The 57087-nt window shown below is 68.9% G+C and carries 51 protein-coding genes and 5 pseudogenes (1 of these 56 only partly in view); 23 read left to right on the top strand and 33 right to left on the bottom strand.

Features of this window, described 5'->3' with window-relative positions; genetic code table 11:
- The 5 genes in view from Pen02_RS40030 to Pen02_RS40010 are tightly spaced (at most 32 nt apart) and all read right to left on the bottom strand, a layout consistent with a single transcriptional unit that may run on beyond the window.
- On the bottom strand, positions 1 to 1699 hold the 5' portion of the coding sequence (locus Pen02_RS40030) for a lantibiotic dehydratase (protein ID WP_203871430.1). It extends 542 nt beyond the left edge of the window; the window shows 1699 of its 2241 coding nt (coding positions 1-1699); it begins with the start codon at positions 1697 to 1699; its stop codon lies off the left edge, out of view.
- Positions 1696 to 7020, bottom strand: coding sequence for a type I polyketide synthase (locus Pen02_RS40025; protein ID WP_203871429.1), 5325 nt, complete (start codon positions 7018 to 7020; stop codon positions 1696 to 1698). Before Pen02_RS40025 ends, Pen02_RS40030 begins: the two co-directional genes overlap by 4 nt.
- Before the next feature lie 32 nt (positions 7021 to 7052).
- On the bottom strand, positions 7053 to 7850 hold the full coding sequence (locus Pen02_RS40020) for an ABC transporter permease (RefSeq protein WP_203871428.1): 798 nt from the start codon (positions 7848 to 7850) through the stop codon (positions 7053 to 7055).
- The gene (locus Pen02_RS40015; protein ID WP_203871427.1) at positions 7847 to 8614 is read right to left on the bottom strand and encodes an ABC transporter permease; all 768 of its coding nucleotides are present in this window, start codon (positions 8612 to 8614) and stop codon (positions 7847 to 7849) included. The genes Pen02_RS40020 and Pen02_RS40015 overlap by 4 nt, the downstream gene beginning before the upstream one ends.
- Complete coding sequence (locus Pen02_RS40010) at positions 8611 to 9597, bottom strand: ABC transporter ATP-binding protein (RefSeq protein WP_203871426.1); 987 nt, start codon at positions 9595 to 9597, stop codon at positions 8611 to 8613. The genes Pen02_RS40015 and Pen02_RS40010 overlap by 4 nt, the downstream gene beginning before the upstream one ends.
- A gap of 303 nt (positions 9598 to 9900) precedes the next feature.
- Between Pen02_RS40010 and Pen02_RS40005 the strand changes: the two genes are divergently transcribed.
- The 5 genes from Pen02_RS40005 (at position 9901) to Pen02_RS43150 (ending at position 13432) form a co-directional block, all read left to right on the top strand.
- The gene (locus Pen02_RS40005; protein ID WP_203871425.1) at positions 9901 to 10548 is read left to right on the top strand and encodes a TetR/AcrR family transcriptional regulator; all 648 of its coding nucleotides are present in this window, start codon (positions 9901 to 9903) and stop codon (positions 10546 to 10548) included.
- A 22-nt stretch (positions 10549 to 10570) separates the two neighbouring features.
- Complete coding sequence (locus tag Pen02_RS40000) at positions 10571 to 11686, top strand: amidohydrolase family protein (RefSeq protein WP_203871424.1); 1116 nt, start codon at positions 10571 to 10573, stop codon at positions 11684 to 11686.
- A 97-nt stretch (positions 11687 to 11783) separates the two neighbouring features.
- Complete coding sequence (locus tag Pen02_RS39995) at positions 11784 to 12140, top strand: hypothetical protein (protein ID WP_203871423.1); 357 nt, start codon at positions 11784 to 11786, stop codon at positions 12138 to 12140.
- Entirely contained in the window at positions 12127 to 12348 is a 222-nt protein-coding gene (locus Pen02_RS39990) for a hypothetical protein (protein ID WP_203871422.1), read from the top strand. Before Pen02_RS39995 ends, Pen02_RS39990 begins: the two co-directional genes overlap by 14 nt.
- Positions 12338 to 13432: a sigma-70 family RNA polymerase sigma factor gene (locus Pen02_RS43150; RefSeq protein ID WP_239142004.1), complete on the top strand. Its 1095-nt coding sequence runs from the start codon at positions 12338 to 12340 to the stop codon at positions 13430 to 13432. The genes Pen02_RS39990 and Pen02_RS43150 overlap by 11 nt, the downstream gene beginning before the upstream one ends.
- A 42-nt stretch (positions 13433 to 13474) precedes the next feature.
- On the opposite strand, the gene Pen02_RS39980 is transcribed toward Pen02_RS43150, so the two are convergent.
- The 5 genes from Pen02_RS39980 to Pen02_RS39960 form a co-directional block, all read right to left on the bottom strand.
- Positions 13475 to 13828, bottom strand: coding sequence for a DoxX family protein (locus tag Pen02_RS39980; protein WP_203871421.1), 354 nt, complete (start codon positions 13826 to 13828; stop codon positions 13475 to 13477).
- A 181-nt stretch (positions 13829 to 14009) separates the two neighbouring features.
- Positions 14010 to 15644: an FAD-dependent oxidoreductase gene (locus Pen02_RS39975; RefSeq protein ID WP_203871420.1), complete on the bottom strand. Its 1635-nt coding sequence runs from the start codon at positions 15642 to 15644 to the stop codon at positions 14010 to 14012.
- A gap of 114 nt (positions 15645 to 15758) precedes the next feature.
- Positions 15759 to 16298, bottom strand: a complete 540-nt coding sequence (locus Pen02_RS39970; protein ID WP_203871419.1) for a TetR/AcrR family transcriptional regulator — start codon at positions 16296 to 16298, stop codon at positions 15759 to 15761.
- 553 nt (positions 16299 to 16851) lie between these two features.
- Complete coding sequence (locus Pen02_RS39965; protein WP_275413668.1) at positions 16852 to 17271, bottom strand: sigma factor-like helix-turn-helix DNA-binding protein; 420 nt, start codon at positions 17269 to 17271, stop codon at positions 16852 to 16854.
- 19 nt (positions 17272 to 17290) lie between these two features.
- Positions 17291 to 17593 carry a sigma factor gene (locus Pen02_RS39960; protein WP_203871417.1) on the bottom strand — a complete coding sequence of 101 codons (303 nt, stop codon included), beginning with the start codon at positions 17591 to 17593 and terminating at the stop codon, positions 17291 to 17293.
- Between the two features lie 110 nt (positions 17594 to 17703).
- Between Pen02_RS39960 and Pen02_RS39955 the strand changes: the two genes are divergently transcribed.
- Entirely contained in the window at positions 17704 to 18072 is a 369-nt protein-coding gene (locus tag Pen02_RS39955) for a DoxX family protein (protein ID WP_203871416.1), read from the top strand.
- Positions 18073 to 18190: 118 nt separating this feature from the next.
- Here the strand turns inward: Pen02_RS39955 and sigJ are convergent, their stop codons facing one another.
- Positions 18191 to 19159 (bottom strand): RNA polymerase sigma factor SigJ, encoded by a 969-nt coding sequence (sigJ, locus tag Pen02_RS39950; RefSeq protein ID WP_239142003.1) that lies wholly within the window; start codon positions 19157 to 19159, stop codon positions 18191 to 18193.
- A gap of 236 nt (positions 19160 to 19395) precedes the next feature.
- Between sigJ and Pen02_RS39945 the strand changes: the two genes are divergently transcribed.
- Positions 19396 to 19932: an FAD-dependent oxidoreductase gene (locus Pen02_RS39945; protein WP_239142002.1), complete on the top strand. Its 537-nt coding sequence runs from the start codon at positions 19396 to 19398 to the stop codon at positions 19930 to 19932.
- 536 nt (positions 19933 to 20468) lie between these two features.
- On the opposite strand, the gene Pen02_RS39940 is transcribed toward Pen02_RS39945, so the two are convergent.
- Positions 20469 to 21251 carry a S1 family peptidase gene (locus Pen02_RS39940; protein WP_203871415.1) on the bottom strand — a complete coding sequence of 261 codons (783 nt, stop codon included), beginning with the start codon at positions 21249 to 21251 and terminating at the stop codon, positions 20469 to 20471.
- Positions 21252 to 21417: 166 nt separating this feature from the next.
- Here Pen02_RS39940 and Pen02_RS39935 point away from each other — a divergent pair, with 166 nt between their 5' ends.
- A complete protein-coding gene (locus tag Pen02_RS39935; protein ID WP_203871414.1) occupies positions 21418 to 24294 on the top strand; it encodes an AfsR/SARP family transcriptional regulator in 2877 nt (958 codons plus the stop codon).
- A 69-nt stretch (positions 24295 to 24363) separates the two neighbouring features.
- Here the strand turns inward: Pen02_RS39935 and Pen02_RS39930 are convergent, their stop codons facing one another.
- A complete protein-coding gene (locus Pen02_RS39930; RefSeq protein WP_203871413.1) occupies positions 24364 to 24558 on the bottom strand; it encodes a hypothetical protein in 195 nt (64 codons plus the stop codon).
- A gap of 459 nt (positions 24559 to 25017) precedes the next feature.
- Between Pen02_RS39930 and Pen02_RS39925 the strand changes: the two genes are divergently transcribed.
- Positions 25018 to 26556 (top strand): OmpA family protein, encoded by a 1539-nt coding sequence (locus Pen02_RS39925; RefSeq protein ID WP_203871412.1) that lies wholly within the window; start codon positions 25018 to 25020, stop codon positions 26554 to 26556.
- Positions 26557 to 26876: 320 nt separating this feature from the next.
- Here the strand turns inward: Pen02_RS39925 and Pen02_RS39920 are convergent, their stop codons facing one another.
- Positions 26877 to 27038, bottom strand: coding sequence for a hypothetical protein (locus Pen02_RS39920; RefSeq protein WP_203871411.1), 162 nt, complete (start codon positions 27036 to 27038; stop codon positions 26877 to 26879).
- A gap of 550 nt (positions 27039 to 27588) precedes the next feature.
- Positions 27589 to 28149 (bottom strand): GNAT family N-acetyltransferase, encoded by a 561-nt coding sequence (locus Pen02_RS39915; protein ID WP_203871410.1) that lies wholly within the window; start codon positions 28147 to 28149, stop codon positions 27589 to 27591.
- Positions 28150 to 28617: 468 nt separating this feature from the next.
- Between Pen02_RS39915 and Pen02_RS39910 the strand changes: the two genes are divergently transcribed.
- Entirely contained in the window at positions 28618 to 28755 is a 138-nt protein-coding gene (locus tag Pen02_RS39910; protein WP_203871409.1) for a hypothetical protein, read from the top strand.
- A 181-nt stretch (positions 28756 to 28936) separates the two neighbouring features.
- Here Pen02_RS39910 and Pen02_RS43145 read toward each other — a convergent pair.
- Positions 28937 to 29182, bottom strand: a pseudogene (locus Pen02_RS43145) (hypothetical protein); the annotation flags it as partial.
- Between the two features lie 268 nt (positions 29183 to 29450).
- A complete protein-coding gene (locus Pen02_RS39900; RefSeq protein WP_203871408.1) occupies positions 29451 to 29633 on the bottom strand; it encodes a hypothetical protein in 183 nt (60 codons plus the stop codon).
- Between the two features lie 140 nt (positions 29634 to 29773).
- Between Pen02_RS39900 and Pen02_RS39895 the strand changes: the two genes are divergently transcribed.
- Complete coding sequence (locus tag Pen02_RS39895; protein ID WP_203871407.1) at positions 29774 to 30430, top strand: MFS transporter; 657 nt, start codon at positions 29774 to 29776, stop codon at positions 30428 to 30430.
- A gap of 427 nt (positions 30431 to 30857) precedes the next feature.
- Positions 30858 to 31310 (top strand): annotated as a pseudogene (locus tag Pen02_RS43140) (TerC family protein); the annotation flags it as partial.
- A 634-nt stretch (positions 31311 to 31944) separates the two neighbouring features.
- On the opposite strand, the gene Pen02_RS39885 reads toward Pen02_RS43140, so the two are convergent.
- The gene (locus Pen02_RS39885) at positions 31945 to 32169 is read right to left on the bottom strand and encodes a hypothetical protein (RefSeq protein ID WP_203871447.1); all 225 of its coding nucleotides are present in this window, start codon (positions 32167 to 32169) and stop codon (positions 31945 to 31947) included.
- 144 nt (positions 32170 to 32313) lie between these two features.
- Positions 32314 to 32721: a RidA family protein gene (locus tag Pen02_RS39880; RefSeq protein ID WP_203871405.1), complete on the bottom strand. Its 408-nt coding sequence runs from the start codon at positions 32719 to 32721 to the stop codon at positions 32314 to 32316.
- Between the two features lie 69 nt (positions 32722 to 32790).
- Between Pen02_RS39880 and Pen02_RS39875 the strand changes: the two genes are divergently transcribed.
- Entirely contained in the window at positions 32791 to 33447 is a 657-nt protein-coding gene (locus Pen02_RS39875) for a TetR/AcrR family transcriptional regulator (RefSeq protein WP_203871404.1), read from the top strand.
- 37 nt (positions 33448 to 33484) lie between these two features.
- On the opposite strand, the gene Pen02_RS39870 is transcribed toward Pen02_RS39875, so the two are convergent.
- Positions 33485 to 34291, bottom strand: a complete 807-nt coding sequence (locus tag Pen02_RS39870) for a class I SAM-dependent methyltransferase (protein WP_203871403.1) — start codon at positions 34289 to 34291, stop codon at positions 33485 to 33487.
- A 157-nt stretch (positions 34292 to 34448) separates the two neighbouring features.
- Positions 34449 to 35738, bottom strand: coding sequence for a hypothetical protein (locus Pen02_RS39865; protein ID WP_203871402.1), 1290 nt, complete (start codon positions 35736 to 35738; stop codon positions 34449 to 34451).
- Positions 35739 to 35949: 211 nt separating this feature from the next.
- On the opposite strand from Pen02_RS39865, the gene Pen02_RS39860 reads away from it, so the two are divergent.
- Together Pen02_RS39860 and Pen02_RS39855 are read left to right on the top strand one after the other, a co-directional pair.
- The gene (locus Pen02_RS39860; RefSeq protein WP_239142006.1) at positions 35950 to 37131 is read left to right on the top strand and encodes a sensor histidine kinase; all 1182 of its coding nucleotides are present in this window, start codon (positions 35950 to 35952) and stop codon (positions 37129 to 37131) included.
- Positions 37128 to 37808 (top strand): response regulator, encoded by a 681-nt coding sequence (locus Pen02_RS39855; RefSeq protein ID WP_203871400.1) that lies wholly within the window; start codon positions 37128 to 37130, stop codon positions 37806 to 37808. Before Pen02_RS39860 ends, Pen02_RS39855 begins: the two co-directional genes overlap by 4 nt.
- A 266-nt stretch (positions 37809 to 38074) precedes the next feature.
- Here Pen02_RS39855 and Pen02_RS39850 read toward each other — a convergent pair whose 3' ends face one another.
- Positions 38075 to 39622 carry an Ig-like domain repeat protein gene (locus tag Pen02_RS39850; protein ID WP_203871399.1) on the bottom strand — a complete coding sequence of 516 codons (1548 nt, stop codon included), beginning with the start codon at positions 39620 to 39622 and terminating at the stop codon, positions 38075 to 38077.
- Positions 39623 to 39837: 215 nt separating this feature from the next.
- Positions 39838 to 41085: a hypothetical protein gene (locus tag Pen02_RS39845; RefSeq protein WP_203871398.1), complete on the bottom strand. Its 1248-nt coding sequence runs from the start codon at positions 41083 to 41085 to the stop codon at positions 39838 to 39840.
- A gap of 277 nt (positions 41086 to 41362) precedes the next feature.
- On the opposite strand from Pen02_RS39845, the gene Pen02_RS39840 reads away from it, so the two are divergent.
- Positions 41363 to 42673 carry an ROK family transcriptional regulator gene (locus tag Pen02_RS39840; protein ID WP_203871397.1) on the top strand — a complete coding sequence of 437 codons (1311 nt, stop codon included), beginning with the start codon at positions 41363 to 41365 and terminating at the stop codon, positions 42671 to 42673.
- A gap of 253 nt (positions 42674 to 42926) precedes the next feature.
- Here the strand turns inward: Pen02_RS39840 and Pen02_RS39835 are convergent, their stop codons facing one another.
- Complete coding sequence (locus tag Pen02_RS39835; protein WP_203871396.1) at positions 42927 to 45587, bottom strand: right-handed parallel beta-helix repeat-containing protein; 2661 nt, start codon at positions 45585 to 45587, stop codon at positions 42927 to 42929.
- Positions 45588 to 45661: 74 nt separating this feature from the next.
- Between Pen02_RS39835 and Pen02_RS39830 the strand changes: the two genes are divergently transcribed.
- The 3 genes from Pen02_RS39830 (at position 45662) to Pen02_RS39820 (ending at position 47106) form a co-directional block, all read left to right on the top strand.
- Positions 45662 to 46006, top strand: a complete 345-nt coding sequence (locus tag Pen02_RS39830; RefSeq protein WP_203871395.1) for a hypothetical protein — start codon at positions 45662 to 45664, stop codon at positions 46004 to 46006.
- A 2-nt stretch (positions 46007 to 46008) separates the two neighbouring features.
- Complete coding sequence (locus tag Pen02_RS39825; protein WP_203871394.1) at positions 46009 to 46239, top strand: hypothetical protein; 231 nt, start codon at positions 46009 to 46011, stop codon at positions 46237 to 46239.
- Between the two features lie 303 nt (positions 46240 to 46542).
- Positions 46543 to 47106, top strand: coding sequence for a DUF4240 domain-containing protein (locus Pen02_RS39820; protein ID WP_203871393.1), 564 nt, complete (start codon positions 46543 to 46545; stop codon positions 47104 to 47106).
- Positions 47107 to 47292: 186 nt separating this feature from the next.
- Here Pen02_RS39820 and Pen02_RS43135 read toward each other — a convergent pair whose 3' ends face one another.
- The 5 genes and pseudogenes from Pen02_RS43135 to Pen02_RS39800 form a co-directional block, all read right to left on the bottom strand.
- On the bottom strand, positions 47293 to 47427 hold the full coding sequence (locus Pen02_RS43135; RefSeq protein WP_372445765.1) for a hypothetical protein: 135 nt from the start codon (positions 47425 to 47427) through the stop codon (positions 47293 to 47295).
- Positions 47428 to 47483: 56 nt separating this feature from the next.
- Positions 47484 to 47663 (bottom strand): annotated as a pseudogene (locus tag Pen02_RS39815) (transposase); the annotation flags it as partial.
- A gap of 312 nt (positions 47664 to 47975) precedes the next feature.
- On the bottom strand, positions 47976 to 48404 hold the full coding sequence (locus tag Pen02_RS39810) for a YybH family protein (protein WP_203871391.1): 429 nt from the start codon (positions 48402 to 48404) through the stop codon (positions 47976 to 47978).
- On the bottom strand, positions 48404 to 48844 hold the full coding sequence (locus tag Pen02_RS39805; RefSeq protein ID WP_203871390.1) for an SRPBCC domain-containing protein: 441 nt from the start codon (positions 48842 to 48844) through the stop codon (positions 48404 to 48406). Before Pen02_RS39805 ends, Pen02_RS39810 begins: the two co-directional genes overlap by 1 nt.
- Complete coding sequence (locus Pen02_RS39800; RefSeq protein ID WP_239142001.1) at positions 48841 to 49164, bottom strand: ArsR/SmtB family transcription factor; 324 nt, start codon at positions 49162 to 49164, stop codon at positions 48841 to 48843. The genes Pen02_RS39805 and Pen02_RS39800 overlap by 4 nt, the downstream gene beginning before the upstream one ends.
- Before the next feature lie 1029 nt (positions 49165 to 50193).
- On the opposite strand from Pen02_RS39800, the gene Pen02_RS43130 reads away from it, so the two are divergent.
- Together Pen02_RS43130 and Pen02_RS39790 are read left to right on the top strand one after the other, a co-directional pair.
- Positions 50194 to 50313, top strand: coding sequence for a peptidoglycan-binding domain-containing protein (locus Pen02_RS43130; protein ID WP_203871441.1), 120 nt, complete (start codon positions 50194 to 50196; stop codon positions 50311 to 50313).
- 602 nt (positions 50314 to 50915) lie between these two features.
- Complete coding sequence (locus Pen02_RS39790) at positions 50916 to 51389, top strand: LamG domain-containing protein (protein WP_203871440.1); 474 nt, start codon at positions 50916 to 50918, stop codon at positions 51387 to 51389.
- Positions 51390 to 51642: 253 nt separating this feature from the next.
- Here the strand turns inward: Pen02_RS39790 and Pen02_RS39785 are convergent.
- Positions 51643 to 51801: pseudogene (locus tag Pen02_RS39785) on the bottom strand (transposase); the annotation flags it as partial.
- 336 nt (positions 51802 to 52137) lie between these two features.
- Entirely contained in the window at positions 52138 to 52839 is a 702-nt protein-coding gene (locus Pen02_RS39780) for a hypothetical protein (RefSeq protein ID WP_203871389.1), read from the bottom strand.
- Here Pen02_RS39780 and Pen02_RS39775 point away from each other — a divergent pair.
- The gene (locus Pen02_RS39775; protein WP_203871388.1) at positions 52833 to 53618 is read left to right on the top strand and encodes a transposase; all 786 of its coding nucleotides are present in this window, start codon (positions 52833 to 52835) and stop codon (positions 53616 to 53618) included. The two genes, Pen02_RS39780 and Pen02_RS39775, sit on opposite strands and share 7 nt — an antisense overlap.
- Positions 53619 to 54172: 554 nt before the next feature.
- Here the strand turns inward: Pen02_RS39775 and Pen02_RS39770 are convergent.
- On the bottom strand, positions 54173 to 55171 hold the full coding sequence (locus tag Pen02_RS39770; RefSeq protein WP_203871387.1) for a quinone oxidoreductase family protein: 999 nt from the start codon (positions 55169 to 55171) through the stop codon (positions 54173 to 54175).
- An 85-nt stretch (positions 55172 to 55256) separates the two neighbouring features.
- Between Pen02_RS39770 and Pen02_RS39765 the strand changes: the two genes are divergently transcribed.
- Positions 55257 to 55679 (top strand): MarR family winged helix-turn-helix transcriptional regulator, encoded by a 423-nt coding sequence (locus Pen02_RS39765; RefSeq protein ID WP_203871386.1) that lies wholly within the window; start codon positions 55257 to 55259, stop codon positions 55677 to 55679.
- Positions 55680 to 55790: 111 nt separating this feature from the next.
- Here the strand turns inward: Pen02_RS39765 and Pen02_RS39760 are convergent.
- Positions 55791 to 56978: pseudogene (locus tag Pen02_RS39760) on the bottom strand (ISL3 family transposase); the annotation flags it as partial.
- Positions 56979 to 57087 lie beyond the last annotated feature (109 nt).

Raw genomic sequence — 57087 nt, 5'->3', positions numbered from 1 at the left:
TCCGCGGCTGGTACGGCGGCTCGCTACCAGTGCCGAGGTAGACGTCCTCGTCGGACAGGAACCAGTCCGGCGGCACGGTGCGGGAGTTCAGCGGGGAGTTCCTCAGCGGATAGAGGGGGACGAACTTGCCCCGGCTGTCGGCGCGGATCCTCGCGTGCAGCGCGACCCGGTCCGGATGTGAGCGGTCGAACGGCATATGGTCGGTGGCGTTCAGACCGGCGTGCAGTTCGCCGAGGACCGGCACGTACCGGCCGGCGGCGAGGTCACCGGCCGACGCGGCGGCGAACATGACGTCCGGAGACTGCCAGCGAGCCCGCGCCCACCGCGGCGCACCGGTGGCGAACAGCTCGGCGGCCCGGGGCCGAAGCTCGGCACTTGTCCGGTGGATCGGTCCGCCGGACGGCGTCAGGCCCAAAAGGGCAGCCCAGCGCCGGATCAACTCTGCGGCGACCGGCTCGGCCGGCGGAACGCCAGCTCCGGCAGTGCTGGAAGCTCCGGTAGGGCCGGCAGGCTCGGCAGGGCTGGCGGTGCCGGGAGGGACCGCCGCGCCGACCGCGTCGAGTTCGGCCAGCGGGGTGAGCGCGTCGAGCACCGCACCGAGCGGTATTCCGCCGGGCTGACGGGCACGGTCGCCGAAGCGCTCGACGATCCAGTGCTCGTACGCGTGCGCGACCGCATTGCAGAACCACAGCGCGGAGTCCAGCAGCAGCGTCAGCGGCGGCGTGAGACGGGCGAGCACGTCCGTGCCGAGCACCGTGTCGAAATCAGCCGTAGTGTCCTCGAAAACCAGTGTGCGGCCGGCGTAGAACTCGCCCGGCCGCTGCCCGGCCGCGCGTCCGGTCAGCTCCGCGAAGGTGGTACCCAGCTTGTCCATCGCTTCGCTGAACATGTCCGGGTCCCCGGCCGCAGCGATCGCGTCCCGCGCGGCGACGAGCGCATCGAGGTCGGCCACGGCGGCGCCGCGCCGCTCGGGTGCGGGGACCCGCAGCAGCCCACCCCGCAGGGTCCGCTCCGGGGCGAGACCGCGCGGCACCGCGAAGCCGGAGGTGACGATGCCCATCGCCCGCAGTCGGGCGAGGCGGCGGTGCGAGTCCTCGCCGCCCTCGGACGCGAGGTCGGCGCCGGTCCGGCGGCCGTCCACAAGTGACAGTATTCGCAGCTCGGCAGGGTCGAGGCGGACGACGGACCCGTCGGCGAGCCGTACTCCGTCCGTGGTGCGCTCGACCGACGGCGCCAGGTGCACGACGGTCCAGGGCGTCAGACCGTACCGCTCCTCGAGCGCCTCCGCGACCGCCTGCACCGCCCAGAGCTCGAAGCACACGTCCCGGCTGCGCGGTTGACGCCCGGCCGGCCCGACCGAGGTGCCGTCCGCGGACCAGGTGCCCCACGCCGCCGGGCCGAAGCGGCCGATGGTGTCGTTTTTGGCGCAGTACCGCTGGGCGTACGCCCAGACCGTGCGGTCCACCGCCCGGCGGTCGGTTGGCCGCTTGTGGGCGTAGCCGCGGCGCAACGTCGCCGCGAGACCAGGGTTCTGCCAGCCGATGGCCTCGAGGAACGCGATTTCGGCCGCGATGTCGGCGGGAGGCCGCCGCCCGGCCAGCCACTCGAACGGCAGACCGGCGGCCCGGACCACGAAGGTGTCCCACACCGCCCAACCAGGCGCGAGTGGCCGCAACGCGACCGGCTCGGCCGTGTTCATCGGCTCCCGTCCCGCACACCGTCGATGACACCTGCGAGCCCACGGATCGTCGATCGTTCGAACAAGTCGGCGACGGAGAGCTCGACGCCGAGTTGGTCGCGGATCCGCGAGGCGAGGTACACGACGGTGAGCGACGAACCACCGAGCTCGAAGAAGTCGTCGTCGATGCCGATCTCCGGCACGCCAAGCGTGTCCGCCCACAGCTTCGTGAGCTCGACCTCGGCGGCGGTGCCCGGCGCCGCGTACGGCACGCCAACCGGCCGGGATCCGCCGCCGGTGACGGACCCGGCGGTGTTGGCCGAGGCGATGGCGGCCTGGTCGAACCGGCGGGCGATCTCCAGCCGCCGAGAGAGCGGACCCACGGTGGTGACGACCTGCGCTCCGGGCCAGGTCTCCAGGATGCGGCGCAGCAGCAGTTGCCCCTCAGCGGTGCCGACCATGGTCCCGTCACCCACCGCCGTCGACGGCTGGTCCTGCCGCCTGCCGACCGTCGGCGCGGTTGCCTGCTCGTCCCCGACGCTGCGGCAGGTGTATCCCTCCACGATCACGCAGACCGCCCCGGTGCCGTCGACGATCGTGATATCGGCCTCGATGAACTCCGGCCGGTCCGGGTCGCACCGGTAGATCTGCACGGCCCAGCAGTGCGCGGGTATCGGCCGACGCAGCTCGACTCGGCGGTAGGAGAACGGTAGGTAGATGTGGCCCTGCGGGGCGGGTACCCCGTACGAGGCCCGGTCCAACAGCGCCGGGTGCAGCGCGAAGTCGGCCACGTCCGCTGCCAGGTCCTCGTCGAGACGTAGCTCCACGAGGCCCCGCGCGCCGTCGGACCAACAGCCGGCAACGGCGCCGTAGTGCGGCCCGAACTGTACGACACCATCCTGCAGGTGCGGGTCGACCTCGGTCAGCCCGGACCGGTAGGCGCTCAGGTCGACCCGGTCCGGCGAGCCGGTGGTGCCGAGGTGCAGCGCGCCCCGGCACTGAACGCGTTCGTCGTTTCCGTCGCCGAACGCGATGGCGAACTGCCACCAGGTGGCGTCGGCGCCCGGGGTGAACGTGAGCCGGGCGGTGGTCTCCGTGGCGACGAAGACCGGGTCGATGAACAGCACGTCGGCGACCTGCAGGGTGTCCACACCCCAGGCGTGCCGCCCGGCCGCGGCGACCATCTCCAGCAGGCTCGTGCCGGGCAGCGCGCCAGCGTCGTCGATGCGGTGCTCCGACCACACCCAGTGCGCCTCCGGGCGCAGCCGGACATCGAACTCCTTGACCTCCGGCTCGTCGCGCGTCATCGCGTCGAGCAGAACATGTTCGACGGGGATCCGGTCGACGCCGCCACGGACCCGCTGCATGCGCTGGAACGCCACCGTGCCACCGGAGTCGGAGACCATCCCGACGTCGCGCCAGCCCCACCAGTTGACTGCCATGAACCGTGGGTCGCCGTCGGCGCGGGCCGTGGCGAGCGCGTCGAGGAACAGGTTCGCGGCGGCGTAGTCGCAGTGGCCGTAGTCGGCGCTGAGCGACACGATCGAGGAGAACAACAGCACGAAGTCGGCGCCCGCGAACTGCCCGTCGTCGGCGAGCCCGGCCAGCACCGCCGCGCCGTCGAGTTTCGGCCTGAACACCGCGTCGGCCGCAGCCATGTCGTGCACGGCAAGGAGCTGACCACCGGGCACCCCGGCGGCGTGTACGACACCGTGTACGTCGCCGAACCGCTCGCGGACCAACCGCAACGCCGCTGCCATCTGTTCGGGGTCGGCGGCGTCCGCCGTGAGGGTAGACACCGTGCCGCCGGCCGCCTCGACCCGCTGGATCCCCTCGATCCGCCGCCGGGTTTCCCGGGCGGTGCCGGCCTCGGCGAGCAAGCCGGCCCACTGCGACCGGTCAGGGACAGACGAGCGTCCGATGAGGACGGTATGGGCTCCCGCAGCCCGGCCGAACTCCTCGGCGACGGCGAGGCCGAGCCCACCGAGCCCACCGGTGAGGACGTAGAGCCCACCCGGTCGCAGCGGCGGCAGCGGCGGTGGCTCGTGCTGCGCGGTGAGGTCCGGGGCAATTGTGAACGACTGCACCCAGCGGCGCTCCCCGCGCAGCGCCACCCGCTCCGCAGGGTTGCCGGCGAACACCTCCGCGACGATCGAGGTGGCGAGCCGGTGCGCCGGTACGGTGGCGTCCGCGTCGATCTGGCGGACCGCCGTAGCCGGCTGCTCGCGGGGCAGTGTCAACAGTGGGCCCAGCGCCGCCGCACCCGCTGGCAGGGACGGTTCGCCGTTCACCGACCAGGTCCGGTCGGTGACCGCGACGACCTCGATCCGCGACGGGCTGTACCGGATGAGCGCCTGGGCGAGTTCGGCCATCCGCCCGTACGCCCGACGCGCGTCCGCGGGCATCCCGAGCCGCCACGTGGACAGGTCGAGGCCGTCGAGGACCAGGACCCGGTCCACCGGTGGCGAATCGGGTGCCACCTGCCACTCGTTCCCAGTCGCGACGACCGCGTCGACGCCGGCGGCTGTGGCGAACCCGGCGACGGCACCGGCCAGCTCACCGCCGCCGACCAGCAGCCACCGCTGCCCAGCATCCGGGGCCCCGGTCACGCGCGGGACCTGGCGCCACGTCGGCAGGTACAGGTTGAGTCGGGGCAACTCCTGGTCCGGCTCGTCGTCGGTACCCTTGTCCGGCTCCACCCAGCAGCGCACCCGCCGCAGTGGGTACGCCGGCAGCGCCACCCGGCGGCGCACCCGTGAACGCTCCAACCGCTCCCACACCGGCTCGACACCGTTGGTCCACAGGTGTGCGGCGGCGAGGCAGAGGTCGGCCACGTCGTCGTACCTGCCGGACATCGCGGCGACCGTCACGGCCCGTTCTCCGGCGTTGATCATGTGCTGTCGCGCGAAGGCGCTCAACGCCTTGCCGGGGCCCACTTCGAGTAGCAGGTCATGCCCAGCCCGGCGCAGCGTCGCCAACCCCGCGTCGAACCGGACCTCGTGCCGCAGTTGCTCGGCCCAGTACCGGGGGTCGGTGGCCTGCCCGGCCGAGATCCAATCACCGGTCACGTCGGACACGAACGGCACGGCGGGCGGTCGCAGTTCCACTCCGTCGAAGGCAGCGACGAACGCGTCCAGGACCGGATCCAGCAGCCGGGAGTGGAAGGCGTGCGAGGTGCGCAGCGGCGTAGCGACGATGCCGAGGTCGTCGAGCTCGGCTGCGAACGCGGCCACGGCCTCGGCCGGGCCGGACACCACGCAGGCCGACGGCGAGTTCGCCGCCGCGAGGTCCAGGTCGTCGGGCAGCATCGGGCGTACCGCTTCGGCGTCCAGCAGCAGGGCCAGCATCGCGCCTCGCTGCGTGGACTGCATCAGCGTTCCGCGCCGCGCGATGAGCCGCAGCGCGTCCGGTAGGTCGAACACACCAGCGACGCAGGCGGCGGTGAGCTCGCCGACGCTGTGCCCGAGCATCGCGGCAGGCCGGACACCGAGGTCCGCCCAGAGCCGCGTGGCGGCCCACTGCACCACGAAGAGCGCCGGCTGCGCCACTGCCGTCTCCCGCAGCCGCAGCGCCGCGTCCGCATCGTGGGGCCGAGCCAGCAGCAGCTCCCGCAGGTCGAACCCGAGTAGCGGTTCGAGGATCACGGCGCACTCGTCGACCGCATCCCGCCATTGTGGATATACGTGGTAGAGCGCCGCGCCCATGCCGGGTGACTGGGCGCCCTGGCCAGGAAACAGCATCGCCACCCGGGGGTTCTGGGTGGTGGCCTGCCCGCTCACCAGAAGACCGCCGGTGCCCACCGGCGCCCGGAGTGCCTCGGCCGCAGATGCCGCGTTCCGGGCGACGACCGCCCGGCGCTGCGAGAACCCGGGTCGCCCCTCCTGCAGGGTGTACGCCACGGCGCCCAACCCGCCGTCCCCGGCGCCGTCGGCGAGCGCGAGGCCGAGCCGCGAACCGGCCTCGTCCAGCGCCTCCGGGGTCCGCGCAGACAGCGCGACGACCCGCCAGGCGTCCTGCTCGGCCTCGGGCCAGGGGAGTGCGGGGGCCTGCTCGAGAACGGCGTGGGCGTTGGTACCGCCGATCCCGAACGAGCTCACCGCCGCGCGTCGTACGGACTGCTCGCGGTCCCAGCCGGTCAGCTTGGTCGCGAGCCGGAACGGACCCTCGTCCAGGTGCAGCGCAGGGTTCGGCACTTCACAGTTGATGGTGGGTGGGATGGTCCCGGTCCGCAGGGCGTAGACGCTCTTGATCAGCGCCACGGCGCCGGCTGCGGCACCCAGGTGCCCGACGTTGCCCTTGACAGATCCGAGCCAGCAGAACCCACGATCGGCGGTGTGCTCCCGGTACACCTCGCTCAACGCCGAGACCTCGATCGGGTCGCCGAGAACCGTGCCGGTGCCGTGCGCCTCTATCATGCCGATCGTGCGCGGGTCCACCGCGGCGTCCCGCAACGCCGAGCGGACCAGGTCAACCTGGCCGGCGACGCCGGGCGCCGTGAATCCGGCCCGCCTGCTGCCATCGTTGTTGACGGCGGTGCCGAGCACGATCGCGTAGATGGTGTCACCGTCGGCAACGGCGTCGGCGTAACGCTTGAGCACCACGATCGCGCCGCCGTTGCCAAAGATCGTGCCGGAAGCGTCGGCCGCGAACGGCCGGACGTGACCGTCCGCCGAGTACATGCCGCCCTCCCGGTACAGGTAGCCGCCGGCGATCGGTAGGTCCACCTGTACACCACCGACGACCACCACGTCGCAGTCACCGGCCCGCAGGCTCCGCACGCCGAGATGAACCGCGACCAGCGAGGTGGAGCAGGCCGTGTAGAGGGAGACACTCGGACCGCCGTAGCCGAGCTTGTACGAAACCAGCGGCGCGATGTAGTCCGGTCCGGTGCCGACCAGGATGCTCGCGTCACCGACCGCCTGGCGGACCGAGCGGTTGCGGAACAGATGGTCCTCGCGATACGTCCCCAACGCTGCCCCGCCGAGCACGGCGACTCGGCCCGGCAACTGCCACGGGTTGTGCCCGGAGTGCTCTAGCGCGGTGTACGACAGCTCCAGAAACAGCCGGAACTGCGGGTCGCAGATTTCTGCCTCCCGCTGCGTGAAGCCGAAGAACTCGGCGTCGAACCGGTCGAGGTCTCCGGCGGTGGCGCTGACCGCCCGGAAACCCTTGCGTCGCGCCATGCTTTCCGGAACGCCGCGTTCCACCATCGTTTCGGCGTCGAGCTGTTGGACGGACTCCCGGCCGGCGCACAGGTTCCGCCAGAAGGTGTCGGCGTCGTCGGCGCCCGGCAGTCGCGCCGCGTACCCGACGATCGCCACCCTGCCGTCTACGTTGGACATCTGCCACTCCCCGCTTGTGATGGTCCGTGTGGTCAGCCGGCCAGGAGCGCGCCACCGGAGCGCCGCTCGTGCCGGATCGCCAGGCCGAACGCGGATTTCGCCGCCACCGCCCACGCTGCGGCGACGACGACTTCCCAGCCACAGTGGGCCAGGACGGACGACCAGTCCGGTCCGGTCGCCAGCGCCTCGCGCAACGCCTGCAACGCGTGGGTGTACGGCACTGCGGAGACGATTGCCCGCACCACCGCCGGCCAGGTGTCGAGCGGAATGACGAAACCGCCGAAAATCATGATGAGCATGTACGTCAGGTTCAGCGCCAGCCACTGCGCACCAGACGCCGTGGCGACCAGACCCGCGACCAGCACCGCCAGCAGGTAGACCGAGCACGCGCCGAGCAGCACGACCGGCGCGGCGGCGACCGCACCCTGCCAATGCAGCGGTACCCGCAGGATCGCGGCGCCGGCATAGAGCGCGATGAGGGCCGACAGCGTACCGGTCAGCACGGTGTGCAGCCCGCGCGCCGCGAACGCCAGAAAGTAGTCGGTGGGCGACACCACGACCAGGCCGGCCGTGCCGAGGTGCCGGTCGGCCGCCGCCCACATGACGATCGACAGGCACTCCAGCACGGCGATAACCGCAGCACTTCCGACGAGCAGGAACTGCACCTGGTCCCGGCCGCCGAACAGCAGCCCGACCAGGCTGAAGAAGAGCACCTGCGACACGACCCGGGACAGCCAACCGAACACCCACGACCGCCAGGTGTGCACCGTGCGGAGGTCGGACAGGCCCAGCCGCAACGACCAGCCGACGACCGTCAACAGCCGGCTCACGCCAGCCCCAGCGATCCGTGCCGGCGTGCCCGGTCGACGAGCCGGCCCAACAGCACCTGCCCCAGCGCGAACGTGACGATCGACGCGACGAGCAGTCCGGTCACCTGCTTCCCGACCCCGGCCGGCGGCTGCGGGTCGAGCGACGCGCGCAGCAGATCGCCTCCCCACGACAAGAACACCAGCCGCGACACCGGCCCCAGCCACTCCGGCAGCATCGACACCGGCACGACCAGCCCTCCGAGGATGAAGAACGGATACGTGAAGGCGATCTGGAGGTACAAGGCGTTGCGCGCCAGGACGAACAGCGCGGCGACGAACCCGGCCACGGCGATCATGCCGAAGGTTGTGAGCAGCAGCGCGATCGCGAACAGCCCTGGGTGTGCCACGGTGACCGCCGTGCCGAAGAACAGCAGCGTGGCCAGCCACACCTCGGGTATCACCAGCAGGGCCACCCCGACGACGGTGCTCACCCGGCCCAGCACCAGGAGTGGGAAGGCCGCAGGACTGGCCGCAGCCAGCTCGAAGGTGGCGAACCGCCGCTCGTTGCTGACGATGCCCCCGCCGACCTGCACGCAGATGTTCCACAGGGAAATCAGCACCGCGCCGAGGGCGGCCTGCGGAATCAGGTCCTGACGACCACGGGCGTACGCCGCGCCGACCAGCAGCAGCACGAACAGCGGGGCGAGGATGAAGGACTGACGGTCGTCGAGGCTGCCCCGCATAAGCCACCATTGCAGCCGCACCGCCGCCAGCGTTGCCGTCACCTCCGCGCCGCGCCCTGCCCGTCGACGAGGTGCACGTACACCTCCTCGAGGTCCGGCAGCGACGTGCGTACCCGGGTCACCCCGGCGTCCAGCAGCATTCGTAGGACCTGTCCGGACGCGTCCTTCGCCGCGGTCTCCACCCGGACCGAGCCGTCGGGGCGCCGCCCGGCGCCCGATACCCCGGACACGTCGGCAAGTTTGGCCAGCAGCGTGTCGTCGACGCCCTGCGCGTCGACCCGCTCGAACCGGGTCAGCCGGGTGCTGAGCGTCGACGGGCTTTCCGTGGCGATGACCCGGCCGTTGTCGATCAACGTGACCCGGTCGCAGAGCTGCTCGGCCTCCACCATGTCGTGGGTGGTGAGCAGGATCGTCCGGTCCTGGCGCAACTCGCCGATCAGCGCCCGGAACGCCCTGGCCCCCAGCGGGTCCAGACCGGAGGTCGGCTCGTCGAGCAGGAGCAGCCGAGGATCGGTGACGAGCCCCCTGGCCAAATGCAGTCGCTGCTTCATGCCGCGCGAGTACGTCTCGATCCGGTGGTCCGCACGCTTGCCGAGCCCAAGCCGATCGAGCAACTCGCCGGCGCGACGGGCGGCAGTAGGGGTGTCGACGCCGTAGAGCGCTGCCCAGTACCGCAGATACTCGCGTGCTGTCAACTTGTAGTACAAGCCGCGCTCGCCGCCCATCACGATGCCGATCAGCGGGCGCAGCTGCTTCGCGTCACGCACCACGTCCAGCCCGAAGATCCTGATCGAACCCGAGGACGGCGTCAGCACCGTGGACAGGATCTTGCACATCGTGGTCTTGCCCGCGCCGTTCGGACCGAGCAACCCGTGCAGCTCACCCTCGCCGATGCGTAGGTCGACTCCACCCAGTGCGGTGACCTCACCGACCGGCGGTCCCAAGAGTCGCCGGCGCTGCACGTAAGTCCGGCCGAGACTCCGGGCGTCGACCGCAGGCTGGAGCCCGAACGTCTGGTCCACCATGGATTCTCCTCGTTATGTGGCGCACCAGGTTGTAGCCCTGCGGTTGCGCGGATCGGGCGGCGTCCGTTGATCCGGCCCATGCCCGGCTCCTACCTCTCAACCTTGGTCCCGCCACACGCACTGGACGACGCTGCACACCGTTTTGTGACAGCCGGGAGCCACGACCACCAACCGCGCCGGGACTATCCAGGGTGAAGGTCACCGACGCATCCTGTAGCGCTTGCTACAACTAGAACGATCGCTACGGTAGATTTGTGGCGACGGCATCGTCAAGGTCGCGGCGAGGCGAGAGGTGGGTGCGGCATGACAGGGACACAGCTCACGCGTAGGAAGCGCGCCAACGGCGTGGAGTCGCGGCAACGCATCCTCGACGCTGCCGTGCAGATCGCGAGTGAACGCGGATATGACGGGACCTCGATCGCGGCGGTGAGCGCCCGCTGCGGGCTGCCCGCGAGCTCGATCTACTGGCATTTCAGGGACAAGGACGACCTGCTCGCCGCAGTGATCGAACGCAGCTTCGAGACCTGGCTGGCGGCCGTCGACCTGCCCGGCGAGGAAACCGGTACGCCGCTTCAGCGAATCGTCGCCGTCGGCGCGGCGGTGGCCGCGTCGCTCGTGGACGCCCCCGACTTCCTGCGCCTGGGTCTCATGCTCGCCCTGGAGCGGCGCCCCGAGGAGCCCCGCGGCCGGGCCGTGTTTCTCCAGGTCCGCGAGGTCGCCCGACAGAAGTTCACCGAAGTGATCGAGACGCTGCTGCCGGACCTCGATCCGGCGAACGTGCGGACCGTCGTGACGTACGCCCTGGCCGGGGCCGACGGACTGTTCCTGCAGCGCGAGATCCACGGCGATGTCGTCGATTTCACCGCGATGTTCGAGCTGCACGCGCGGCTGGTCTACGAGGCAGCCCTCCAGATGGCCCCAGGGACTCCCCAAGACCAAGCCCAGCCGTAGCTGCGATCAGCAATGGTGGGGGATGGAGATCACGGCCGCCCGCAGCATTGTCTATCACGTCGAGAGGAACCACCGCGTGACCGGCCAGCTATCCAGGATCGACGTCCATCAGCACATCGTGCCGCCCTTCTACCGCGCCCTGCTCGCCGAGGCCGGCATCGCGGCGGCGGGCGGTCGGGCCCTGCCCACCTGGACACCCGAGTCCGCATTGGACCAGATGGACCTGCTCGGCACCGCCGCGGCTCTGCTGTCCGTCTCGACCCCCGGCACCAGCTTCCTCACCAGACCGACCGAAGCCGGTGACCTTGCACGGCAGCTCAACGACTACGCCGCAGAGCTCGCTGCCGAGCATCCAACCCGATTCGGGTACTTCGCCACCCTGCCGATGCCCAACATCACGGCCGCCACCACCGAGGCCCGTCGCGCCCTCGACGAACTCTGCGCCGACGGCGTCACCCTGCTGGCCAACAGCAACGGCGACTACCTCGGTGGGCCCGACCAGGATGCGCTGTGGCAGACCCTGGACGAGCGCGCTGCCGTCGTCTTCGTCCACCCCGCCGACCTGCCCGGACCAGCCATCGACGGCATCCCACCGTTCGCCGCCGACTTCCTGCTCGACACCACCCGAGCGGCGTACCTCCTCGTCCGAACCGGCGTCCTCCGGCGATACCCCAGAATCCGGTTCGTCCTCAGCCACGCCGGAGGCTTTCTGCCCTACGCCTCACACCGCATGGCCCTGGCCATATCCGCCGACACCGCACGCAGCCCGCTGGACGTCCTGGACGACTTCCGCGCTTTCTACTTCGACACCGCCCTGTCCTCGAGCCCGGCCGCCCTACCCACCCTGCTTGCCTTTGCCCGACCCGGGCGTGTGCTATTCGGCAGTGACTGGCCCTTCGCGCCCATTCCAGCCGGGCAGTACTTCGCCAACGGAATCGACACCTGCCTCGAACTCGGGCACCGGCGAGCGGTCATCCGCACCAACGCCGAAGCCCTCTTCCCGCGCCTGGCCGTCGCCCGCACGGCAGACCCGGACCGTCGGGTGGCCGCGCGCCTGCAACGGGCAGCGCAGCGGAGCGCCGCCCGGTTCTTCTTCCGGCTCGTCCAATCCGGCAACGGGGAGAAACGGATCCCGTGAACGCCACCGGGCGAACCGTCTGTTCGATGGCGTCATGACCTGTGGTGACCCGTGTCACGTCGTGTCAGGTGTCGGTCATCAGCGGTGTTTTGGGGGCATGACTGAGCACAACACACGCCACAAGGTCGTTGTCATCGGCGGTGGTCATGCCGGAATGCTCGCGGCGGCGATACCGCGATCGGTGCCGGGCGCGATCGAGTTCACTTTACCCATCATCGAGTTCGAGGCTGCGCCGCGGTTACACGCCAGGCTGGAGGAGGTGCCCACCGATGCTCCGGTCACCGTGGTCGGCAGCGGATTGACCGACATCGAGACGGCCCCCGAACTGACCGAGCAAGGGCACCCCGGTCACTCTGGTGTGTGGCGGAACCGTGGTGTCGTCCTGGAGTTCGCCGGGTCGCCGGTACGCCGTAAGGTGGCTGTCCCAGCACGGTGTCACCGTGCGCGAAGCTGACGTGGTCACCGAGGTTCGCCGGGATTCCATTGTCCTTGCCTGCGGTACGGTGCGGCCGAGCGCACTGACCATCTGGGCGACGGGTTTTGGTGTGCCCGGGCTGGCGGCCGCCAGTGGGCTGCCCACCGACACGCTCGACCGGCTGCTCACCGAGAAGACGTTGACCAGTGTCGACGACGACCGGGGGGTCCCGTCCCGTGACCACTGACGAGCATGCCGAGCGGTTCACCCTGTTGCGGCCACTGCTGTTCACGATCGTCTACGAGATACTTGGCTCGGCCACCGAATCCGACGACGTGTTGCAGGACAGCTATCTGCGGTGGGCCGAGGTGGACCTCGCGACGGTGCGGGACACCAGGTCGTACCTGGCGCGGCTGGTGACCCGTCAGGCGCTCAACGCGTTGCGGGCGAGCGCGCGCCGTCGCGAGGACTACGTCGGCCCGTGGCTGCCCGAGCCGCTGCTGCTTGACGACAACGACCCGTCGGCCGATGTGGTACTCGCCGAGTCGGTGTCGATGGCGATGCTCGTACTGCTCGAGACGCTCAGCCCGGACGAGCGGGCGGTGTTCGTGCTGCGCGAGGTGTTCGGCTTCGACTACGACGACATCGCCGCATCGGTAGGCAAATCCGTGACGGCGGTGCACCAGGTGGCGCACCGCGCGCGAGCGCACGTGCAGGCGCGACGCAGGCGATTCCAGCCCGTTGACGCTCGCGCCGATCGAGCACTATGGGAACTTCATACTGCGAGAAGTAATGACCTTGCCCAGTGGCAGGTTTGCGCTGGGATCGCTGCCGTTGGTCTTCGCAGCGCAGTTGGGATTCGCGGTGGCGTTCGGCGTACTGCTGGACACCATGATCGTCCGCTCGGTCCTGGTCACCGCGCTGACTCTCGACGTGGGATGAAGTTCACCGGGCCGGCGTCGACGGTCGGCGTGGACTGCGGTGCGGCGGACCGCCAGGCCGGCCTCGTCGTCCTCGACGAGCCCGTTTGGGCTGCCTGCACCCGTCCGATGTCCAGCGGGGGGTGGGCGCGCTCGACGTGCTGCTCGACTCGGGCAACACCGTCCGGACACCCCGACCGCCGGTTTCCTCCCGCGATACGCGGCGGGCCTGCCACTCCTGGCGGTGCGGAACGACGCGCGCTGCTGAGGGGTCGGGACGCGCACTGCCTCACGGCTGCGCTGTCGTCCCGCCTCTGTACATCGACCTCGCATTGGAGGCGCTGCAGGGCCCGATCCGGCGCAGGCGCTTCAACGTCCCGCCCGCCGAATACGAAGCGTTTTGCGTCATGACCCAACCGTTGACACACCCCCGCGCCATCGTCGCGTGTTCGATCATGCAGCCTGGACGGTGAAAGCCAGCACCGCCGAGCAGATGACCAACATTGCCGTCGCGTTCAGGAACAGGTTGCGGCCGAAATCGCGGGCGCGGACGTGCGCCGAGATCGCCACCACGAAATAGCAGACCAGCGCCGCGCACACAAGCACCGCCATCGGCGGGACCCAGATCCCGACGATAAGCCCAGCCGCCGCGGCAGCCTTGAGCGGAGGGAGAAACCGCCAGAAGCGTTCGGGGAACTGGACGTCGATCAAACACTGCCGAATGAAGGCGACCGGCTTTGTGCATAACACCGCATCGCAGAGCTGGATCACTGCCAACAAGGCCAGCGGCCACCAGGGTTGCACCATCTCGAAGGACTCCTCGCGTGAATGAGTCGCAGTGATCCACATCGGACGCGGTTGGGACCTCAGCATGTCGGACAACGGTGACCTGCCATCGTCTGCGACCCGTTCCCGACTCGTGCTGCCGAGCCAACCAGCCACCCTGCCTAAGCGGACACCCCAAGCCCTTCTCCGTGTCTTGGCCTTCTCACCTGCCCGGCTGTCGTCGGGTAGCTGCAGCGGATGGGGTGTGCGCGTCCGCCCCGAGGATGTGCCTGGTCACCGAGTCGGCGCAGGGCGTGTGCGCGCGCCAGTGGAGGTAGCCGTCCGGGCGAATGAGTAACGCGGTACCGGGCTTTGCTCGGTAGGCCCGGCGAAACGTCCCGTCGCGGTCGATGACCACCCGGCCGGAAAACGACGTCGATCGCACGGGCGTAATCAAGCAGGTGTGCACCTCGTCGGGAAGAGCATCACAGTCGAGGTGGCTGGCGGAGGCGTCGCCGACGAGGAGCAGCGTCCATCGTGGCCCGCGGAGCAGGTCGAACAACCGCAGCGGCTGCTCGGTGGCGGCATCGACGAGGTGGGCATCCGGGGCTCGATCGCCAGGTCGGACGCGGCCACCGGACAGTTCGTCGTCGGCCAGGGGCCCGTCGCGGTAGCCGATGTCGATCTGGGACACACGGGCGGTGAGTCTGCGGTTGATCGAGGGTCGGCTGAGTAGCGGCAGGAGCAGTCGTTGCACGGCGAACCGGACGAGTGGGTTGTGGTTGGTGACCACGTCGAGGATGTTGGTGCTTTGCGTCAACGCACGACGGGCGACGGGGAGGCGTTCGGCCGGGTAAGTGTCAAGCAGGGTGTCGTCGTGGCCGTTGAGGCAGGCGGCAAGCTTCCAGCCCAGGTTGTAGGCGTCCTGGATGCCGGTGTTCATTCCCTGCCCTCCGGTGGGCGGGTGCACGTGCGCGGCGTCGCCGGCGAGCAGGACTCGGCCGCGGCGGTAGTCCTCGACCATGCGGACGTTGACCCGGAAGTTCGACAACCAGGTCGCGTTGGACAGGCGGACCTGCGGGTGGCCGGTGCGCTCGTCCCATAGCCGCTGGAGCGCCTCCAGGGTGGGCTCGAGGTTGTCGTCGACGGTGATGCTCGCCCCGATCTGCCACTGGCCGGTGTCGGGCAGGCCAGCCAGACCGAGGAACGACCCGTCCGTGCCGAGCCATGCGTGTGAGCGAACGGCTCCGTCGACTTCGGGGTTCCAACCGGGAACGGTGACATCACCGAGCAGGTAGCGCTGCGTCTCGTCGGAGGAACCGGCGAACTCGAGGTCGAGTGTGCGGCGCACGATGCTGTGCGCGCCGTCGCATCCGACGAGATAGCGGGCGGTCAAATCCTCCCTGCCGCCGTTTGCGGTGGTGACCACGGCGCGCACCGCGTCGTTACCAGCGGTGAACGACTCGAGGCGGGTGTTGAACCGGATCGCGGAACCGAGTTCGTGCAGCCGTCGTGCGAGCAGCGTGGTGGTGCGCCACTGTGGAATCATCACGATGTTCGGGTACGGCAGATCCGCGCGCGGCTCGGCAAGACCAGCGGGTATCCGCGCAAGGCGCCGGCCATCGCGGTACAGGGTGATGTCCTGGCGTGACTGGCCGTGTCCCAGAACCGCGTCGATGACACCGAGATCGTCGAGCACCTCCAGGCTTCGAGGTTGCAGGCCCTTGCCTCGGGACTGACGAGGCAGGGCGGGCGCGGCCTCGATCAGCACCGCGCGAACTCCACGGCGGGCCAGATCGACCGCGAGGGTGAGCCCGGTCGGGCCAGCCCCGACGATCAACACATCGACAGCGGTCATCTGACTCCTCTTTCTATGCGATGAACTTCGGTAGCAGTCACGATGCCCGGCGCGAGCGCAACAGCGACGGCAATCACGGCGCCCGTCCGCGGGTGGGGGCGCCGGATCGGCCCCTCAGACATGGGGAATCAGGTCTGGCAGTAGGTCGAACACCGCGCGTCGACTGGCAGCGTCGAGGGGTGGGCGGATGGCGTTCGCTCCGATCAGGAGAAGATGCGGCAGCAGGGCGGCGGCGCGCGCCCGGGTCGGGTCGGGCACAGCGCGGTTCCAGAGGGTCTCGAGGAAAGTGAGACGCGCGCTGTCGACGCGTTCGACCACGCCACGCGCACCGTCGTTCCCGATCGCCCACGCCCGCAGGGCCCGATCCAACTCGGCGTCGAACAGTTCGTCGAGCCGCGAGGGAAGGGCCCGCAGGGCGTCGACCGGATCGACGGCGGCGAGCTCGCCTGACAGCCCATCGAGCAGAGCGACCTGTCCATGCTCGATATGAGTCAGCAACGCCGCGTGGTAGTCAGCGACCCCCGTGAAGTGGTGATGGAACGACCCCTTCGTCAGGCCGAGGCGGGCAGCCAGACGGTCTATCCGCACACCCGCCGGTCCCTCGTCGGCCAACACCACGACACCCTCGCCGAGCCACAGATCACGCGTTCCCATCACCGGAGCATACCATACGGTATGGCACGGAGCTTTCGGCAACGATCTCGATCAGCGCCGGAAACAACGGTCACTCGCAAACCAAGCGGACCGACCCCAGTCCTATCTCTTCTGTGACAGGTGCGACCGGCTGTGTGGGGCGGAACGAAGAGGAGGATCCGGGAAGACCTGCTCGTAGACCGGATCGCCCGCTTCTTCAAGGAGCGAGTGTTCGGCCCCAACCCCACGCCGGCACCCTCCGGGTGGCCCCGGACGACGAGGCCGCACCACTGCCTGGCAACGCCATCGACACGTGATCGATTCAGCAATCAGGCTCCTACCAGCAGAAACAGAGGCCGAGCGCGGCAGGCCAAGTGGCCATTGCGCTCGGCCCGCCAATGGCCTGCGTCGGCACCAGCTACCACTCGGATCCTTGAACGGACAGAGAATCACGCACTCAAGGCAGTAGGAAGGGAAGCGGTGCCGCGCTTATAGGGCGCGATGTCGATGCTGGTGACGAGGCCGTCGTGGCCGCGGATCCGGATCATTGCGAACGGGTGCCCACCAGGGGCGATCACCGCTCCCGGGTGACCCTCAACGAGGACCGGGACGGCAGCGGCGATGCGGTCCACGAACACCCTGGTCTCCTTCGCGACCGCCCAGGCGCCCTGGACGACAGGAGCGGCGCTGTCCGCGAGAACTTGAGGTCGGCCGTGCGGACGACGTCAGGCGCCAGGAGCGTGACGAGCCGCGCGATGTCGCCGCCACGCGCCGCGGCGAGGAACGCGTCGATGATCTCCATCTGGTGGGCGGACCCCGGCAGGTCGACCGCACGAACGTCCCTGAGCCGGATCCGCGCCCGACTCGCGAGCTTCTTCGCCGCGGCCACCGTCGTGTCGAGCACGGGCCCGATCTCGTCGAACGAGACGGCGAAGAGGTCATGCAGCACGTAGGCCACCCGCTGCGGGGGAGACAGTTCGTCGAGCACGACCAGCAGCGCCCGGCAGACGTCCTCACGACGGACGAACGCCTCGTCGGCCGCAAGCTGCTCGCCGGGGATGTCGTCGGCCCCCGAGCGGGATCTCGCGCCGGCGATGGCGGGCGCGAAGCTGGTCGAGGCACAGGCGTGCCGTCACCGTGGTGAGCCAGCCCTCGGGGTTGACCAGTTGCACCGGGTCGGCCGACCGCGCGTGCAGCCAGGCGGCCTGCACCGCGTCTTCGGCGTCGTGGTGCGAGCCGACGATGCGACAGGCCAACGACATCAGTCGGGCCCTCGAAGCCTCGAAGTGTTCGACGAGTTCCACGCGTCTGGTCACCTTTCATGCGTGCCGGGCGTCAGAAGGGGCGAGAGACCACAACCTGATAAACCCGCGCATGTGGAGGCACCTATGAGCGTACCGATTGCTCGATCGCGTCGGCGCGCGTCATGATCGCCGTGCTGGAAGGCGTCCTGGTCGTCGCGACCATCCTCTGCGCCCTCGCCAACGCCATCGAGGTGACCGCCAAGGTGGTCAGGGCAGACTTTGTGATGCGCAACTGCGCCGAGGTCGGGCTGTCCGCGCGGTGGATCCCCTACCTCGCGGTGGTCGAGGGGGCCGGCGTCATCGGTCTGGTGCTCGGCCTTCTCGGCGTACGTCCCCTCGGATTGGCTGCAGCCGTCGGCCTCGTCCTGTTCTTCGTCGGCGCGATTCTGGCTCACGTCCGCGCGCGGGTGTTCCACAACATCGCGTTTCCTGCGGTCTTCCTCGTCCTCGCCGTCGCCGCCGTGGGGCATTTCGCGTGGACGACCGCCTGATCGATCGCCGATCGGCCATGCGCTGCCCGCTGAGGGTCCCTGCCGGGGTCGCCGATCCGTGCCGCCGGAGGGGATGAGACGGCTGCATGACCCCTGCACATGCCCGACAAGGCGGGGTTCACGCCGATCCTGTGCGGCCACGACCACCCGGCCGACGAGTCGTCCACGGCCGGAGTTTGTCGGCGTTGCGGGTCGCCCATATGTGCTTGATCCGCTCGCCCTCGATCTGGAGCGCCGCCACCGTGACCGTCACCCCGTCCTGCTGCAGGACCAGGCCGGGTTGTCCGTTGACGGTGCGTTCGAGGATCGTCAGGTCGCGGAGGTTGCGCGCGAGTTGGACCATGAAGCGCACGATTCGCGCGGCCCCGTCGATCGGGCGGAGGGCGGCGCTGGCGCGGCCGCCACCGTCGGCGATCGCTGTGGCGCCGGGGTCCAAGAGACCGATGAGGGCGCTGATGTCCCCGGCTTCCCATGCCCGCTTGAAATCGTTGACGATCCGCGCCTGCCGGACCGTCGGCGTCGTCGGGGTATGCGCTGCGCGGATGCGGCGGCGGGCCGAGGAGGCCAGCTGGCGGCAGGCCCCCGGGGTGCGACCGACGATCTCGGCTACCGCGGCGAAGGGGTAGCGGAAGACGTCGTGGAGGATGAAGGCGACGCGTTCGGCCGGGGTCATCGCGTCGAGGACGACGAGGAAGGCCATGTTGACCGACTCGTCGAGCGTGACCCGGTCGACCGGGTCGATGGTGAAGCCGTCCGATCGCCCACCGATCCACTCGGAGGGCTCCGGTAGCGGCTCCGGAATCCACTCACCCACATAGAGCTCTCGCCGCGTGCGCGCCGAGGAGAGCACGTTGAGACACAAGCGGCTCGCCACCTTGCTCAGCCAGGCCCCGGGTACCTCGATGGCGTCCTGCTGCTGTCGGGACATCGCGTACCAGCGAGCGTAGGTCTCCTGGACCACATCTTCCGCCTCGGCCAACGAGCCGAGGAGGCGGTACGCCAGATTGATCAGTCCACGTCGTTCGCTCATGATCGCACTCAGGCTCGGGTCGAGTGGGCTGCGCTCCTGCTCGAACTGGTCGGTCATGGTCCCGCGCCCCCTCGGTCGCGTTGTGCTTGTCAGTGGTCCGACAAGACAGCGCAGCGGACTGTGAGCCACTTCGCCTCACATTTTTGGGTGTCGCGCTGTCGGAAGAGTGCGACACCGTCCATCAAGCAAGGCAGCCGCAGGTTGGCCGGTGACTCGCTACCGAGAATCGCGCTGCTACCCGCGATCGCACCAGCGGAGCGGACAACTGTCGAGATCGAGAAGGGAACGCCCCCATGCCCATGCCTGTACGGCGCACCAAGCACAAGGTCGTCGTCGGCGGCGGTTATGCCGGCACGCTCGCGGCCAGCCGGTTACGCCAGCGCGACGACATCGACATCACCCTCGTCAACCCCCGCCCGAGGTTCATCGATCGCATGCGGCTCCACCAGTTCGTGGCAGGCACCGGGGAGGCCACCGCCGACTATGGCTCGCTGCTTGGCGAGGGCATCGACCTCGTTGTCGACGGCGCCACGCGTATCGACACCGCAGCCCGAACGGACCGGCTCGCCTCGGGTCGCGACCTCGACTACGACTACCTCATCTACGCTGTGGGCAGCACCGGAGCGATACCGACGTCGGTGCCCGGCGCTATCGCGTTCGCCGTCTCCACCGCCCAATGGGAGTCCGCGCAGCGGGTCCGCGCCACGCTGGACGAACTGCCGTCCGATGCTCCGATCACCGTCGTCGGTGCCGGACTGACCGGCATCGAGACGGCCGCCGAGCTGGCCGAGCAAGGGCGGAGGACCACGAAGGTTCACGGTGTTGGTTGACACGCCGTGTGTCCTGCCGGTCGGGCGGCGGGCTGGCGGTCAGGCTGTGGCGGTGGCGAATCCTGTAACGCCTGCGGCTGCTGAGTGACCGGGAAGGTCAGCAACTGCTCAGAATCACCCGCCGGGGAACCGGTTCACCGATCCGACTACAGCGGGCGGTGGTAGTGCTCGCCTACCACCGCTAGGTGTAAGGGCCTGTGGATTCAATGGCTCTTCTCACATTCCGTCACACACCAGGGTGGCCGTTCGTCCCTGCTTGGCCAGCTCGTTGGTGCGGCCAGGTATGCGGTTGGCCAAGGCGGGTGGCGGAAGGCCGCCGCCAGTGCGGTTTTCAACTCGTGCTGGAGGCGATGGTGCGGTGCGGACGAGGTACCTGGTGCGGTCGGGTCAGTGCTGGTAAGGGCGCCTTGGCCATCCCGGCTGCGGCGACGCCCGCGTTGAGGCTCATCCGAGCCGGCTCGGTCGCCGCCCCCGGCCGGCCCGGTGACGCGAGTTGGGCGGCGGGACAGGATCTGTCCCGCCGCCCGGTGCCGCTGTCAGACCCCGGCGACGCTGCGGATCCAGTCCCGACTGATCGGGACACTGGCGAAGTAGGACGAGCCGGTGCAGCTACTGCTGCCCCAGGACACCACACCAACCTGGTAGCGCTTGCCGTCGACGAGCTTGAACATCGGGCCGCCGGAGTCACCCGAGCAGGGTGCCCCGTTGCCGGGCGAGACCCGGATTTCCGTACCCATGTCGGAGTACGCGTCGCTGATACCCGTGACCGTGACCGTCGCGCGTTTCAGGGTTGGCGACAGTGCGCAGGTCGGGCAGGTCCGGCCCCAGCCGAACACGTAGTTGGTGGTGCCGATCTTGGGGTGTGCGCTGGCGAGCGGTACGTACTCGGCGTTCGCGGAGCGGGAGAGCCGTACCAAGGCGATGTCGTGGATCGAGCGGACCACCGACTCGGCCTCGATCACGGCCACCACACCTCCGCCGCTGCCGTACCGCAGGCTCTTGACCCGTACGGCCATCGCCTGGTCACGGTAGCCCTCGACACAGTGCTTGGCGGTCAGCACCCACCTGGGCGCGATGATGCTGCCCGTGCATTCGAACTTTCCGTCGATGTGCAGCGCGGCCAGGCCGCGGGACGACGTGGCGGCCTCGCCGTTGACGACGAGTGGCGAGACGTCGCCGGGCGGGACAGCGGGTGCGTCGGACGCGCGGAATCTCGGCAGGTCCTGACCGACCGCATCCTCGGCGGCGGCCGGACCGGCCGACAGCAGCGGCACGAGGATCGCCAGGGCGACCGCGGCCGCGTGGAACCTCTTCCTCAATGGAACTCCTTTGTCGATGGGCTCGCCCGGGACGAACTTGGGTGGAGCGGATAGCGGTCGATAGCATGGTGACGGGTAATGAAAATTCGCTGAAAATCCGCTCAAACACGTGGCGCAGGGTGTCGGGCCGGTACGAGGAGTGCCGGAGCGGAACGGTGGATGGCGGGTGAACGGGGTGGAGTTCCGCCTGCTGGGGCCGGTGGGGGTCTGGCGGGACGGAGATCAGCTCGGGCCCTTGAATGCCCAGCAGCGGACCTTGCTGGCGATGCTGATGCTGGAACCCGACCGCGTGATCGGCGTCGACCGGCTGGTGACGGCACTGTGGAGCGAAAGTCCGCCCGTGTCGGCGCGGAACGCCGTGCAGGGGCATGTGTCGAAGTTGCGCAGACTGCTGACCGGGCTGCCCGGCGTCGAGCTGGCGACCACCGGCCCCGGGTACCGGCTGGTCGTCGATGCGCAGACGGTGGACCTCCACCGGTTTCGGGAGTTGGTGGGCCGCGCACGGGATCGCGACGTCACCGAGGCCGGTGAACTGCTGCGGGCGGCGCTGAGTCTGTGGCAGGGGCCGGCGCTGCTGGATGTGGCCGGTGACTGGCTGCCCGGCATCATCGGCGTCGGTCTGGAGGAGGAACGGCTTTGCGCCGTGGAGGAACGGGCGTCGGCGGACCTCCGGATCGGACGACACCACGACCTGGTCGTGGAACTGTCCGCCGTCGTCACGGCACATCCAGTCCGGGAACGAACCGTCTGCCTGCTGATGACAGCGCTGGAGCGGTCTGGGCGCAGGAGTGACGCCCTCGCGCTGTTCCGTCGTACGCGCCGTCGCCTGGTCGAGGAGCTGGGTATCGAGCCCGGCGAGGACCTGAGACGTCTTCACCAGCAGGTCCTGGAGGGGGAGCCCGACGGCTCTTCGCAGCCGGACTGGCCGGCTCGTGGCGGTGCCCGTCCCCGGCAACTACCCGCCGACATCGCCCACTTCAGCGGCCGGGAGCAGGACATCGGCGCCCTCGACGGGCTCATCTCGATGACAGACCAGGACCCACCGCCGACGGCGGTGATCGCCGTGATCGGCGGGCCGGCCGGGGTGGGCAAGACCGCGCTGGCGGTGCACTGGGCCCACCGGGTCGCCGATCGATTTCCCGACGGGCAGTTGTTCGTCAATCTCCGCGGCTTCGATCCGGCCGGCCCGGAAATGGCGCCGGCCGAGGCGTTGCGCCATTTCCTGGCCGCGCTGGGCGTGCCGGCACGGCATCTACCCGCGGACGTCGAGACGCGGGCCACCCTCTTTCGGACGGTCGTCGCGGAGCGGCGGATCCTGATCGTGCTGGACAACGCCCGCGACGTGGAGCAGGTCCGCCCGCTGCTGCCCGGTGCACCCGGCTGTCTCGTCCTGGTGAACAGCCGCAGCCAGCTCTCCGGCCTGGTGGCCGCCAACGGCGCGCATCCGTTCACCCTGGACCGCCCGTCGATGAAGGAGGCGAGGGAGTTCCTCCGCCGCCGGGTCGGCGAGCAGCGGGTCAGCGCCGAACACATGGCCGGCGAGGAGATCATCGAGCGGTGTGCACGGCTACCGCTCGCGCTGGCGATCGTGGCCGCCCGCGCCGCCACCAACCCGGGCTTCTCCCTCGCCGCACTCGCCGCCGAACTGCGCGAGAGTCGAGGCCGCCTGGACGCGTTCGAGAGCGGCGACGCCGCCACCGACGTCCGAACCGTCTTCTCGTGGTCCTATGAAACCCTCGGCGACGACGCTGCCCGGCTGTTCCGGCTGCTCGGTCTGCACCCCGGCCCTGACTTCGCGGTACCGGCGGCGGCCAGCCTCGCCGGCGTCCCGGTCCGGCGGGTACGCCCGCTGCTGGCCGAGCTGACCCGGGTGCATCTGCTCCAGGAGCACGCTCCGGGCCGATACACCTTCCACGACCTGTTGCGCGCCTATGCGACCGAACTCACCCAACTGACGGATTCCGGCGCCGATCGGCGCGCTGCCCTGCGGGGGGTGCTCGACCACTATCTGCACACCGCGTACGCCGCAGATTTCCTCCTGCAGCCAAGCCGTGACCCGCTCGACCTGCCCACGGCGCGACCCGGGACCGTACCGGAACACGTCGGCGACGAGGGGCGGGCGTTGGCCTGGTTCACCGCCGAACACCACATCCTGCTGGCGGCCGTCGAGCAGGCGGCGGAGCACCAGTTCGACGTGCACGCGTGGCAACTCGCCGCGACCCTCGCCGACTTCCTGGACCGGCAGGGTCACTTCTCCGATCAGGTCGCCGTCCAGACGACCGCGCTGCGGGCCGCGTACCGCCTCGCGGAACGGAACGCGGAGGCGCACGCACACCGCGCACTGGGCCGCGCCTGGGTCCGGGTCGGCCGCGATGACGAAGCACTCAGCCACCTGCGACAGGCGCTCGATCTGTTGACGGCCCTGGGCGACCAGATCGGCCAGGCGCGCACCCATCTCAACCTCGGCTGGATGTTCGGGCAATCGGACCGCAGCCAGGAGGCGCTGGTGCACGTCCGGCGCGGTCTCGCGCTGTACGAGGCGACCGGGAACGCCGCCATGCAAGCGCACGCCCTCAACTCCCTCGGCTGGAACCAGGCCCACGTCGGCGACTACCACGAAGCGCTCGCGAGCTGCCGGCAGGCGCTGGCGATGCTGGAGAGACTCCGGGACCATCGGGGGCAGGCCCACACCTGGGACAGTCTCGGGTACATCTACCGGCAGCTGGGTGACCAGGAACAGACCGTGCGTTGCTATCAACGCTCCAGCGAGGTGGCACGAGACGACGGCGACCGGGTCCAGCAGGCCGAGGTCCTCGACACTCTGGGCGACGCCCACCACACGTGGAACGCCGGAGACAGCGCCCGCCAGGCATGGCTGCACGCCCTCGACCTCTTCGACGAACTCGGCGACCCCCGCGCGGACCAGGTACGGGCCAAACTTCGTACGGTCGCCCCGGCAGCGAATCGGGGAACCGGCTACGGCCACCCGGTCACCGGGGCACCGGGTGCCGCCGAGCGCCGACGCGCCAGCGAAGCCGGGTAGTCCGATGAGGGAGGCACGCTTGCGGCCGGTGTAGTCGGCGATCCGGCCGCCGTGCAGCGGGAGGCCGCCTTACGCCAGCGGGTACGCGGTGACGGTGCACTGCCGGTCGCCGTCGGAACTCTCCAGATCCCCCTGGAGCGAAGGCAGCGCGATCGTCACGACCGTCGCGTTCAAAACGACCATGAGCTGGGCCAGTCCGATGAGAGACAGCGCGGCCGGGCGGCGCGAGTCGGCCGCCTGGGCCCGCTCCCTCGTGGTCCCCATGACCTCGCCCGCACCTGGGTGTTGCGTACGGTGCGGACCGCTCGCGAGGCGCCCTGACGGTCGAAAGACGCCGGAGACCCGGCCCTCTGTAACGGTGCGAAGGTATGGCGTGGGTCATCGCTCGTGGCTGTCACAAATCGGCATGGAGCGTCGTCCAGTGCCTGTGGCAAGACCAAGTTCGGACCGGAAAGAGCAAGGGCATGGGCCAACGCGGAGCAGGAACGAGGACAGCGTCGAGCCGCTCCTCCTCCTAACGCGTGACCCTGTGGATTCGTCGACCGAAGTGTTCGTCATCCATCGCAACCTGCTACTCACCGTCCTGAGCGAGCTACTCGGCGGGGCCGCCAGCACCGAGGACGAAGCTCTCGCATGTGAGATACACGAGGGGGAGGAGACGAGCAAACTGCTGCGTCAGTCCGGGTCCACTCGCGACCGATCAATCGACCGCAATGGAAAATCATGACCACGTTTCGTCATTTCCGATGCCAGGCAGTTTCCCCCAGGTCCAGCCGGGCGCTGGCCCTGAGCGCCGTACTCACGTTGGCGGTGGCCGGGTGCGGGGTGCTGCCGAAGAAGGATGCCCCGTCCCCGCCCGCCTCCAGCACCCCGGCCGGCACCGCCAATGCCGGCACGGCCCTGGCCGAAACCCGCAGTACGATGACGGAGAACCTCAGGGTCGAGGTCGTCGGCCTCAACCGCGTCAGAGGCAAGCACCTCATCGCCCAGGTCCGCCTGTCCAACACCGGCACGGAGAAGCACCTGTCCTGGGCCGGCGAGATGGGCGACCACACGCGTCCCCTCGGCGACATCAAGTGGGCCTCCGGCATCGGCGTCCTCGACGCGCAGGCCCGCACCTGGCTCCTGCCGTACAAACCCGTCGGCTCTCCCTGCCTGTGCAGTGGCCGGGATCGCGACGGTCTCGGCCAGTTCATCGACCCTGGCCGGTCGATCACTGTCTACGCGGTCCTGCCCGCGCCGTCGGGCAACCCTGCGACAACCACCGTCGTCACCCCGGTGGGGCCGCCGATGCTCAACGTGCCCATCAGCGACTATGCGCCGCCCGGTGACTTTCCCGACCCGGATGCCGAACCCGTCACCCCGGTCACCCGCCGTCTCATCCTCCCTTCCGAGCTCCTGGACAAGTCGGAGGAGACCGCCGACGACGGCAAGGACCTGCAGGTCAACCTCTCCGCCGACGTACTCTTCGCGGTGGGCAAGGCCACCCTCACCCCCAGAGCCAAGGCGGTCATGGCCCGCACGGCCAAGCTCATCGACGCCTCCCCGGCCACCGTGGTGACGGTGGCGGGACACGCCGACTCCTCCGGCAACGACGCCATCAACGACCCACTGTCGCTGCGCCGCGCCCAGGCGGTACAAAACGCCCTGTCGGCGCTGCTGTCCAGGGACGGGGTCCGCTTCCAGACCGAGGGGTACGGCTCGCGCCGCCCGCTCTACAGCAACGACACCGACGAGGGAAAGCGCCGCAACCGCCGCGTCACGGTGACCTTTCCCAGACCTCAGCCCACTACCCAGAAACCGGCAGCCACGACCTCTCCCGGCACGACGGGCCTGACCGGCAGCACCAAGGCCGACGGGCAGCCCATCGCCATGCAGGTCACCGGTCTGCGCCGACTGCCCGGCAGTCTCGGTCTGCTCACCTACAAGATCACCGATGAGGGATCGGCAGAGTCCTGGTTCCGCGACCTTCACCACGCCCAGGACTGGGAGGCGTACAAGTACCAGGCCGCCACCAACGTCCGCGTGACCGACGTCGCCGTCAGCCGTCAGTACCTGCCCGGCCGCCTCGAGGTCGCCACCGGCGACGGCGTCGACTTCTACTGCGCGTGCACAGCTGTCTCCGGCGTCCGCATCAACACCGAGAAGTTCGCGCCGGGCCAGACCCGCGAGTTCTGGAACCTCTTCGCCCTGCCCGACACCGCGGACACCCTCCAGGTCAAGATCGGCCCGTTCCGCGACCTACACGTCCCCATCCAGTAAACGGCACCCGGCATCTGCGTGCCCGCTTCAACCTCCACAGGGTGAGTCACCCTGCCGACCACCATGGCAACTGCGTCGAGACTTAGGCTAGTCCTCGATTGACATCGTCGGCAGGGTGAACGGGCGTTCGGCGGCCGGAACGACCTGCGCAGAAGCGACGTGTTCCGGTTCACCATCTGGTTGAAGCATTCAGATCGCCGTACGGGGTTCCACGCCATCAGCTGTGTGACGCGCTGTCCAACCAGCACGGGGGCTGGATCCCCCCGGAGTGCCCACAGGTCGCCGTCGATATTCCCGATAGTCCATACCTCAAGCGATACTCAATGCACAGCTTCGGCGCACAGTTCGAGGCGGTCCGTGTCAACGAGTTCACCGAAGAGATCCGCGTTCCCCGGCAACTGGACGTGTTCGCCGTCGGTCGCATCGTCAACACCAAGAGCGCCCATTCTCGACTGCCAGGCCATGAGCTGGAGCCTGTCCATGGCGGCACACGAACACGGCGCACTCAATCCACGCACGCTGCTCCGGGCGCTACTCGGCGACAACACACTGTGGGGTCCAAAGAACGGGAGCTGCGGGCTCGCCTTCAAGCAGGCCGGATTACCACATGACCGGAGCGCCTGCTGCCGGCTCGCTGGGTAACCCCCTCCAAGGTCAGGTACCCGAATCTGCCGCAGAGCACGCGTCGCCGGGCCGCCTGCGAGCTACGCAGCGCGACGACCCCAGCAGGCGTGTGGCGCACGGTCATGCGCCGGTCGTCGGGGGACGGCCGGCCCGCGCCCCGGGGCACGATGAGGGGGCGTCGGCTGGAACGGCCGAGAGCAGTTCCTGCCGTCGCGGTTGCGCTCCCGCCGGCTACTGGTCAGCAGCGGCCGGTAGTCGACCCTTCGCACGGATGGGCGGACCGCTCAAGTCGCCGGCTTCCTCAACGAAGCTTCTGTGCCGATCGCCCACCGTGGCAAACCCGAAGCCTGTCGGGCTCCACCAGAGGGTGATGCCTCCGGCAAGTCAGCCTCACCACCATCGCCGACTCTACGGCGCCGCCCCGTGGCGCCATCTCTCGGCAGTCAGAGCGTACGTGTAGCCGTCCACCCAGCCCAAGTCGGCGTGCCAGGAGTCGCCGACGCCGTGCTGCTCACGACGCATACCGATCTTTTCAAGGATCCGCACCGAGGCGAGGTTGTCCGCGAAGCAGCCAGCGGTGATCCTTCGAACGCCCAGCCGGTCGAACGAGTACGCCACCATTGCGCTGACAGCCTCAGTCGCATAACCGTGGCCGCCGTACGCCGGGTCGAAGATGTAGCCCAGTTGGGCTTCCGTCCGCGACGGCATGCCGGGCTGCCCCATACCGTCGACCACGGCGAGCGAGACGGTCCCGATCACCACGCTGGCAAGCGCCACCGCCACGCTGTGGTCGTCGGGATCCTCCGCCGCGCGCCGCCACGCCGCTCGAAGCGACGTAGGGTCGACATCGGTGCGCAGGAGCCAGCGAGTGACCTCAGGCAGATTGCGATACTCCAGGATCCGGTCGATGTCGTCGTCACGCACCGGGCGAAGCTCGAGGCGTTCGGTGCATAGTTTCGTGCTTTCCATGAGGTGGGACGTTAGTGGACGCACCACCGAGACACGTCCGATTATCCGGCCGCCTGGCCGGACAGGGATCCGTGGTTCGCCGGCAGGTGGCTACGTCGATGTGCGCCGACAGCATCGGACGCACTGTCGCCTCGCAAATTCGGGGTGGCAACTCGCCACCGGCGACCTACTTCGCCCGGGAGGTACAGCGTTATTTGGCTGACAACTGAAGGCAGCCTTTATGAGATACCTGATCCTGTATGTGAAGATGCGGCAGTTCGTTGGTCAGCTGATTAGCCCGGGGCGGGGGCGTGTGGCTGAGACGCTGGTTACGCCGGGTGTGAGGGCATGGCCGAGTCGTGTGTCTGGCGGCGTGGAGGTTTGCCGCCGGTGCTCGGGCAGTTCGTGTCGATCGGGGGTGGGCGCGTGGGTCGCGCGGGTGGCGGATCAGCGGCGGGACGGCGACGCGCGTGGCGTGACTTCCTACCGTTGACAGCGCTGACGGTGGTCGTGCTGACCGGTGCGGGTTTGTGGTTCGCGGACGTGCGGCAGGGGGCGAACGGTTGTTGGGCTGCTGCCGCACTGGTCACGGTGATGGTGACGCCGCGCTGGTTGATCCAGTCGTAGCGGCGGCGTCGGATCGGTGTGGACGTGATCGCGACCTTGGCACTGATCAGTTCGCTCGTGGCACGGAAATACCTGGCCGGGGCGGTAGTGGCGTTGATGTTGGCCACGGGACACACGCTGGAGGTGTACGCGCAGGGCCCGGCGAAGCGGGATCTGCATGCCCTGCTGGCCCGGGCGCCCTCTACCTCCCCGGCCAGGAAATCAGCAAAGCAGCGGCCTGGTTGCGCAGGAAGGCCCGCCAACTGGTGCCCTGCTGGCGGGGCGCCGGGCTGACACGTCGGCGGGCCAGGATTCGTCGGATCGTGTCCGCCCCGACCCGATAGCCCAGCCGCTGTAGTTCGCCTTGGATTCGGCGGTGTCCCCATCGCTGGTTCTCCCCGGCCAGCCGCAGCACCAGGTCCCGGATCTCGCCGCTGACCGGTGGTCGGTCGGGTCGGTTCGGGTAGGCCCGGGCGCCCGACGTCCGGCACGTTCACCTGCACCGTGTCGCACCAGCCAGCGGTGCCAGTTCAGCAACGTGGCCGGGGTGACGATCCGATGTTCCGGTTTCCGGCAGGGCAGCAGGCGGGCGAGGGCGGACAGGATCGCCCGGTCCGGCCAGGACAGCCGCGGCCGGCCGTGAACGTGGCGGCGTAGCACCGCTATCTCGTGCCGCAGCGCGAGGACCTCGACCAGCAACGCTCTGTCGCTGCGGATCAGCAACCCCAACCGCTGAACAGGCGGATCATTCCCAGGTACAGCAACCGCACGACCATACCGGAGATCATCAGTCCGAGCCGAGAATTCCCCACACACCGCTTGTGCGACAGCTTTTGGCGGAGTACACGCTCTCGGATTCGTTCGGCCGCCGCCGGGTCGACCAGCCCGGCGGTGGCCACCGGCTCTCCTGGTCCCGGCTCTCCTGTGGTCGACTCCGGGTGAGAACCAACCCCGAAGTGCCGGGCGCCGACGCCGACGGGCGGGCAACATCACTGTCACGATCATGACCTCGTCGTCCCGCACCCGTACACTTCCCCGGGTGACCCCGCCCTCTCCCGGCGCCGCCGGCCAGGTTCCCTGGTACGGCCCACTCCCCGGCGTCCGCCCGGCCTGGCTGCTGATCGGGCCGGTACTCGCCGCCTCGCTGGGTGCCTTCCTGCTCACCCTCACCGTCGGGCCGGAGGGAGCCGCGATCCAACGGGACCTGCAGCTGCCGACCTTGGGGATCCTCTGGATGTTCGTCGCCTTCCTGCTGCCGGCGGCACTGGCGGTTCCGGTCGGCGCCCTGGTCGGCCGACGGTGGCCGATCGCCGTCGCGTTGCCCGCGATCGTGCTGCTGGTCCCCGGATCGTTGTTGATCGCCCTGGCCCCGGGGAGCGGTTCGCTGCTGCTCGGCCGCGCGGTGACCGGGTTCGGGGCCGGTCTGGCCTGGGGCGTCACGGCCGTGTTGGTCGTGCCGTTGCGGGCACGGCGCGGATGGGCGGTGCCACTCGCTGCCGGTGCGGTGGTGCTGGGGCTGGTTCTCGGACCCGTGATCGGTGCGCTTCTGGCGCGGTTTCTCGGTTGGCGGTTGCCTTTCATGCTAGCCGTGCTGTTCGGGGTGGTGGCGTTGCTGGTAACTGCGGTGAGCGGGATCGTCGTACTGACGCGGTCGGCGTCCCCGCCGGCTCAGCCTCCGGCCGCACCGTCGGCGTGACGGAACAGGCGGCGCAGGGCACCCCGGCCGTACCCGACGACGAGCACTGGCACCGGCCACAGTGTTGCCGGAATTCGTAGGCGGCGACTGATCTTCCGACGGTGAGGATCACTTCCGCGTGGTGGCCGGCGCTGGCCTGTTCCTGCTCAGCGGTGTCCGTGCCGACGGCGGCGGGCAGGTGGTCCTGACGGAGTCGGGACCCTGACCACCGGCACGTTGACGCGGTCCACCGACTCGACCAGGACTCACTGTCGACCTCTGGCCGGTAGCCGGCGACCAGACGCCGCACAGAGCAGAACAGGAGTCGCGCCCAGCGGCGAAGACCCTATGGTCGATGGGAGTGCGTTCCTGGCGTACCCGGGACGGCGGGCGAATCAACCCGTCGCGACGGTCGGCCGGACGCCGGCAGGTGAGTTCTGCGCCGGCCGGCCGGCTGACCGAGTACAACCTGTCGGTGGACAACCTGTTCGTCTTTGTGATCATCATCGGATGGTTCGCGGATGCCGCGGACGTACCAGCGGCAGGTGTTGCTGATCGGCGTCACCTGGCGCCGGTGATGCCGGGAGCGCCCTCATCGCGGCGGGCGCGGCGCCGATCTCCCAGCTTGCCTGGGTGTTCTACCTCTTCGCCGCGTTCCTGATCTACACCCCGATCGGCCCTGCGGCAGGACCACCGTAACGGCCGATACACGACAGTCAACGGCGATGGGCGGCCGATGTTCACCCAGCTGTTCCTCGTGACGGTCGCGATCGATGCGACCGACCTCATCTTCGCGTTCGACTCGATCCCGGTCATCTTTGGCATCACCGGGGAGCCCTACCTGGTCTTCGGGCCAACGTGTTCGCGGTGGGCCCTGCGTCAGCTCTACTTCCTGTTCGGCCTGCTCGGCGGCGGACCGGCCGGGCTGGGTCGTGAGGCGATCACTGCGGCCAGGGCGGCGACTTCCGGAAAGATCGCGGCCATGAACAGCGACCGCCGGTAGCCGTCTGGCATGAGCAGGTCGAGGCGCTGTTCCCAGCGTCGCCAGAGGGGTGGTGTGGTGAGCTGAATCGCAGGTCCAGGCAGATTCGGGTCGCCGTTTCATCCTCAACGGCGACCACGGCACTGATTTGGCCACCGTCGCCCGCCTCGAAGTCGCGCTCGGCACGGACCTGTATCCGGCGGGTCTGCATCGGCAGCTACCTGCCACGGGCACATCCGCCTCCGGCGACGCCTAGCAGGTGCGGAAGTGGCGGGCCCGGCGTTTGCGGTTGGACCCGGACCCGCCGACCGCAGACCGTACTACAACCGCGGTCCGCCATACCCATCCGACCTGGGCGCATCCAAAACTCAGCCAATCCGACGGGATTCGCCATGCGCTCTCGGCGGCCGCGCGCGGGTGCGTGGTGGTGGGTGGGCACGAGCGGCGATGGCGGCGCAGGCGGGGTGGCGAACCGGGTCGTCACCCGTTTGCCACGTGATCTTCGATCCGGCCCGAGGTTGGAGACTGCGCCCCGATTCTGGACGTCCTCGTTTCATGACCGCCGCCCGCCGAACTGCCAGTTGTGCACCTCGATGTCGGCGTACCGGTGCGGGGTCAGGATGGCACGGGCGGTGTCCGGGTTCGGTGCCCGGACCAGTGCCGCGGTCCCCAGCCAGGCGGCGTCGGTGTCGGACAGCAGCGGCCCGTACGCGATCAGCTCGTCCGCGTCCGGCGGCACGGCAAGATCGGCGGCCTGTCCGGTGCCGCGGCCCAGCACCAGGTACCGGATTCTCCACCGATATGGACGGCAGTCACATGGCTCCCGTTCGGGTGGCCGCGCACGAACGGCGGCATGAGCGTACGGAGGTGGTCCTTTTCTGCGTCGGAGTCCGTGCTGCGGTTGGTCTCTGGGGCGCAGGTGTCAGTCGATGACGGCAGTGGCCTCCACCTCGACCAACAGGTCGGGCTCGCCCAGCGCGGAGACACCCAGGAGGGTGATCGGCTTGACGGGGTCAACCCCCAGCTGCGCGGCCGCCCTGGCCACGCCTTCGCCCAGCAACGGCATCTTGTCAGGTGACCAGTCGACGATGTAGATGGTCAGCTTGGCCACGTCGTCGAACGAGCCACCGATCCCAGCCAGGGCCGTGCCGATATTGAGATATGCCTGCTCGACCTGGGTGGCCAGATCTCCGTCGCCGACCGGGCTCCCATCGGCATCGCGAGCCACCTGCCCTGCCAGAAACACCAGCCTCGATCCGGTGGCGATCGACAACTGCCGGTACACCTCGGGTTTCGGCAGGCCGTCAGGGTTAACCAGTTGCACAGCCATGAACCTCTCCTTACAGCGAGGACACAAGATCGATCATCTAAACATATCATCGCTATGTATTGTGGTGCCATGGTCAGAACAAAAGACCCCGCTGTTCGCACCCTGCTGATCGAGCGGGCCGCACAGATGCTGCGCGCCCGGGAGCCGGTCACCCTGCGCTCGCTCGTCGCGGGTACCGGCGCGTCGACCATGGCCGTCTACACCTACTTCGGCGGGATGGACGGCTTGTGGCAGGCGACGCGTCAGGAGGGGTTCACCCGGCTGGCCGCCAAGCTCGAGGCGGTGCCGCTCTCAGCGGACCCGGTACGAGACCTTGCCGCCCTGGGGGCCGCATACCTGTCCAATGCCCTGACCAACCCCGACCTCTACCGGGTCATGTTCGACGCCGGCTTCGAGCTGGTGAATCCGGCAGCTGCGGACGCAACGCTGCACTCTCTGCAACACGCGATCGGGCGGGCCAAGGAAGTCGGACGGTTTCGCAGCGATGTAGACGCCCTAGTCCTGGCCACCCAAAGCTGGGCCGTCGGTCACGGACTGGTGTCCTTGGTGGCCACCGGGCCTCTGCCGCGCCAAGCACTCGACTATGGCGCGTCCATGCTCACGGCCCTGTTCATCGGCTGCGGCGACAACCCAGACACCTGCCGCCGGTCAGTCGAGCTTGGTTGGCACCCCGACCCTCACCACGAGACGACCCCGGCCCGCCAGCCTCCACCTGCCAGCACCTGACATCCGCCTTTCGGCTGCTTGTCCAGCCCTGCCCGCGTCACGCTGTCCCCGCCGAAGACGGTGTGGCCGTCAGGAGCAGGTACTCGAGCCCCAGCCGGACGCCACCGTCGTCGGCCACGCCACGGTCGCCAACGAACGAGCGCAGGTCTGCGCGCAACGCCTCCCACCGGCCCTGTGCCACGAGTCGATCCCGTTCGGCGACGACGTGCCCGGCGGTGTCGATGAGGAACTCGGTCGCCGCGTCGGCGCTGGTGAAGCGCAGATCCAACCGGTGCACGTCCGTCGACGTGATCCGGAGGTCGGCGGCAGCCAGGAGCGGGCCGACCAGCGCGCGGTCACCCCAGCGGCTCGGCGGGCCGCTCGCGGCCGGCGGCGGCGGTAGGTAGCCGCCGAGGACCTGCCCCAGGGCCGGCAACAGGCTGCCCGGTGTCCAGGCGGCCAGCAGCACGCGGCCTGCGGGGGCACACACCCGGCTCAGCTCTCGGGCCGCCGCATCGTGGTCGTTCGCGTACATGACGCCGAACACGGACAGGACCACTTCGGCCGAGTCGTCCGCAAGGGGCAGCCGGCACACGTCGCCGAGTCGCCAATCGACCGTCAGGCCGTCATCCGCGGCACGCCGCCGGGCCAACTCCAGCAGCGCGGGCTCGAAATCCACCCCTACGGTACGGGCTGCACGCTGTGCAGCCAGTATGGCGGCGTTGCCCGTACCGGTGGCCACATCGACCACCCGGTCATCCGGCCGTATCGCGGCGGCTGCCACCATCGCTTCGGCGACCGGCACCAACCGTCGCGCCATGGCCGGATAGTCGCCGGCGGCCCACGTGGTCACGGATGCACTCATCACGCCTCCCTCATCGCGGAAAGCGCCCTTGGATCCGAGGTACCCGGGTGAGCGTGGCGGACCTGGTCCGTCGCAGCGCCTCTCACTCCGGCATCGCCGACCCTAACTGGTCGGAATAGTTCGGCATACCCGTGCCTGAAGACGTTGTCGGCATTCCTCAGGCTGACCAGAGCCGGGCATGCAGAGACTCCAGCCCGGATTGGAGACCGCGACGCCGCCACAACCCGCTGCCCGAACTGCGCGAACGCTGTCCGTCAGCGGACTGCTGAGTGGTGGCGTGTGCGCACACGCGGCATTCGGGGCGCCGCCGGTACCAGTAGGCGAGGACGGCCGCGGCGAGCAGCGGCCCCCAGAGCGGGAAGGGCATCAGCAGGACCAGGAGATGGTCCGAGAGGTCGCTGCCGGCGCCGAAGGATTGTTGCACTAGCGAATGGCCGGCTATGCACATCATGAGGGACACGACCGAACCTGGTATCACCGCAGCGTAGACGGGTACGGGCCGACCGCCGAGAAACGGCAGCGAGCGTGGGAAGACCTCGCCGCGGGGCCGGATCAATCCGAGGGTCAGCCAGGTACCGCCCTCACCGGCGACCGCCAGGGCCAGTCCGAAAAGGCGGAGCCCGGGGTGTTCGGCGAGGGTCTCGGCGCTTTCACCGATGGGCCAGGGCGTCAGCCAACTCAGCCGGGTCAGCACGTACGGCAGTGGGCATAGCGCGGCGGACCAGGTCAGGATGCGACCCCACGATGCTGCGGAGGCTGGTGTCGTCCACGGAGCGCCTGGCCGTCCGCAGAACTGGCAGTGGCCGCGATGGTGCCGCAGGAGGCGTACCAGCACCGCGGCCCAGCAGGCGCCGACCGCCAAGGATCCGAACACGACCAGCGGCCGGTATCCAATTGGTTCAGCGTCGCGTGCGATGTAGCTCAACCACAACAGCAGTGTGATGAAGGCTGCTGCTCCGACGGCTATGCCACAGGCGCCCGCCGCGCTGTCATTGTCTGGTCTCGCGAGCCGAAACAGCCGCGTGGTCAGCGCGGCGACGATCACGGCGGGCACCGCCAGAGTCATCAGGTAGGCGGTGATGGTGAGCACCTGGATGTCAGGAACCAGAAACCCGAGCATCGTCGCGGCGACGGCCGCGACCGCGATGCCGCCGACCCGGATTGGTGCGCCAGCCCGGCCGCTGAGTAGCAGACCGGCCAGCGCCAGTCCGACGGCGCCGGCGCTCAGAGCGAGCGCGACAGCCGCGTCCGGAGGTACGAAGGTCATGAGGGAGAGATCCGCGAACCGGTCCTGTGGGCCGAACGGATAACTGCTCGGGTGGCCCCACCACAGGAACCCGACAGCGATCAGCAGTAGGGAGCCGACCAGGACACCGACCTCCGGCCAGCCGGCGATGTATCGATGGTGCCGTAACGCCGGGGCGCCATCTGTCAACGCCTCGTCCATGATTGCCCTCCCTGGGGAGCCAGCCACGCACTTCGCGGCTGACGTCGTGACGCCAGGATCTCCAGGCACAGGGACCGGTCACCATCTGCCGATCGGTAGATACCGGCCGTCGGCGCGGCGCGGCTACGGTGAACCAGTGATCTCGCTGAACGCGCCGGGAGCCCACTTCGGGCGGTACCCCCGGGGACGTATGGCACGAGCGACCGTGGCGATGGCCACCTGCCTCGCTGTCGTCGTGCCGGTCGGCGTATGGGGGTCGTCCAGTCACTCACCGCTCGCCGTCGCCGCCGTGATGGCCGTTGCGACGCTCGCCGCGCATGCGGCGATGTGGCCGCGCACCCGTCATCTGTTCGGCGTGAGCACCGGCGTGCTGTCCATGCTGTCGCTCGGCACGGTGGGGCTGTGGCACCACGTCGGCGCTCCGATGCCAGCGGGGCCATGGCCCCTGCTGACCACCGCAGTCCTGATCGTCTACATCGCAGTGCTGTGCCGGATCGCGACGTCACGCATCTCTACCCTTACCGTCGCCGTGGCGATCGTCGCCGAGAGTGTGCTAGCCGTTCCGATCACCGGCGCCGCCGAGCTGGAATGGGGCGACCGCATCGCGGTCTGCGGTTTCTGGTCGCTGGCCGGGATCGCCGGCATTGCCGCCGGCCTGTACCTGCGCCGCCTCGACGAGGCTCGGGTGCGCGCGGTTGCCCAGGCCCGCCGGGCGCAGCGCGTCCAACTCGCTACCGATCTCCACGATTTCGTCGCCCATGACGTCAGCGCCATGGTGATCCAGGCGCAGGCCGCGCGAATCCTGCTCAACAAGCGTGCCGCCGACGTCGCGGACGTACTTGCGGCGATCGAAGGGGATGGTACCCGCGCGTTGAACGCCATGGATCGCACCATCCGGGTGCTACGGGAACTCGAGGATGTCGCCGCCGCAGCCCGCACGCCCTTGCCGGACGCCACCGAGCTGCCGGATCTGATCCAGCGATACGCGGCCGCTTGGGATGGACCCGTCACGGTCGCTATCGATCCGGGGCTCGAATTCTCGTTGCTGCCCGAAGCGAGCACGACCGTCTACCGCGTGGTTGTCGAAGCACTCACGAACGTGCGCCGACACGCCCCCCTCGGCGCAGCCGTTGACGTACGCCTGCACCGCAGCGTCGGCGGCGTCACCTTGGTCGTGACGAACAGATCCTGCGGGCCGCCTGCCGGTCGCCAAAGCTCTGTCCTGGTGCAGAGCCGACGCGATCCTGTGCGGCGTCACGGCGGCACCGGGCTGCGCGGCCTGGCCGAACGCGTAGAAATGCTCGGTGGCACGCTCGACTACGGGCCCCAATCACCGGCTGGGTGGCAGTTGCACGTGGACCTGCCCGCCGACGTGCTGCGGACAGCATCATGACGATCCGCGTGCTCATCGCCGATGATCAGGATTCCGTCCGCTTCGGGTTCCGCACCATCCTGCGCGCCGCCGAGGACATCGAGGTCGTCGCCGAGGCCGCCGACGGTGAGACGGCGTTGGCCCTGACTCAGCGGCTGCGGCCCGACGTCGTCATCGCCGACATCCGCATGCCCGGGATGGACGGCCTCGAACTAACGCGGAGACTTTGCGCAGCTGACGCTCCCATTACTGCTCGCGTCGTAGTAGCGACCGCCTACGACCTCGACGCCTACGTGCACACCGCGCTCCGCCACGGCGCCAGCGGATTCCTCGTCAAACACTCCGGGCCCGCCCTGCTCACCGAGGCAGTCCGTGCCGCAGTAGCCGGCGACGCGCTGATCAGCCCCACCGTGACGGTCCGGCTGCTGCGCAAGCTCGCCAGCACCACCACCGAGCCCACCCGCAAGCCGGAACCTGCGCTGTCCGACCGCGAGACGGAAATCGTCTCGCTGGTAGCTGACGGCCTGACCAACCCCGAGATCGGCGACAGGCTGTACATCACCACCGGCACCGTCAAGACCCATCTCACCAGCATCCAACGCAAGCTGAAGGTGCGAAATCGTGTCGGTATCGCTCACTGGGCATGGGAAACACGCACTCACACGCGGACGCCAGGAGTACCAGGCGAACAGCGCTAAGCTTTGCGGGTGACTCCGTAAGACCGACTGGATTCAAATTCGAGGATCGCTCCCTGGCGCTGGCGGAACCCGCGACGTGTAGCTACGCCGCTAAAGAGATGACCGAGGCATCCGACTCCGAGGTCGGCGCCGACGACCTCCTGCTGCGGCGATACCCCCCTGGCCGGCAGTCGCACCCCTTGATCGACTCTGAACAGCCCGCCCGCCCCAAGACGGCTCATGGTGGGCCGACGACGGGAGGTCGCCGGCCCACCGATGGTTGTCGACTACCGAACCGTCAGATGCTGGTGGACCGCCGCACTGGGAGCGTAGTTCCGGTCGCCCGAGTAGCCGACGTGGACCGGGTACACCCCTGCGGACAATCCGGTGGTCGGCAGGGTGACGACGGCCGAGCCGCCGGTCAGCGCGACCACCTGCGTGGCGCCGCCGAAGGTCACAGTGACCTCACCGGTCGCCTCCGGCGCCTTCTTCTGCTCGGACTGCGCCCGCACGTCGACGTTCAGCGTGAAGGTGTCGCCACCAACGACCGACGCGGGTGCGGCCTTCGCCTTCACCACGACCTCTGCCTTCCCCGCCCAGAGGTAGTCCCGGGCGAAGATCGTGAACAGCTGGCTCGCCGTCATCCCGTCGTGCGCACCGGGCACCTGGGTCGTCGCGGCGTCGTACCCGCGGGCCCTGAAGTTGTTCGCGATGGCGTCCTGGTTGTTGAGGTTGCCCTCGAAGATGCCGTTGCCGAGGAACACGAAGAGGTCATCGTTCCCGATTGCGGCCGCGACGTTGTCGTAGTCCTGCGTCGTGAGCGCCGGGTTACCCGAGAAGTGCCCGTAGTACGCGAACGTGGTCGGGTAGCCCCGGATGACGTGGGCACCCATCATCCCGCCGTACGAGAATCCGGCGTAGGCACGCCCTTCACGCGTGGTCGCGACGTTGTACCTCTGCTCGATGAGCGGAAGGATCGTCTGGACCAGGTTGTTGGCGGCGTTGGTCTGGTTGTAGGAGGCGAAGCCGAGGCTGGTGCCCGTGAAGTGGTTCCCCATGGTGACCACCACGGTGGGCTCGATCTCGCCCTTCGCCGTCATGTTGTCCAGGATGTTCGGGACGTTCGCCGGCACCATGAAGTCGGTCTCGTCACCGAAGATGCCGTGGGAGAGGTACGCCACCTTGTAGGGCTTTGGCCGCTTCGGGTTGTAACCCGCCGGCAGGTAGACGCCGAGGTAGTGTCCGCTGTCGCCGAGAATCGTGGTGTAGGGGATGTACGTGACGGTGCCCCGCTTCGCGCGGTTCGCGATCGGCAGTTCGTATTCCGCACGCTCCTTGAGCACCGGGTCGTTCTGCTTCTCGGCGTACGGCACGTACACGGCATCGAGCACGTCGTTGTTCCGGACCCGGAACGAGTCGCCAGCGGGGCGAGGCTTCGTCGAGGCGGGATCCCAGATGCGCTTGTTCGTCCAGCCCTGGGTCGGGTCCCAGACCCGGTACCAGTAGCTGATACCGCCGGCGTGCAGCGGGAGCGAGACCGACCAGTATCCATTCGAATCCTTGGTCATGTCCCGGAGGAACTCGGTACCGCCGGAGTGGTACCGCCCCGTCTGCCACTGTTCCGGCTGATACCGGGTGTTGCCGGTATTGAGGTCGAGCAGGGTCAGGTCCCCGGCAAGGCGGACCTGTGTGGCGTTGGCATTGCGGTAGACGAATTTGACGGTGTAGCCGGTCGGTGAGTTGCTGTCCGCCGTTACGGTGGCGCCCTCCACGATCGCGGACTCGGCTGCGACGGCGGCCGGCGCGGAGAGGACGGCGCCGGTACCGAGTGACATGAACGCGAGCAACGAGGCCGCACGGCTGAGTCTGCGTCTTTCCTTCAACATTGAGGACACTCCTCTGAGGTCTCTGCTATGGCCTTTGAAGGTCTCGGAACTGGCCAGTGCGAGATTCACGCCTGGCGGACCCACCGCCAACCAGCAGGCGGAACCCGCTGGTTGACGGCCGGGGGTCGGGTCGGGAGTCAGGGTCGGGGGTCAGTGAGGGAGCCTCACTGGGACAGCAGCCACCGCAGGATGGTCTTGTCCTCGTAGGTGGGCGCGGCGGCCAGGTGGCGGTCCGGCTCGTAGAACGCCGAGTCGGCGTACTCGGTGTACTTGACCAGCGCGTTCGACTGGGCGGGGGTCTTACCCAGGGCGATGTAGGCGTTCCAGATCCGGTTGTAGGAAGCCTGGCCGGTGGTGATGACGTTGAGCAGGTGGTCACCGGTGCCGTGGGTGATCCAGACCGGCGAACCGGAGTTGGCGATGGTGGCCGCCTGCGCCTCGCTGGCCCCGAAGCCGCCGGTGATCAGCGAACCGTCGAAGAGCCCGGGATGGCTGGTGAGGGCGGACCAGGCGAGCGTGGAGCCGTAGGAGACCGTGGAGTTGTAGATGCGGTCCTGGTCCACCGAGAACTCGCTGATGAACTTGTTCAGCAGTTCGATCATGACAGCGGCCTGGGCGTCCGGGGTGCCGATCCGCTGGTTCTGCGGGGCCAGGACGATGACCCTCTCCTTGGTGCCGGTCCACTTCTCCTGCTGCCAGGCGGTGGCGGGGATGTCGGCCGCGACCTGGACGCCCTCGTTGGAGCCGTTGTAGCCCATGCCGTGGCCGGGCAGGATCACCACGAGCGGGTACTTCTTGGCCGGGTCGTAGCCGTCGGGCAGGTGGTAGGCGTACGGGAGCAGCGTGCCGTTGGTCGACGTGTACCGCTTGTACACGAAGTCGTCGGCCAGGAGGTTGATCGCGGGCTGGGTGACGCCGCGCTCCTCCGTGGACCCCGGTGCCAGCGTGGGGCCATGACCTTGTCCGTTGCCGGGCTGGGCGTGGACGGCCTTCTCCTGGACGACCCGGGTCTGCAGGTCAGCGATGACCTTGACGTGGCGGCCGTCGGCCATCACGGTGTTGCCGCCCGGGTCCTTGGGGTCGAGTTCGATGATGACGTACTTGCCCGGGTCGGACTTCTTGTCGGCCTCGAGAGCGGGGGCATCGTTGGTGTATACAGCGGTGATGGTGCGGTTCGCCCGCTTCGTCGGGTCGGTGAGGTCCGACACCGGGTTGAAGCGGAAGTTGTAAAGGCTGTCCGAGACGGTGAAGGTGTCGCGGCTCAGGTCCCGCGGGTTCACCGTCGATGAGTACTCCACCGCGACGGCCGTGACCTTCTGACCGAAGGCGAGGACCTCCGTGATGGGGATGACGTTCCGGATCCCGTCACCACCCTCGCCGGGCGCTCCGGCGGCGCCGCTCGGTGCGATCAAGACGGTAGCGAGAGCGATGGCCGTCGCGCCTGCAAGGGATGTTCGCTTCGACACTGTTGTCCCTCCCGTCGGTGCGCACCCGCTTCGACGGGGGCGCATGTTTCAGGGATGTTATGCAACGGCCTAGACACAAGCAATAGACGAAACAATCCCAATCTGAGCGCTCTTTTATGGCAAAGTTGGTGTATATAACTGGCCTGGAGAGAAGGCATCCACGTGCAAGCATCAACCGATGGGTGGTAGCGCGATTTCTAGCCAAACCGCTATAACTAAGCGCGTGACAGCCACCCCAGACGTCGACCTCGACCGGCGTCCCAGCGGAACCGAGCGAGCCGTCCTCCGAGCCCTGTCCGACGGCCGACAACGCACCGTCGCCGAGGTCTGCGCCGAGCTTGCGGTGCCGCGCAGCAGTGTCGTGCACGCGCTGAACCGACTGCGGGCCCGCGGCGTCGTCATGGACCATCCGGCGCGGGGCTCGGCGCGGGGGCGACCGGCCCGCAGTTGGTCCCTTGCCGCGGCGCCGGGCCTGCTCGCCGTCATCGTGGCGGCGGCACACGGCGCCATCGCCGGCGTGGTCCGGCCGGACGGCGAGGTGCTGGCCGTCGTGGAGGGCGCGGAGGACTCCAGCGGCCCGGCGGAGGCGCTGGAACTGCTGGATCGCGCCCTCGCGGAGGCGGAGGTGACGCCGGCCGGCATCGAGCTAGCCGTCCTCGGACTACCCGGCCCCTCCCTGTTCGCCCGGGAGTCCGGCGGGGAACCGCTCGACGGGTCGCATCTGCGGCGGTTCCGGGACTGGGACGGGCGGCCCGCCGCGCACGTCGTGGGCGAGCATCTCGGTTGCCCCGTCTTCTGCGAGAACGACGCCAACCTGGCGGCCATCGGCGAGGCGTGCCACGGGAACGCGGCGGACACCGACACCACGCTCTACATCTCGCTCACCTACGGGACCGGTGCCGGTCTGGTCCTCAACGGCCGACTCCACCGTGGTGGTTCGCGGCTGGCCGGCGAAATCGGACACCTGCACGTGGATGACGGGGGGCAGCTGTGCGAGTGCGGCGCGCGGGGTTGCTTCTGGCAGACCATGAGCATTCCAGCCCTGCTCAGCGAACTGGCTATGGTCCACGGCCGGACCTTTACGGTGGGGGACCTCGACGCGGCGGCCATCTCCCGGGAGCTTGAGATCATGCGGGCGTTGCGGGGATTCGGCCGCACGCTCGGCCGCCGGGTGGCCGACCTCGTCGTGTTCCTCGATCCTCAGGCGATCGTGGTGGACTCCACCCTCGGCGCCGCGTCGCACGTCATCGCCGACGGCATCCGCGAGGCCGTCGACCAGTACACCCCGCCGACGATGGCAGCGTCGGTCCGGGTCTTGTCCGGATCCCTGGGCAGGTCCGCCCATGTGTTGGGAGCGGCGGCCCTGGCCCGGACGGAGAACCTCCTGCGGGCCGGCCGGAAGGTCGGGACCGGTGACGTATCGGGATGTGCTGGTCTCAATGGGCGTGCCGGTTCCCCCGCACCTGGTGGCGATGTCGGTCCAGGTAATACGGCCAACCTGGAGGCGGTAACAGGCGAGGATCTCAACCGCTGACCGAACGCCGTTTTCGGCGCACACGGCAGCCGGCACCGGCGGCTCCCTTGCACAACTGCGGACGCATGACATCGACGGACATCAAGTTATCGTGGCGAGCCATCAGGTACTGGGCGACGATCAGTTGCAGGTCGTCGTCGGGCTGAGAGAGGTGTGGCCGGTGGGGGCGGGTAGACGCTTGATGCTTGGATCGGTCGACGGCTGGAGGTGCAGGAGGCGCCGCCAAGTCGGCGCCTCCTGCCCACTGATCCGTCTAGGGAATCGGGATATACGAGTAGCCGTCGAGCAGCGCGTACTGTCCGCTCCGCTTCGTCATCGTCACCGTATGCGTCCCCGGCGACAGGTCCGCTTCAAAGACGGGAACATTCACGAACCGGGTCGGTGTCGCGGTGTCGACTGTGACGGCCGGGCCGCCGTCGACGGAGAACTCGACCAGTCCCTGGTCGCTGTTGCGTTCGCCGTGGATGCGCACCCTCGTGCCCGTGAACGTGATCGTCGCGGTGGCCCCGTTGGTCGTCGTGTAGAGGACATCGCCCTGATAGTCACCCTCGGAGCGGTTGCTTGAGAGGTTCCATCCGTTGGCTGTGACACTCGGGTGGGTTTCATTCACCCGCACCCAGGGATCGGGCTCGCCGAGGGAGATCGTTCGCCCTTCCAGTTCGTCAGGGACGATGACCTCGGCGAAGGTGGTGCCGACTCGACGCACGTTGAGCGGCTCGGCGGCTCCCGCGTAGACCTGCGTCGTATCGCTCAGCCCGCTGACGGCGAGGAGTACCCGCCCGTCGACCGCCCGGTCGGACACGAATCGAAGGCGCTCTTGTGCGACTGCGGAGAGCTCGGCCCAAGCCGGTTCGAGGCCAGCTGTCGAGATGATCGACTCAGGTACGTCCGCCAGCGAAGGCCGCTCCGGAATGACCGTGTTTCCCTCGACAGTGAGTGCGAGTGCCGGCGGCGAGCACGGGTAGTAGCCGATCTGGCCGGCGAAGTAGTTGCCCGTCGTCCACAGGTACCCGGCCGGCGAGCACCCGCCCTGGGATGCCCCGACCGTGTTCATTGCGACATTGCCCTCCCAGCGGATGAACTGCGCCCCCGCGTCGTCGTAATACGTGAAGTTCGCGTGGCCGTCGCTGAAGGCGACGTTGCCGGTGGCGAGCATCCCGTTCTCCAGCGTCGCGTCGATGTCGAGCGATCCGTCCGGGGAGTACACGTACTGGGCCTGGTGGCCCTCGAGGTAGATCGCCCCGCCGTCGTGCAGATCCTGCATGTAGTTGTAGAGCAAGTTGTGGCTGATCTCGTTGCGCGCGTTCACGTTCTGGTTGCGTTCGGGAGCGCGGGCGTCGGTCGCGTGCCCCTGGACGATGCCGCCGGTGATCGCCGTGTAGGGCGTGTCGAAGATCTCGTTGTGCACGAGATCCAGGTCTTGACCGAAGAGTACGGTGACTCCAGGCGCCGCCTTGTAGTCGCGTCCGACAGCGTGGATCACGTTGTTCGCGACACGGGTGTCGCGCACGATCTCGTTGGCTCCGATAACGTCCCTGGCGACAGCATCGGGGTCGGGCGTGCAATTGTCCTTGATGCCCTGGTGCGTCGACGCGTCCAACGGTTGCGGGTCGAACGTACACCCGAGGTAGATGCCCGTGCTCGAGGTGTCCGTGATGTGGTTACCCTCGACGAGTGTATGTTGCGCGCCGTAGCGGATGCTGAGTCCTGCTCCGCCCAAGGCGCGGAACGTGTTCCCGACGAATGCGATGTTGCTGCTGGCGCTCACGTCGATGTTTCCGAGCGGCTGCGTCAACGCACCGTACGGGCAGGTTCCCGCAGGCGAGGTGACCGTGCACTTGCCCTGGTTCGGTGCGCCTGTAATGTGCAGGTTCGACTGCACCTCGGCGAAGCCCGTGTGCGAAGGCGAAAGCCAGGTCGCGTACGAGAACTGGATGCCCTCGAAGCGGATGTCGTGCACCGGCCGCGACAGGGTGCCAGCGACGGTCATCAGGCGTTCGAGGTGCGGCAGGGTGATGTCGACATCCTTAATGTCCTGTCCGTCCGGCAGGGCGTAGTAGAGCTTGTGCGCGGCCTCGTCCAGGTACCACTCACCCGAGGAGAGCAATGACGGGTGGTTCTCGACCGAGGTCGGGATGGTGGAGGTCGACATGTTCGGAAGTCCGCCGCTTTCGATGGCGGCGCGATCCGGTCGTTTCGTCATGCCATCCCAGCACACCGGTCGCATGGTGACCGTGGTCGCAGTCTCGCCGGGGACCACGGAGTCGACGAGGCAGCGGGACTGGGTCCAGGGACCGGTCTTTCCGCTGTAAACGAACTCCACGCCGGCGGCGGAGCCGAGGCTCTCGAGCCAGGCCCGCGCGTTCGACTCGGTGACCGAGTAGCCGGTGGAACTTCCACGCCATCCGTTCGTGAAGCCGATCTCGGCCGCACTGGCCTGTGCGATCGGCGCCCAGGCGCCGTCGACGTAGACCTGGCGGGTCGCGCTGCCTTTCGGAACGCGGGCGACCCACACGCCCCGCTCCGCATCGCTTAGCGACCACCCGGTAACGCGCGTGCCACCAGAGAGCACGACGCTCCCGGGCTGCTCCGCCCGCCACACGACGGGAGCGCCTTCAACGCCCGAGTCTGCGGCCGAGAACGCAAGCGTGCGCTCGAGGTCGTATCGCCCACTCGAAATCGTGACCGTGACGGACTTGCCTGCGGACACCAGCCGCCTCGCCCGAAACTGCGCGTCCTCGAGGGTGCAGGGCGCCGCCGCTGTGCAGCCCCTGCCTTTGCCGTCGACGGAGACGAACAGCTCCTTGTCGCTCGATGCCGAGGCGGGGGTCGCCGCGCCGAGCAACCCGACGGTGAGGAGAAATGATGCGCTGAGCACCCCCGCGACTCTGGATAGCATCGGATGTTTCATCATCACGTAGCTCCATCACTCTCGTAACATGCAGGCTACCGTGCGGAAACCTTCTTGAAGACATACTGATACATCCGATGTCTGAGCGCAAGATCACAGCGTCGACGGCCCGCCTGATCTGGCCCTGGCACGAAGTTCGTGATCGCTGCTGCGGCCTGGCGGTTACTCGGCGAGGGTCGGCGGCGGCGGCGGAGGAGGTCGAAGTTCGCTCGGCGGCGCCCTGGTTGAAGCCTGTGATGATTCTCGAGGAGAAGTGGCCGATCCTGGTTCGCCATGAGCGCGCGGGCGAGTGGTTGCGGGTATGGGTCGATCTGGGGCGTGCGGCTCGGACGATCGACGCGTATGCCCGGGGCCTGGCCGAGTTCCTCGAGGTGTGCGAGGGGCCGGGGTTGATCCGGTTCGGGCGTCGCGGGCGGACGTAGCGGTGTTCGTCCGGGTGTTGACGTCGCGGCCGGGCCGGCACGGCGCGAACGTGGTGTCGATCGACTCCGGCTCGGGGCTGGCGAACCGACGTCTGCAGCAGCGGCTGGTGCCGGTGCGGCTGTTCCTCGACTATCTGATCGAGGAGGGTGGGCGTGAGTCGAACCCGGTCGGTCGGGGCCGAAATACCCCCGCCGGTTCGGTGGGCAGCAGCGCGGGCTGGTGCCGAGGCTGACGAAGCTGCCGTGGATCCCGACCGAGCCGCAATGGCTGGCATTGCTGACGGCGTTCCGCGCCGAGTCGGCCCGGAACCGGTTGATGCTCGCGCTGGCGTATGACGTGGCGCTGCCGGCTGGTGCTGTGCTGGCGGATCTTCGGCCGCGACCGCGTCGATGGTGAGCTCGGCCGGCTCCGCCGGGTGCTGGGTGGCTGGGGCTATCAGCTCGGCCGTCCCGAGGACCCGTTGCTGCCGTTGACAGTTGCGCAGCTGATGCTGGCCAACGGCAGCCCGCACCTACGGCGCCGATAGGTTACCGCCGTGACAATCGATGATTTCTGGGACCTCATCCGCCGGTCCGCAACCGCGACGAGTGAGCACGACCGCACGGCATGGCTCACCGAGCGCCTCGCACGGCTGCCCGCAGCGCAGATCATCGAGTTCGAACTGCATCTGACGACCCAGCGACGACGCGCCGACACGCGACTGATGTGGGGCGCCGCCTGGTACATCATGCAGGGCTGGTGTTCCGGTGACAGCTTCTGGTACTTCCAGCCGTGGCTGGTAGGCCTGGGCCGCGACGTGTTCGATCGGGTAGCCGCCCACCCCGATGCCCTAGCCCAGCTCCCGCAAGTCCGCCGTCTCGCCGGTCGTGCGAGATCCGAGTGGTCCGACGACGAATGGCCGCAATGGGAACTACTCAACTACGTCGCGGTCAACGCCTACCAGCACGCCACCGGCCAAGAAGACGGGCTCGATCAAGCGCTTGAAGCCCGAGGCCACTACCGCGTCTGCGACGCTGCCCCCGAAGACGAGCCCTGGGACTATGACGACCCCGAACAGCGCCGGGCGAGATTTCCACGCCTCACCGAGCTGATCGGCTGAAAGCCGCCCACAACGAATCGATCGACTCGGATTCCGCAGAATGACCTTGGTGTTGACGCCTTCGATCGGCCCGTTGCTGTAGGGCAGGGTCAGACCGGCCACGACGGCGGGCAGATCCATGCACAGACCGTGGACGAATCCGTGCAGGGCGGGGATGGTGTGTCGGCAGATTAGCGGGTCTGGTCATCAGCCACGAGACCAGCCGGCGCGGCGACGGTGGTTGCGCACCGCGTCCGCGCGGCCCTGGTTGAGGTAGCGGACCAGCAGGTTCGCGCTGCCGGTATAGCCGAGTTCGCGGATTTCAGCGAACAGTCGAGTCACCGCCGTGCCGGGTCTCGCGGTAACGCGGCGGGCGTTTCAGATCGTCGGCGGACGGTGATCCGGCGGCGGCGCAGATACGTGCGGTTCGCCTTCGAGGCGTAGGCCTTGTCAGCCGCGACCGCGTCGGGGCGGGTACGGGGCCGGCCGGCCGTGCCCGGAACACGGATCCTGTCCAGGAGGGTCGGGAGTTGCGGGCGATCCCCGGCCTGGCCCGGGGTGAGGACGAACACGAGGGGCAGCCCGGCGGTGCCGCGCCTGGTCCGGCTGATGCTCTCCGACAGCTCTGAGCCCCGCCTGGCCGGGGCCTTCAGGGCTGTAGCACGTGCAGGTGGGGATCCGGATGCGCCGGTGGCGGGCGCTCGGCAGATTCTGGCCGCGCTGCCGGTCTCGTGCGCGCCGGAACTGCCGATGCGGGTGCTGGCCGCGTTCGGTCCCGGCGCGGCCGCCGCCGTACCGGAACTCGTCGCCAGGCTCGACGGGGCCGAGAACGACACCCCGGACTGGACGTTCTACGTCCTGGAACAGATCGGCCCCGCCGCCGCGAGTCATCAGAGCTCACCGCGAAGCACGGCGTGGCCGGTGTCGGCGTCGAAGGGCACCGACGCGTGCTCGTGCACGATCGTCCAGGCGTCGCCCTGCCGGCGGAGGCAGGTCGTCGCGCGCACCCACATGCCGACCTCGGTGCCGTCCCGCATCGTGCCGCTGATCCGGACCAGGAAGTGACAGAACGCGAGATCGGCTCCGGCGGTGACTTCCAGGTCCCGGATCTCGTGCCCGATCCCCGTGCGGTACGACGCGATCCACCTCTCCAACCGGCCGGTCGGGTCCTCGCCGCGGCGGACGAACGAGCCGACCACGTCGTACAGCACGAGATCGTCGTCGTAGCCGGCGGCCGCAGTGGCGGCGTCCCGCCGGCCGAACGCCCGGGTGCGGGTCTCCAGTATCGCCCGGACCTGCCGTTCGCCGTCCGCCGTCATCACTGGACCACCTGACGGCCGAGCGCGTCGAGCCAGTCGCCGGTGCCCTGCTCGCGCCACTCGGGCCGTTCCTGGTCGTCCAGGAAGGTTCCCTGTTCGGTGAGCACCAGGCGGGTCCCGTCGCCTTCGCGGGCGAATTGCACGGTGGTCAGCGACACGGTCGACAGGAATCTGCCTGTGAACAGAGCCGTGGTGTAAACGATGCGCTCGTCGGGGACGATGTCGTGGTACTCGCTCCTCGCAATGAGGTCAGCCCCACCGAGGCTGTGCACGGCCTCGGTGCCGCCGACTCGGAAGTCCAGCGAGTAGCGTCCGTCGCCGGCCGCGAACCACCTCGCCTTCGTATCACGGTCGGACCAGGCCGCGAAGACCGCGCCGGGCGAGGCGGCGTAGGTCCGCTCCAGCGTGAACGTGCTGTGTTTCACCGAGTGGTCGGTCATGATCCTGGCTCCTTCTTCTGGTCGTCGAGGACCGCGCCGAGGCGGTCCAGGCGGTGCTCCCACGCCGTGCGCTGGCGCTGCAACCACGCCTCGGCGTTGCGGAGGCCGGCCGGATCGATCTGGCAGGTGCGTACCCGCCCGGCCTTCTCCGACCGCACCAACTCGCTGTCCTGCAGCACCTGGAGATGCTGGACTGTCGCGGCGACGGTCACCCCGAGATGGGCGGCCAGCTCACTCACCGTCGCCGGACCGCGGGTCAGACGCTCGATCACCGCCCGCCTGTTCGCGTCCGCGAGCGCGTGGAACACGCGGTCCGCCACCCCTCCTTCACGCTTAAGCATGAACTTAACCGTAGTCGGCGAGCCCGAAAAGTCAAGTGGCGGCTTAAGTTTTCCGGTCCGCCCAGACCAACGCTGGCGAGTCCGGGTGGTTGAATGCCTGCTGGCCAGCACGCATGGGCCAAAGCGCTGCAACGCCGACGCGCTGACCACCGCGTGTCGACGGCAATGAACGCTCGCAGCAGCCTCCCGGCTCAGTAGTTCTCGCCGACAACGTTTTGAAGACAGAACCGCCCGCAATCCGCACAACACTCGCAGAGAAGGCAGTATGAAGCGCCCGTTGGTACCCGAGCCCGCATCGAGGCCTCGTCGCTGTGGCGGCTCATCGCTGATCACTCCTCGGTTTCGGTGACGGGCGCCGCACCGGAGCGGACGGCCGAGCCGGCGGCGGGGACGGGTCGGTACGGACGGCGGTCGGACCCATCGAGGTCGCACCGGTTGCCGGGGACGGCTTCGCCGCCGGGGGCGGTGGCGGGGACGGAACCCCCGACCGGGGGCCGTCCGGGGACGGCGGTACGGACGGGGCCGGTGAACGGGGCCGTGCTGGTGGCCGGTGCCCGCCGGGCGGCGGCGGTGTTCACAACCGCCGAGGTGCCCGCGTTCGTGGCGGCTTGCCCGTTCGGGGTGGCATGCCTTGCCGCTGTGGGCCGCGTTGCCGGGGTTGAGGCGCGTCGTGGCCTGCCGGCTGCCGGTGCGGCCGGAGCTGCGGAGAACACCGGTGTGACCGGGGCAGGTGGCCGGCGCGGAGCGGTCTGCGGCGCTGGTGCGGCCGAGAACGCCACCGCCGGTGCCGGGCCGCCGCGCGGGGGGTTCGGTGCCGTGGCGGTGGCGTCACTGAAGGCGACCCGTGCCGGTGGCGCGGCTGGGGACGGTGGACTCGGCTGAGGTGGGGCCGGGTGGGAGAACGGCGGGGCCGGGACGCCGCCGGAGGGCGGTGCGGATGGTTCAGTCTCGTCAGGCGGGGAGGCGTCGCCGCCACAATCTGCGGCTCTACCGGCTGGCAGTGGACGCATTTTCGGTCCTGACACCGAGGGTGCGGTCAGAGACTTCCAGACGTGGTGCGCCCGTCCTGCCGACGGGATGATCGGCACGACCACGTGGAACGCGCTGCACGGAAGCTGCAACAGGTGAGAAAGACACCGCCGGCCACCCGCTGAGGCCGAGCGAGCCGTTGGGGCGGCTGTGCCCGGTCCGGGTCAGCCCTCGGCCAGTCGCTTTCCGGCGAACGGGAGCGACGGCCGGGGGCTGCTGGCCCTGCCCGGCGCGGTCAGGGGGCTGCGGGGTGGGGAAACCTGCGTGGGCAGGCGTTCCTGTGCCGGGCCCGGCGCTGACCTGCGGATTAGCTGATCCCTTACCGCCTGGCCATACGGTTGCGACGCACCATTGTCCCCGCTGGGTGGGTGACGTCGCGGCGATGCGACTCGACCGCCGGTCGACGACGTACAGGTCTGGGACCGGGTCGTGGTCGACCTGCAACCGGAGAACCAGGACGACCGCCCGGAGACCTGGCAATTGGCCAACCGGCCGGGCGCGCCGGCCGGGCGGTGGGCGCTGGACGAGACCACCGGGACCGCGGTGCTCGACGCGTCCGGGCTCGGCGCCCACGGCACGCTGACCAGCGACCCGGCGACGGTGTGGCAGCAGCCCGGCACGGCGGTGCTGAACGGCGCCGGTGAGCGGATCACGACCACCGGGCCGGTGATCCGGGCCGACCGCAGCTTCACGGTCGCCGCCTGGGCCCGGATCGCCGGTACGCCGCCCGGCCCGACCGGCTACTACCAGGCTGTCCTCGGTCAGGCCGGTACCGGCGCAGCGGTTTCTATCTCGAAGCCTCGGCGGACACCAACGGGATTCCGCGCTGGTCGGTCGGCATGCGCACCGCCGACGCCGACGCCGGCACCACCATCACCCGGGCCTACTCCCCGGACCCGGTGGTGCCCGGTGAGTGGACCCACGTGGCGGGCAGCTACGACCACACCCGCAAGCTCCTCACGCTCTACCTCGACGGGCAGTTCATGCGGGAAGTCCCGTTCACCGCCGCCTGGCACGCCCCGGGGCCGCTGACCATCGGAGCGGCGCAGGTCGGCGGGGCACCGGGCATGTTCTGGGCGGGCGAACTCGACGATGTCCACGTCTTCGCGGGCGTACTCGCCCGATACGAGATCGCGGCCGTCCGGGCGGGTATCGGCCTTCCGGCGTCGCCCTGACGCCGCGCCGCCGCCTTGGCTGCCGGCGGCCTGCGGCGAGGTCCTGCGATCGAAGACCCCGAACCTGGTCGAACAACAGATGCGGGGACTGCTGCTGGCCCACTACGCCATTCGAGCCCTGTTGGTCGACGTCGCCGATCCGGCCGGCTACGACCCGGACCGCATGTCGTTCATACAGGGCGTCCGGGTCGTCCGCCGCCAGGTCACCGACCAGGCGGCCATCACCCCTGAGCGCCTGAACGCCGCTGTGGCCGACACCATCGCCGGACTCCTGCGTCAGCACGCTCATCCAGAACTTGGCGCCCTCACCACCGGTGCCGGCCCACGGGCCGAGGATGTCCTTCCTCCCGTCGAGGGTGACGCCGATCGCGGCGTAGAACGGCCTGTTCGCGACCTGCCCGTCCCGCATCCGCGGGCCGCCGAGGGAGTTGCGAGATGCGCGCCAGCTTGGGTTGGGCCCGTTCTGCCAGCGGTGCGCAACGTACGCCTCGCCTGGGCCAAGCGTGACGAGCTCCAGTCGGCCGTCGGGGGTTGACGCCAACCACCGGCGGCGCGCCTGCCCTGTCGCCGAGCGTAGCCCAGTCGCTCCAGTTGTCCGTCGTGTCCCAGCTCAGATACATCTGATCGAAGCCGCCGAAGCGGAGCTTCGTCTCGTGGCGAGACGTGTCACGTTGCCCGGGACCCTTGTCGTCGTCTCGGTTACAGGTTCCGCCGTCCAGACTGCTTAACTTCGATCGGGCAGTGCCGGCTACCCCTCTGCCGAGAGTGCCTCGCCGCGTCGGCGCAGCATCGCCAGTCCCGGGATGCCGGCGATGGCGAGCTTCAGGTCGCGGGTCACGTCGAGAAGGTCGTGGATGTCCGGGCCAACTCGGTCCAGGGTTGCCAGGATCGGCAGTACGTCCGAGGTGAGATGCCCGGTCAGCCGGGGTAGTTCGTCGATCAGCCGGATCGCCGCGTCGACCTCCTCCGGAGTGAGTTGCTCGACGAACCGGTTCGCCATCGGCGCGCCCTTGCGTAGCGTGTCGGCGTACGCAGCGAGCAGCCCGTCGACGGTGCTCATGGTCTTCTCGGCGGCAGCCATGGTGGCGGCTGCCCGGTCGGCGACCTTCTTCGCGTCGGTGACCACCAATCCGGCCGCCGAGGTGATCCGGGTCGCCTCGTCGACCGGGATCACGGCGCGGGAGGTGACCGACTGCACCTGTTCGACCGTCTTCTCCGCCACGTCGACGATCTGATCGGTGCGGTTCAGCGTGGATTCGACGTGTGTGAGAACGGATTCCACCCGGTCCAGCACGGTGGCGATCCGACGTACCAATGCCTCGGCGCTGTCGAGCACGTCGAGGGCGCGGGCGGGTAGGCCGGCGAGGGTGTTTGGGGCGCCGGTGGTCTGGTCGATGGTGTTTCTGGTGAGGCGGAGGAGGGCCGAGGGGTGGGGAAGGGGGAGTGCCATGCCGCCATTGTGCGTCGGGCGGGCCGAGCCGGCCGGAACGGACGATCATCGGGACAGGAGCCGCCGAACTTTTCCTGTGCCTTGACGATGTCAGCGCAGCAGCGCAGCAGCGTGGCGGGGGTGCGGGAGAACGCGGGCCAGCGCTCGCGGGGCAGAAGTCGGGACAGGGCGCGCCAGCAGGAACCGGTCCTGCTGGCGCGGCTCGGAGCGGTGAACCTGGGACCAAGGACCGGCGACCTGGTCGTGCAGCACGAGTAGCTCGCCGTCCTTGGCGTGTCCTTACGAGCGATCGGGATCGTGGTCGGCGTTGGGGGAGCAGATCGGAAGCTAGGTCGTGTTTCAAAGCTCCTAGGGTCATCGTCACTGACACCACATGCCTGCTGATCAGCGTCGCGGTGCTGGCGGCCTCATGGCAGGACCGCGACGGTGGTAAGACCGCCCTGCTTGGCATGTATCTAGCCAGCCCGGTCCGACACGTCTTCACTGATCAAGGGTTTGCCGGCCGGTTCGTCGACTGGGCCCCCGACACGCTCACCACCGTCGTGATCGTGCGTAAACCCGCCGAGCAGCGTGGCTTTGCCGTCCATCCTCGCCGTTGGGTGGTGGAGAGAACCCTGGCCTGGCTCACCGCCCATCGCCGGCTGGCCCGTGACTACGAGCGCCACCCCGAGGTCTCCGAGGCCATCATCCGCTGGGCTGCCATCAACGGCATACTCCGCCGGATCACCCGCGGCGAACCTGCCCACCGTCAACTCCGCCGCACCTTCACCTGGACCTGATCGACGCAGCATCCGGACCGGGCCGCAGGTGAGCGAGCTGAACGGCCTTTTGTGTAAACGATATGAGGTCGGCCCGCACATTCAACTCCGCTGCATCGGCAAGGGATGTAAGCACCGGGTGAGACCGCTTCAGAAGCTCACCGTCCGGCCCCTTGACCGCGTGGCTCACCGAGCTTCACGGGCCGTCAGAGTCGCCGTTGTTCCCGACCAGCACGGGAACAACGGCGACCCGGGCGGCGGCCGCAATGCTTCGGTCACCCGACACCTCGTGATCGCGGTCCAGACGCTGCCCGACCGAGCCTGGGCGGAAAGAACGGCACCCCGCACACGCTGCGACACACCTGCTCGATGAGCTCCCGAACGCCGGGATCGACACCGCCAGCAACGCGTTCTGGCTCGGCCACGCCACCGTCCAAACGACCCAGTCCCATCGTCACGCTGACCTGGAACTGAAACGCCGGACCGCGAAGGACCTCGACCGCTACCAGCGTGCCAGGAAGGCTAAGCGGCGTTGATACCGTTGGCAGCCGAAGCGTCGAACCGCTTGTTGCGTTCTATCCGACCTCGAGGGCCAGCTTCCCGACATAGTGATCGCTGAGCGTGCGATGCGCCTCCTTGACCCGCTCGAACGGGAAGGTCCGGGCGACGTGGACCTCAAAGGAGCTCGCCTCGATGATTGCGTTCAGCCGATCGGTGCCGGCACGGCTTACATCCCCGTCGTAGTAGGATACCTGCGCGCCCGGCGGGGTCACAGGCACGGGCATGACACCGTTCGGCCAGGCGATCCGTCCCGACTTCTTGACCGCGCGAAGAGACCGTTCGGCAGTCTCGCCGCCCGCGGTGACCAGAGCCGCATCGAGCCCGCCTGGTGCGAACTCGAGTGCCGCCGCCAACACATCCTCCTTTCGACCGTTGACGACGTCGTCGGCGCCCAACCGCCGGGCCAGGGCGACACCATCGTCACCAGAGGCCACGGCCAACACTCGGAGGCCGCTGTACCGCGCCAGCTGCACGGCCATGTGCCCGACGCCTCCGCTGGCTCCGAAGACCATGAGCGTTTCGTCCGGCCGCAGACCGAGCAGATCGAGGCCACTCAGTGCGGTCAGGGCATCCCAAGGCATCACGCCGGCCTGTTCGGTCGGCAGCCGGTCGGGCACATGCGCCACGAACTCCGCCTCAACGACACCGTACTCAGCGTAAAAGCCGCCACGCTTCACCGGCATCGTCGAAGCGTAGACACGATCACCCACATCGAACCGAGTGACATCGCGTCCGACCGCGGCCACCGTGCCCGCCGCGTCCCAGCCAAGAACATAGGGGAAGGTCGACGCGACGCCGAAAACGCCGTCGTAGCCCCCCTCCCGCTCGAACGCGTCCCAGGACGCGACCCCTGCGAACTCCACCCGGATGAGAACGTCGTCGTCGCCGACCTCCGGGAGCGGTACCCGGCGCGACGAGAGTTCGTCGACGCCGCCGAACCGGTCAAGGACGACCGCGTTCATCTGCGGCACCACGATCGTGCCGCCCGCTGCGCGCTCGACTCGGCTATCCATCGGCCCTCCTTATTGCTTGAGTGAATCAAGGATATTGGACCACAGCTATTTGAGTGAATCAAGTAACTGTTCTAGGCTAGGAGCCATGGCACTGCCGAACGGACCCGTAACCACCTCGTCCGAAGCCGAGGCCGTCCTGTTCGACCTGGTCGACGTATACGACCGCGCCTACGAGGCAGCCGCAGCCGAGCTGTCGCTCAGCCCCGCGCAGGCATGTGTACTCGGGCGACTCGATGAGCGACGCGGCATGGGCGCCCTGGCAGAGGAGCTCGGCTGCGATGCGTCCAACATCACCCAGATCGTCGCGCGTCTCGAAGCGCTCGGCCTCGTAACCCGCGAACCGAACCCCCAGGACCGCCGCGCACGACTCCTCACGCGAACGCCCCGAGGAGACGAGATCAACCACCGGTTCGCAACAGCCTTCACCTTCGCCCGCACGGCGGTCGGACGACTCTCACCCGACGAACAGGACCAGTTGACGGCACTGCTGCGCAAAGCACTGGGCTGACAGGCACCCGCAGCCCCACCCCATCAAAGTGGACCTCAGCGGCTTCATGCGTGCTGGGGACTGTCCGATTAAGGGCTCTGTCTCACATTCGGTGGTGACAGTGGGTGCTGGTTAGCCGAGCAGGATGCGGTGTCGTAGGAGGGCGAAGCCGGCGCGTCCGTACATTTGCCGCTTGATCAGTTTGGTCTTGGTGTTCACACCTTCAGTGCCGCCGTTGTGGAAGGGGTGGGTCAGGGCGGCGTTGACGGCGTCGCGGTCGAGGCCGAGTCCGCAGGTGAACGTGTGCAGGTGGGGCAGGTCGATGGTCTTGATCTCGGCGATCCACGAGTCGAGGCGGACGTCGTTGCCGGCTGCGGGCGTGAGTAGCGCGGCGAAAGAGCCGATGACGCCGGCCAGCGCGGTCATCTGCGGGCAGGCGCCGGTAAGGGCGTCGACGAGCGTGCGCTGGTGTTCTTTGAGCTGGTCGGGCGCGGTCAGGAGATAGCGGGTCAGACGCCTGGGCGACAGAGCAGGGCGGTCGGCTTCGACCCGGCCTTGGGTGATGTAGCGGTAGAGCAGGTTCATGCTGCCGGTGTAGCCCTGCTCTTTGATCTCGGCGAGGAGTTGAGTGGCGCCGACGGCAGGATCTTGCTCCCGGCGGCGGCGCAGGTGCTCACGGTAGGGGTCAACGAGGGTGGGCCGGTACTGCGGCGCGCGGACCAGGCGTTCGGGTTCACTGATGCGGGCGTAGCGTTTGACGGGGTTGAGGCCGAGGTTGAGCCGTCGGGCGCATTCCAGCAGGCCAACACCCTTGTCGAGCAGGTCGTGGATCTGCTGCCATCGCTGCCGGGTGGTCACGGACCGTTTGCCTTCCTGCGGCGGCGGGCCGGCGGTGGCCCAGCACGAGATGTGGGCGGTGACCTCCTTGCGCACGGCCTCGGCGAGGTTGTGCCACAGATGCCAGCGATCCGCGACCTGCAACGCGCCGGGCAGGGCGCGGCGGACCGCTTCGGCGTAGGCGCCGGAGGAGTCCCGGCACACCACCTCGACGCCGGGGTGCTCACGCAGCCACGTTTCCAACGTTGCGGCCCTGCGGTCGGGCAGCACATCGATGCGCTCACGGGTGACCGCGTCGATCAGGATCGTGGCGTAACGCTGACGTCGCCGCAACGCGAAGTCGTCGACACCGAGCACGCGGGGCACCTGCCGCTCGGGCAGCGGTATGCGCAGCAACGTCCGCAGGGCGGTGTGCCGGGACACGGCCACCGCCAGGGCTGACGACACCCGGGCGCCGGCGCGGCCGGCCAACTGCCGCACCACTGGCTTTGGAGGTCTCCACCAGCACCGCTTGTAGGTCAGTGCTGACACCACCCGGACCAGGAGGGCACCCTAGTGTTGGTGGGAGTTGACACCACCCTGGCGGGCGCGC

The organism is Plantactinospora endophytica (genome assembly GCF_016862915.1).
Taxonomy (GTDB): Bacteria; Actinomycetota; Actinomycetes; order Mycobacteriales; family Micromonosporaceae; genus Plantactinospora; species Plantactinospora endophytica.
This window is presented reverse-complemented; position numbering and strand designations above follow the sequence as displayed.

What these genes read in the sequence shown, in the direction of transcription:
- Pen02_RS39980 (WP_203871421.1), bottom strand. Translation starts at nt 13,828, where the DNA reads ATGGTGCAACCCTGGTGGCCGCTGGCCTTGTTGGCAGTGATCCAGCTC.
- Pen02_RS39995 (WP_203871423.1), top strand. Translation starts at nt 11,784, where the DNA reads ATGACTGAGCACAACACACGCCACAAGGTCGTTGTCATCGGCGGTGGT.
- Pen02_RS39830 (WP_203871395.1), top strand. Translation starts at nt 45,662, where the DNA reads ATGTCTGAGCGCAAGATCACAGCGTCGACGGCCCGCCTGATCTGGCCC.
- Pen02_RS39765 (WP_203871386.1), top strand. Translation starts at nt 55,257, where the DNA reads ATGGCACTGCCGAACGGACCCGTAACCACCTCGTCCGAAGCCGAGGCC.
- Pen02_RS39925 (WP_203871412.1), top strand. Translation starts at nt 25,018, where the DNA reads ATGACCACGTTTCGTCATTTCCGATGCCAGGCAGTTTCCCCCAGGTCC.
- Pen02_RS39975 (WP_203871420.1), bottom strand. Translation starts at nt 15,644, where the DNA reads ATGACCGCTGTCGATGTGTTGATCGTCGGGGCTGGCCCGACCGGGCTC.
- sigJ (WP_239142003.1), bottom strand. Translation starts at nt 19,159, where the DNA reads ATGACCGACCAGTTCGAGCAGGAGCGCAGCCCACTCGACCCGAGCCTG.
- Pen02_RS39955 (WP_203871416.1), top strand. Translation starts at nt 17,704, where the DNA reads ATGATCGCCGTGCTGGAAGGCGTCCTGGTCGTCGCGACCATCCTCTGC.
- Pen02_RS39865 (WP_203871402.1), bottom strand. Translation starts at nt 35,738, where the DNA reads ATGGACGAGGCGTTGACAGATGGCGCCCCGGCGTTACGGCACCATCGA.
- Pen02_RS39770 (WP_203871387.1), bottom strand. Translation starts at nt 55,171, where the DNA reads ATGGATAGCCGAGTCGAGCGCGCAGCGGGCGGCACGATCGTGGTGCCG.
- Pen02_RS39860 (WP_239142006.1), top strand. Translation starts at nt 35,950, where the DNA reads ATGGCCACCTGCCTCGCTGTCGTCGTGCCGGTCGGCGTATGGGGGTCG.
- Pen02_RS39945 (WP_239142002.1), top strand. Translation starts at nt 19,396, where the DNA reads ATGCCCATGCCTGTACGGCGCACCAAGCACAAGGTCGTCGTCGGCGGC.
- Pen02_RS39880 (WP_203871405.1), bottom strand. Translation starts at nt 32,721, where the DNA reads ATGGCTGTGCAACTGGTTAACCCTGACGGCCTGCCGAAACCCGAGGTG.
- Pen02_RS40000 (WP_203871424.1), top strand. Translation starts at nt 10,571, where the DNA reads ATGGAGATCACGGCCGCCCGCAGCATTGTCTATCACGTCGAGAGGAAC.
- Pen02_RS39835 (WP_203871396.1), bottom strand. Translation starts at nt 45,587, where the DNA reads ATGATGAAACATCCGATGCTATCCAGAGTCGCGGGGGTGCTCAGCGCA.
- Pen02_RS39920 (WP_203871411.1), bottom strand. Translation starts at nt 27,038, where the DNA reads ATGGACAGGCTCCAGCTCATGGCCTGGCAGTCGAGAATGGGCGCTCTT.
- Pen02_RS39970 (WP_203871419.1), bottom strand. Translation starts at nt 16,298, where the DNA reads ATGGGAACGCGTGATCTGTGGCTCGGCGAGGGTGTCGTGGTGTTGGCC.
- Pen02_RS39915 (WP_203871410.1), bottom strand. Translation starts at nt 28,149, where the DNA reads ATGGAAAGCACGAAACTATGCACCGAACGCCTCGAGCTTCGCCCGGTG.
- Pen02_RS40025 (WP_203871429.1), bottom strand. Translation starts at nt 7,020, where the DNA reads ATGTCCAACGTAGACGGCAGGGTGGCGATCGTCGGGTACGCGGCGCGA.
- Pen02_RS39855 (WP_203871400.1), top strand. Translation starts at nt 37,128, where the DNA reads ATGACGATCCGCGTGCTCATCGCCGATGATCAGGATTCCGTCCGCTTC.
- Pen02_RS39810 (WP_203871391.1), bottom strand. Translation starts at nt 48,404, where the DNA reads ATGACGGCGGACGGCGAACGGCAGGTCCGGGCGATACTGGAGACCCGC.
- Pen02_RS39805 (WP_203871390.1), bottom strand. Translation starts at nt 48,844, where the DNA reads ATGACCGACCACTCGGTGAAACACAGCACGTTCACGCTGGAGCGGACC.
- Pen02_RS39930 (WP_203871413.1), bottom strand. Translation starts at nt 24,558, where the DNA reads ATGGGGACCACGAGGGAGCGGGCCCAGGCGGCCGACTCGCGCCGCCCG.
- Pen02_RS40005 (WP_203871425.1), top strand. Translation starts at nt 9,901, where the DNA reads ATGACAGGGACACAGCTCACGCGTAGGAAGCGCGCCAACGGCGTGGAG.
- Pen02_RS40010 (WP_203871426.1), bottom strand. Translation starts at nt 9,597, where the DNA reads ATGGTGGACCAGACGTTCGGGCTCCAGCCTGCGGTCGACGCCCGGAGT.
- Pen02_RS39780 (WP_203871389.1), bottom strand. Translation starts at nt 52,839, where the DNA reads ATGGCACTCCCCCTTCCCCACCCCTCGGCCCTCCTCCGCCTCACCAGA.
- Pen02_RS39870 (WP_203871403.1), bottom strand. Translation starts at nt 34,291, where the DNA reads ATGAGTGCATCCGTGACCACGTGGGCCGCCGGCGACTATCCGGCCATG.
- Pen02_RS39850 (WP_203871399.1), bottom strand. Translation starts at nt 39,622, where the DNA reads ATGTCACTCGGTACCGGCGCCGTCCTCTCCGCGCCGGCCGCCGTCGCA.
- Pen02_RS39875 (WP_203871404.1), top strand. Translation starts at nt 32,791, where the DNA reads ATGGTCAGAACAAAAGACCCCGCTGTTCGCACCCTGCTGATCGAGCGG.